The sequence below is a fragment of the Lonsdalea britannica genome (genome assembly GCF_002111595.1).
Lineage (GTDB): Bacteria > Pseudomonadota > Gammaproteobacteria > Enterobacterales > Enterobacteriaceae > Lonsdalea > Lonsdalea britannica.
Genome location: NZ_LUTN01000022.1, coordinates 1 through 50741, shown reverse-complemented (window position 1 = coordinate 50741; position 50741 = coordinate 1). Strand labels below are relative to the sequence as shown.

General features: G+C 55.0%; 45 protein-coding genes and 6 pseudogenes. 37 read left to right on the top strand and 14 right to left on the bottom strand.

The features are described from left to right. The 15 genes and pseudogenes from AU509_RS15910 to hisP all read left to right on the top strand — a co-directional run. Positions 1-372, top strand: a 372-nt coding sequence (locus AU509_RS15910) for an ABC transporter permease (RefSeq protein WP_139824069.1), incomplete at its 5' end; no start/stop codon positions are given. Beyond that, a pseudogene (locus AU509_RS15905) lies at positions 365-1849 on the top strand (TolC family protein). The gene AU509_RS15910 and the pseudogene AU509_RS15905, both read left to right, overlap by 8 nt. After that, positions 1842-3122 carry an efflux RND transporter periplasmic adaptor subunit gene (locus tag AU509_RS15900; protein ID WP_100053538.1) on the top strand — a complete coding sequence of 427 codons (1281 nt, stop codon included), beginning with the start codon at positions 1842-1844 and terminating at the stop codon, positions 3120-3122. The pseudogene AU509_RS15905 and the gene AU509_RS15900 overlap by 8 nt, the downstream one beginning before the upstream one ends. Continuing rightward, positions 3104-3337 (top strand): annotated as a pseudogene (locus tag AU509_RS15895) (MOFRL family protein); the annotation flags it as partial. The gene AU509_RS15900 and the pseudogene AU509_RS15895, both read left to right, overlap by 19 nt. Before the next feature lie 534 nt (positions 3338-3871). Further along, the gene (cybB, locus tag AU509_RS15890) at positions 3872-4426 is read left to right on the top strand and encodes a cytochrome b561 (RefSeq protein WP_094118809.1); all 555 of its coding nucleotides are present in this window, start codon (positions 3872-3874) and stop codon (positions 4424-4426) included. Between the two features lie 104 nt (positions 4427-4530). Further along, on the top strand, positions 4531-5472 hold the full coding sequence (gene cbpA / locus AU509_RS15885) for a curved DNA-binding protein (RefSeq protein ID WP_094118808.1): 942 nt from the start codon (positions 4531-4533) through the stop codon (positions 5470-5472). Positions 5473-5476: 4 nt separating this feature from the next. Next, positions 5477-5782 (top strand): chaperone modulator CbpM, encoded by a 306-nt coding sequence (locus tag AU509_RS15880; RefSeq protein WP_085652395.1) that lies wholly within the window; start codon positions 5477-5479, stop codon positions 5780-5782. 757 nt (positions 5783-6539) lie between these two features. Then, positions 6540-7753 (top strand): annotated as a pseudogene (locus tag AU509_RS15875) (bifunctional succinylornithine transaminase/acetylornithine transaminase). 38 nt (positions 7754-7791) lie between these two features. After that, positions 7792-8825 (top strand): annotated as a pseudogene (gene astA, locus AU509_RS15870) (arginine N-succinyltransferase). Continuing rightward, positions 8825-10307: pseudogene (astD, locus tag AU509_RS15865) on the top strand (succinylglutamate-semialdehyde dehydrogenase). Before astA ends, astD begins: the two co-directional pseudogenes overlap by 1 nt. A gap of 74 nt (positions 10308-10381) precedes the next feature. Beyond that, a complete protein-coding gene (gene astB / locus AU509_RS15860) occupies positions 10382-11722 on the top strand; it encodes an N-succinylarginine dihydrolase (protein WP_094118807.1) in 1341 nt (446 codons plus the stop codon). 12 nt (positions 11723-11734) lie between these two features. Beyond that, entirely contained in the window at positions 11735-12739 is a 1005-nt protein-coding gene (gene astE, locus AU509_RS15855; RefSeq protein ID WP_094118806.1) for a succinylglutamate desuccinylase, read from the top strand. Positions 12740-12874: 135 nt separating this feature from the next. After that, positions 12875-13561, top strand: coding sequence for a histidine ABC transporter permease HisQ (hisQ, locus tag AU509_RS15850; protein WP_094118805.1), 687 nt, complete (start codon positions 12875-12877; stop codon positions 13559-13561). Next, positions 13558-14262, top strand: a complete 705-nt coding sequence (locus tag AU509_RS15845) for an ABC transporter permease (RefSeq protein ID WP_094118804.1) — start codon at positions 13558-13560, stop codon at positions 14260-14262. Before hisQ ends, AU509_RS15845 begins: the two co-directional genes overlap by 4 nt. A gap of 31 nt (positions 14263-14293) precedes the next feature. Next, entirely contained in the window at positions 14294-15070 is a 777-nt protein-coding gene (gene hisP / locus AU509_RS15840) for a histidine ABC transporter ATP-binding protein HisP (protein WP_094118803.1), read from the top strand. A 98-nt stretch (positions 15071-15168) separates the two neighbouring features. Here the strand turns inward: hisP and AU509_RS15835 are convergent, their stop codons facing one another. From AU509_RS15835 to AU509_RS15815, 5 genes are read right to left on the bottom strand one after another with little or no spacing between them, the layout of a single operon-like run. Continuing rightward, positions 15169-17190: a CocE/NonD family hydrolase gene (locus AU509_RS15835; protein WP_094118802.1), complete on the bottom strand. Its 2022-nt coding sequence runs from the start codon at positions 17188-17190 to the stop codon at positions 15169-15171. Continuing rightward, on the bottom strand, positions 17190-18812 hold the full coding sequence (locus AU509_RS15830; RefSeq protein WP_094118801.1) for an ABC transporter ATP-binding protein: 1623 nt from the start codon (positions 18810-18812) through the stop codon (positions 17190-17192). Before AU509_RS15830 ends, AU509_RS15835 begins: the two co-directional genes overlap by 1 nt. Further along, complete coding sequence (locus tag AU509_RS15825) at positions 18809-19639, bottom strand: ABC transporter permease (protein WP_100053537.1); 831 nt, start codon at positions 19637-19639, stop codon at positions 18809-18811. The genes AU509_RS15830 and AU509_RS15825 overlap by 4 nt, the downstream gene beginning before the upstream one ends. A 7-nt stretch (positions 19640-19646) precedes the next feature. Next, on the bottom strand, positions 19647-20594 hold the full coding sequence (locus AU509_RS15820) for an ABC transporter permease (RefSeq protein WP_085652407.1): 948 nt from the start codon (positions 20592-20594) through the stop codon (positions 19647-19649). Then, positions 20594-22183, bottom strand: coding sequence for an ABC transporter substrate-binding protein (locus tag AU509_RS15815; RefSeq protein WP_094118799.1), 1590 nt, complete (start codon positions 22181-22183; stop codon positions 20594-20596). Before AU509_RS15815 ends, AU509_RS15820 begins: the two co-directional genes overlap by 1 nt. A 1223-nt stretch (positions 22184-23406) precedes the next feature. Here AU509_RS15815 and AU509_RS15810 point away from each other — a divergent pair. Genes AU509_RS15810 through AU509_RS15800 form a run of 3 tightly spaced genes read left to right on the top strand, consistent with a single transcriptional unit; the run spans position 23407 to position 26359 of the window. Next, positions 23407-25785 carry a heavy metal translocating P-type ATPase gene (locus tag AU509_RS15810; protein WP_094118798.1) on the top strand — a complete coding sequence of 793 codons (2379 nt, stop codon included), beginning with the start codon at positions 23407-23409 and terminating at the stop codon, positions 25783-25785. A 48-nt stretch (positions 25786-25833) separates the two neighbouring features. Continuing rightward, on the top strand, positions 25834-26046 hold the full coding sequence (locus AU509_RS15805; RefSeq protein ID WP_094118797.1) for a heavy-metal-associated domain-containing protein: 213 nt from the start codon (positions 25834-25836) through the stop codon (positions 26044-26046). Beyond that, positions 26033-26359 carry a metal-sensitive transcriptional regulator gene (locus tag AU509_RS15800; protein ID WP_036153065.1) on the top strand — a complete coding sequence of 109 codons (327 nt, stop codon included), beginning with the start codon at positions 26033-26035 and terminating at the stop codon, positions 26357-26359. The genes AU509_RS15805 and AU509_RS15800 overlap by 14 nt, the downstream gene beginning before the upstream one ends. Before the next feature lie 184 nt (positions 26360-26543). Here the strand turns inward: AU509_RS15800 and AU509_RS15795 are convergent, their stop codons facing one another. Beyond that, positions 26544-27599 carry an EAL and HDOD domain-containing protein gene (locus AU509_RS15795; RefSeq protein ID WP_244200941.1) on the bottom strand — a complete coding sequence of 352 codons (1056 nt, stop codon included), beginning with the start codon at positions 27597-27599 and terminating at the stop codon, positions 26544-26546. 773 nt (positions 27600-28372) lie between these two features. Between AU509_RS15795 and AU509_RS15790 the strand changes: the two genes are divergently transcribed. Further along, a complete protein-coding gene (locus tag AU509_RS15790; protein ID WP_094118795.1) occupies positions 28373-29332 on the top strand; it encodes a chemotaxis protein in 960 nt (319 codons plus the stop codon). A 159-nt stretch (positions 29333-29491) separates the two neighbouring features. Here AU509_RS15790 and AU509_RS15785 read toward each other — a convergent pair whose 3' ends face one another. The 3 genes from AU509_RS15785 to AU509_RS15775 all read right to left on the bottom strand — a co-directional run bounded on the left by AU509_RS15785 (position 29492) and on the right by AU509_RS15775 (position 32603). Beyond that, positions 29492-30889, bottom strand: coding sequence for an MFS transporter (locus AU509_RS15785; RefSeq protein WP_162896352.1), 1398 nt, complete (start codon positions 30887-30889; stop codon positions 29492-29494). Between the two features lie 315 nt (positions 30890-31204). Beyond that, on the bottom strand, positions 31205-31552 hold the full coding sequence (locus AU509_RS15780) for an ExbD/TolR family protein (protein ID WP_254901613.1): 348 nt from the start codon (positions 31550-31552) through the stop codon (positions 31205-31207). 181 nt (positions 31553-31733) lie between these two features. Further along, positions 31734-32603 (bottom strand): LysR family transcriptional regulator, encoded by an 870-nt coding sequence (locus AU509_RS15775; protein WP_085652413.1) that lies wholly within the window; start codon positions 32601-32603, stop codon positions 31734-31736. Positions 32604-32897: 294 nt separating this feature from the next. On the opposite strand from AU509_RS15775, the gene AU509_RS15770 reads away from it, so the two are divergent. The 8 genes and pseudogenes from AU509_RS15770 to AU509_RS15750 all read left to right on the top strand — a co-directional run bounded on the left by AU509_RS15770 (position 32898) and on the right by AU509_RS15750 (position 38795). Continuing rightward, positions 32898-33497, top strand: a complete 600-nt coding sequence (locus tag AU509_RS15770) for a cysteine hydrolase family protein (RefSeq protein ID WP_094118793.1) — start codon at positions 32898-32900, stop codon at positions 33495-33497. Next, a complete protein-coding gene (hypE, locus tag AU509_RS15765; RefSeq protein ID WP_254901612.1) occupies positions 33494-34447 on the top strand; it encodes a hydrogenase expression/formation protein HypE in 954 nt (317 codons plus the stop codon). Before AU509_RS15770 ends, hypE begins: the two co-directional genes overlap by 4 nt. Before the next feature lie 81 nt (positions 34448-34528). Next, positions 34529-35254: an acylphosphatase gene (locus tag AU509_RS18850; RefSeq protein ID WP_254901611.1), complete on the top strand. Its 726-nt coding sequence runs from the start codon at positions 34529-34531 to the stop codon at positions 35252-35254. Positions 35255-35256: 2 nt separating this feature from the next. Then, positions 35257-36012 (top strand): annotated as a pseudogene (locus AU509_RS18845) (Sua5/YciO/YrdC/YwlC family protein); the annotation flags it as partial. Between the two features lie 125 nt (positions 36013-36137). Next, a complete protein-coding gene (locus tag AU509_RS18840) occupies positions 36138-36908 on the top strand; it encodes a Kae1-like domain-containing protein (protein WP_409359772.1) in 771 nt (256 codons plus the stop codon). Continuing rightward, positions 36905-37609, top strand: a complete 705-nt coding sequence (locus AU509_RS15755) for an HAD family hydrolase (protein ID WP_094118792.1) — start codon at positions 36905-36907, stop codon at positions 37607-37609. The genes AU509_RS18840 and AU509_RS15755 overlap by 4 nt, the downstream gene beginning before the upstream one ends. A 35-nt stretch (positions 37610-37644) precedes the next feature. Next, a complete protein-coding gene (locus tag AU509_RS18835; RefSeq protein WP_254901608.1) occupies positions 37645-37935 on the top strand; it encodes an MFS transporter in 291 nt (96 codons plus the stop codon). Between the two features lie 50 nt (positions 37936-37985). Continuing rightward, positions 37986-38795 carry an MFS transporter gene (locus tag AU509_RS15750; protein WP_254901607.1) on the top strand — a complete coding sequence of 270 codons (810 nt, stop codon included), beginning with the start codon at positions 37986-37988 and terminating at the stop codon, positions 38793-38795. 451 nt (positions 38796-39246) lie between these two features. Here AU509_RS15750 and AU509_RS15745 read toward each other — a convergent pair whose 3' ends face one another. Next, positions 39247-39891 (bottom strand): TetR/AcrR family transcriptional regulator, encoded by a 645-nt coding sequence (locus AU509_RS15745; RefSeq protein WP_094118791.1) that lies wholly within the window; start codon positions 39889-39891, stop codon positions 39247-39249. 221 nt (positions 39892-40112) lie between these two features. Here AU509_RS15745 and AU509_RS18345 point away from each other — a divergent pair, with 221 nt between their 5' ends. From AU509_RS18345 to AU509_RS15725, 6 genes are read left to right on the top strand one after another with little or no spacing between them, the layout of a single operon-like run. Further along, entirely contained in the window at positions 40113-40544 is a 432-nt protein-coding gene (locus AU509_RS18345; RefSeq protein ID WP_217809666.1) for an outer membrane factor lipoprotein domain-containing protein, read from the top strand. A gap of 2 nt (positions 40545-40546) precedes the next feature. Beyond that, the gene (locus AU509_RS15740) at positions 40547-41590 is read left to right on the top strand and encodes an efflux transporter outer membrane subunit (RefSeq protein WP_217809667.1); all 1044 of its coding nucleotides are present in this window, start codon (positions 40547-40549) and stop codon (positions 41588-41590) included. After that, complete coding sequence (locus AU509_RS18830) at positions 41587-42264, top strand: MFS transporter (protein ID WP_254901606.1); 678 nt, start codon at positions 41587-41589, stop codon at positions 42262-42264. Before AU509_RS15740 ends, AU509_RS18830 begins: the two co-directional genes overlap by 4 nt. Beyond that, a complete protein-coding gene (locus tag AU509_RS18825; RefSeq protein WP_254901605.1) occupies positions 42264-43169 on the top strand; it encodes an MFS transporter in 906 nt (301 codons plus the stop codon). Before AU509_RS18830 ends, AU509_RS18825 begins: the two co-directional genes overlap by 1 nt. Before the next feature lie 17 nt (positions 43170-43186). After that, positions 43187-44197, top strand: a complete 1011-nt coding sequence (locus AU509_RS15730; RefSeq protein ID WP_094118790.1) for an HlyD family secretion protein — start codon at positions 43187-43189, stop codon at positions 44195-44197. 54 nt (positions 44198-44251) lie between these two features. After that, entirely contained in the window at positions 44252-44587 is a 336-nt protein-coding gene (locus tag AU509_RS15725) for a DUF190 domain-containing protein (protein ID WP_085652422.1), read from the top strand. Here the strand turns inward: AU509_RS15725 and AU509_RS18200 are convergent. Then, a complete protein-coding gene (locus AU509_RS18200) occupies positions 44570-44746 on the bottom strand; it encodes a hypothetical protein (protein ID WP_162896353.1) in 177 nt (58 codons plus the stop codon). The genes AU509_RS15725 and AU509_RS18200 overlap by 18 nt on opposite strands. 381 nt (positions 44747-45127) lie before the next feature. Here AU509_RS18200 and AU509_RS18195 point away from each other — a divergent pair, with 381 nt between their 5' ends. Beyond that, complete coding sequence (locus AU509_RS18195; RefSeq protein ID WP_176223490.1) at positions 45128-45454, top strand: hypothetical protein; 327 nt, start codon at positions 45128-45130, stop codon at positions 45452-45454. A 14-nt stretch (positions 45455-45468) separates the two neighbouring features. Here the strand turns inward: AU509_RS18195 and AU509_RS15710 are convergent, their stop codons facing one another. Continuing rightward, complete coding sequence (locus AU509_RS15710) at positions 45469-46062, bottom strand: TetR/AcrR family transcriptional regulator (RefSeq protein WP_208640002.1); 594 nt, start codon at positions 46060-46062, stop codon at positions 45469-45471. Between the two features lie 95 nt (positions 46063-46157). Between AU509_RS15710 and AU509_RS15705 the strand changes: the two genes are divergently transcribed. Continuing rightward, positions 46158-47021 (top strand): nuclear transport factor 2 family protein, encoded by an 864-nt coding sequence (locus AU509_RS15705; protein ID WP_094118789.1) that lies wholly within the window; start codon positions 46158-46160, stop codon positions 47019-47021. 312 nt (positions 47022-47333) lie between these two features. Here AU509_RS15705 and yajD read toward each other — a convergent pair whose 3' ends face one another. Continuing rightward, positions 47334-47681 (bottom strand): HNH nuclease YajD, encoded by a 348-nt coding sequence (gene yajD / locus AU509_RS15700; protein WP_085653697.1) that lies wholly within the window; start codon positions 47679-47681, stop codon positions 47334-47336. Between the two features lie 796 nt (positions 47682-48477). Here yajD and AU509_RS18980 point away from each other — a divergent pair. Then, positions 48478-48690: a hypothetical protein gene (locus AU509_RS18980; protein WP_139824068.1), complete on the top strand. Its 213-nt coding sequence runs from the start codon at positions 48478-48480 to the stop codon at positions 48688-48690. Here the strand turns inward: AU509_RS18980 and AU509_RS19130 are convergent. Continuing rightward, positions 48626-48949, bottom strand: coding sequence for a phage integrase central domain-containing protein (locus AU509_RS19130; RefSeq protein ID WP_409359771.1), 324 nt, complete (start codon positions 48947-48949; stop codon positions 48626-48628). The genes AU509_RS18980 and AU509_RS19130 overlap by 65 nt on opposite strands. Positions 48950-49806: 857 nt before the next feature. Here AU509_RS19130 and AU509_RS15690 point away from each other — a divergent pair. Next, positions 49807-50741, top strand: a 935-nt coding sequence (locus AU509_RS15690) for a hypothetical protein (protein ID WP_118895005.1), incomplete at its 3' end; no start/stop codon positions are given.

The window sequence follows — 50741 nt, the reverse complement described above, 5'->3', positions numbered from 1 at the left end:
TCAGGACTTGGCGGTATTGCGTTACTGGTTGGAGGTATCGGCGTAATGAATGTGATGGTGATGAACATATCGGAACGGCGCCGGGAAATAGGTGTCCGCATGGCACTTGGGGCTCGACCTAAGGACATTGCCCGACTTTTCCTGATTGAAGCCATTATTCTGGCGACTCTTGGGGCATTCACCGGTGCTGCACTGGGCTTGGCTGCATCCTGGATATTCGTCCATTACTCAGGCTGGCAAAATTTTACAATGTCCCCAGCCTCTCTTCCACTGGGTATAGGAAGCGCTATAGCTACGGGGCTTTTTTTTGGTCTATCACCGGCGATTGCAGCATCGCGGTTGTCCCCAATAAAGGCCCTTCGCGATGAATAAATGCAGTTTACTGTTGTTAGCCGCTTTGTTTACCCCCTTATTTTCATATGCATGGTCTGACGTTGAATTACATCCTTCTCATGCATCACGACCGGGACAGCCGTCATCAGCTAATCCTATAATTTCCCTGAATACTCAGACGATAGATCTTACCCTTAGCGACGCTATCTATTTGGGCCTACGGGACAACCGGTCAATTCGCAGCATCTATTTTGATCGTATCTCTCAGAAATTTAATCTGCGTGTTGCTGAAGATCGCTTTACACCAAAGTTAGTTCTCAGCGCCAGTTATCAGTCCGACAGGAATCAGGATGATCGTTCTCACCAGGGAAATATGTCGCCTGTAGCGACCTTACTCACCCCATACGGTTCTCGATTCAGCCTAGGGTGGACCGGGAGTCAGACTAGAGCAAGAAATTCGGGACTTTCCAGCAATGATGGCGCGAATATTACTGTCATTCAGCCACTTCTTCGCGGTGCGGGCAGGGACGTTGCCACGGCACCCGTTAGACTTGCTCAGCTTAATGAACAGAGCAACCGGCTCTCGTTAAAACTGACGATCATGCAGACCGTGACAAAAATTATCATGTCCTACCGTGAGCTGCTTCAGTCACAGGAGCAGGTTAATATTGCACGGGACTCCCTTGAACGTTCCAGGCAGTTAGCTGACGTCAATCGGGCAATGATCTCCGCGGGTCGTATGGCAGAGTTCGAAATTGTGCAGACTGAAGCCGATGTAGCCTCTCAAGAGTTGGCTCTGGAGGATGCGCGTAATCAGCAGGAGTCTTCAAGGCTGGCGCTTTTGCAACTTTTGGCTCTGGATCTGAATACCTCAATATTCGCCAGCGATGCCTTACAGGCGCGACGTGTGGACATAAACATCCAGCAAGCGCTGTCAGAAGCTGAGAGATCTTAACCAGAGTGGCTTGCCCAGCTTATTGCGGATGAGCAGGCCGGAATTAACCTTGTCGTAGCACGCAATAACAGGCTTTGGGACGTTTCACTGGTGGGAGGAGCAAGCCAGGTCCGCGACCGTAGCGATAAAAATGGCTCGTCACAAACATGGGACAACTATGTTGGCCTGAAGGTAGAAATACCTGTAGGTGATATGAGAGCACATCAGGAAGAGGTTCAGGCACAGGTAGATCTACGAACTCAGGCGCTTCGCGTACAGGAGGCTCATCAGCAGCTGGAGCGCGAAGTGATCAATGCTGTCAGGAACATTGGTACCCGATGGCGTCAATACGAAATTTCTGTTCGTATCAGCGATCTCTCCCGACGGAAGTTGGACATTGAACGTGAGAAGCTCACTGCTGGTCGTTCCAGCAACTTTCAGGTGCTGCGTTTTGAGAGCGATCTCCGGAATGCTGACAGCGCAAAGCTCAATGCGCTTATCAGCTATCTGAATTCTCAGGCCCTGCTGGATCAGACTCTGGGCACAGCCCTGCAAAGCTGGGACATATCAATCAATGATTAAAAAATTTTTGCAGGCAATCCTCAATATTTTCCACAGGCGTATTCCAGTGACCGTCATGGTTCTGTCTGCCATCCTGGTGACTACATGGTTGTTTATGAGTAAATACAATAATAAACCAACACCAAAACAACAGGCTGAATGGATGTTAGTTCAGCCGCAGGCAATCGAGCAGCAGCTTGGGCTGGTTGGCCGAATCCAGGCCGAAAGACAGATAATACTTTCCGCTCCTTTTGAAGGGCTCATTCGTGATGTTCGGGTACGGGAAGGGGAGTTCATCAAAGCTGGCCGGACATTAGTCCAGCTTGACCCCGGATTGCTTGGAATACAACTGCGGCAGGCAGAAGCTGAACTGATCAAATCTAAGCGGGAGGTGCATCAGTTGGATAAATGGAGCAGCAGTCCTGATGTCTCGCGCGCCAGAAGAGCCGAGCTGTCAGCCCGTTCTGCGTTAACCGCAACGCAGGCAAACCTGCGTGATACCCGGGCTTTGTTCAAAAGAGGAATTGTCCCCCGAATGGAGGTTGATGCGCTCGTCCAGCAGGAACTGACACAGCAGCAGGATCTGCTCAGTGCTCAGGATGACTTACGGGATGTTAAGGCCCGTGGGACGGGGGAGGAACGGAAAATTGCTGAAATGGGATTGCTGAATGCTCAGGTCCGTTATCAGACACTCGAAGAGCAAAGCAAAAAACAAACGATTAATGCACCCTTTGACGGTATTGCTGTTCGTCCTGATGTTACTGAAGGAGGTAAGGCAGTTTTTGCTCAACAGGGCATGCAGGTTAGCCAGGGAACCCCCTTAATAACGGTCATCGGCCTGGACCGCCTTCAGGTTTTGACCCAGGTTAACGAGTCCGATCTCTATCTACTTCGTGAGGGAATGCTAGTAAAAATCACCGGGGATGGGTTTACCGGGCAGATACTTGACGGTCATATTTCTGCTATTTCCGTACAAAGCGACTCGCCAGACGGTGGCGGGACCTCCGCCCGTTACAATGTAGTCGCTTCCATTGATAGCCTTAAGTCACATTCAGCTCAACAAATTCGTCTGGGGATGAGTGCCCGGGTTGCCGTTATCCTCTACAGAAATGAGAAGGCGATTATTGTCCCCCCCGATGCGATTCATGAAGAAGGCGATTCCGCCTGGGTTTGGTACAGGACATCTCCGGATGCTGAAGTTTCTAAGCACATAATTGTGCGGGGCAAGACAGTTACACAGGGGATCGAAATTCATGGAGTTGAGGGGGGCTATGTAATGGTATCAGGGCAGTAGCTGGCGACAGTGATGGTATTGACGGCACCGAAGATGCAGCGGGCACGATGGTCTTTCCGGACACGCTGGCACACGGCAAAATGAGTGGCCTTAATGCGGTTAATTATCTCGATGGACATGACAGTTACAGCTATTTTCACGCGCTTGATGATTTGCTGATAACCGGCCCGACTTTAACCAACGTAAATCACATCCGGGCAATATTGATTGCCTGAGCCTGTTGCTCTCCTGCGGCCCGGGAGAGCAATATTTGTGCTTAGCGTTGTTTAGCCTAAGCCAGTTTGTCACAGTTCTACCGACTTCCCCTGATGCTCTATCCTGGAAAGCTACAGCCTGTCGCGTCCAGTCTACGCGGTTTAAATCCATTCTTCCTATTGAAGCCAGTCAAGCTCCTGGATTTAGTCCGCTCTTCGCTCACAGCGGACTCATCCCCCCGATAGCCCATCGCCAAATCATAAGAACACAATCCCCAAACACGCCTTTGATTAATACTTCCAGTCGTTAACGAAGATTCGCTGATATTAATTTCAGCCTACGCCAACTTTGCCGGTAAGAAGATCAGGGCTGAAATCGAGTCATCCCATCCGCCCGCAACGGCGAGGCTCATCAGGGAGACTCGCCGGTTTTCTCGTTTAACCGGACCGACTGGCGCGCAGCCCTCCACGAGTTAAAATAAATGTAAAAGTTTCGATCGATTGAGAAAAACATCGGTTATGGTGTGGGTAAATCACCGTCAAAAGGATGTCGTCATGCAGAACCAAGGGCGTTTTTCGAATGTGCAAATAGCATTGCACTGGGCCGTCTTTCTTCTTCTTATTGTTACCTATGCCACCGTCGAGCTGCGGGGACTGGCGCCGAGAGGGACGCTCACGCGCCAGTTGGTCATGGCAACGCACTTCAGCTGCGGCGTGACCGTGCTGGTGCTGATGGTGGCGCGCATTTACTTTCGTATCAAATACGCTTCTCCGCCAATTGTCCCGCCAGCGCCGAAGTGGCAGCACTTTCTGGCGAACCTGACGCACATTCTGATTTACGCGCTGTTCGTGGCGTTGCCGGTGCTGGCCGTCAGCTCACGCTATTTGCGTGGACAGGACTGGGCGCTGTTCGGCATCGGTATGCCGGTCGCGGCCACGCCGAATCCCGATCTGGCGGTGTCGCTGATTCAACTGCACGAAACGCTGGCGCCTCTCGGCTATTGGCTGATTGGGCTGCATGCGGCGGCCGCGTTGTTCCACTACTACTTCATGCGCGATAACACCATGCTGCGCATGATGCCCTCGAAGAAAGATCGCCCCTCCGCCTAATCTCCTCTCCGGCGGCTGATGAAACGAATGCAGAGAAAACCGTTTATTCAGCCGCCGATAGGACTATCCTCTATTAATGCATGGCAAAATGAGGATGTGGGCCGATGGAATTCAAAGATTATTATGCCTTGCTGGGGGTTGAGCCCTCAGACGATATCAAGGCCATAAAAGCGGCGTACCGGAAGCTGGCGCGGAAGTATCATCCTGACGTCAGCACCGAGCCGGATGCGGCGGAAAAGTTCAAGAGCGTGGCGGAAGCCTACGAAGTCCTTAAAGACAGTGAACGCCGCGCGGAATACGATCAAATCAGACTGCACCGTAACGATCCCCACTTCAACGAATCGCACTTTTCTCAATCTCGCTCCGCAGGCGCAGGCGGCCAGGAATGGCACAACAGCGGCGACTTCTCTGACTTTTTTGAATCCGTTTTCGGTCATCAGGCGCAGCCGCGTTCAGCCGGGCGTTCATCTCATGGCCAACGCGGGCAGGATGTCGAAATGGAGCTGCCGTTATTCCTGGAAGAAACGTTGAAAGAGCAAAGCCGCACCATCTCCTATCAGCTGCCGGTTCACGACCCGTTGGGTCGCGTGGTGGATGAAGTCACGAAAAAACTGAACGTGAAAATTCCGGCGGGCGTGGGCGACGGTGAACGTATTCGCCTCAAACATCAGGGGGTGGCGGGGATTAACGGCGGGGCGAACGGCGATCTCTACCTGATCATCCGTCTGGCGCCGCATCCGCGGTTTGATATCGACGGCCAGAATCTGCAAATCGTCGTCCCGCTGGCGCCCTGGGAAGCGGCGTTGGGCGCCAACATCGAAATGCCGACGCTGTCGGGGCGCATTACCCTCACCGTCCCGGCAGGCAGTCAGACCGGCCAGCGCCTGCGTATTAAAGGCAAAGGGCTGGTCAGCAAAAAAGGCGCGGGCGACCTCTATGCCGTGCTGAAAGTTGTGATGCCGCCAAAACCGGATGAATCCACGGCTGCGATTTGGACCTCGTTGGCTGAGAAGGCGGCCTTTAATCCTCGGACAGTATGGGAGTAATGCTATGGATGATATCGACGTCACCTTTACCGTGATTGAGGTGTGCCAGATCGTCGGGCTCTCCAGAGATGAGCTCAGCGAAGTCGTTGCGCTGGGCGTCATCGCACCTCAGGAAGAGACCCAGCCGCAGTGGTGCTTCGATGCCTGTGCGGTGAGCCAACTACAGCGAGCGCGACGTTTGCGCTACGAGCTGGAGATTGACTGGCCGGGCATCGCCATGACGCTGACGCTGCTGGATAAAATGGAGCGCCTCAACCAGGAAAATCTGCGGCTGCGGCGACAGCTGGAGCGCTTTATGCCGAGCCATTAAGGCTTGTGATTCAGGCTGCGCGTCTTGTGTCAGAACGCGCGGCCGCCTGCCTGACCTGCCCCCATCGTTCTCCCTTTTTCCATCCAGTCCTGCCCATTTCTACCGCTTTCAGCCTGATGCTGGAGAGATCTGGCGAATCCCTCGTCTCGGCCTTCGTTCTCTATCACAGTCTCTTGTTGGGCTTTTATCGCACAAAAGCGGCGAGCGCGATCTCACCGTAAGGGGGCGCGCCTCAAGTTGGTGCAACTAGCGACCTAATATGGTGCGCGCCGCGTCGGGCGATCGGTTTGTTTGCTCACTGTTAGTGCAACGAGACAGGGATGATGTGGCGTCAAATTAAAAAAAATTCTTTTCCTTTTTTTTGAATAAAATTTCTGCCAAAGGGGCGTTTTACAAAGAATTCTTTTTTACTTTAGGTTTGAATTCAAGATGCTTGCATAATTATGCATTTGTAATCGCTTGTTTTTAGGAAAAAAAATACACTTATTCATCGTTTATTCATTTCTGGCACGATGCCTGCTCTACCTCCTGTCATTGATATCTATACCACGGTTTAACCAAAGCGATAATCATCGCGCCGCGGAACTAGTTCTCATGTATTTATTTGAAAAATAATCTTTTTTTCATTTGTTTCCTACCAAGTTTAGGTAATGAGAAAGCGCGTCTTTTTACCCTGACTTTCTCTTTCACGCTCTTTGAGATCGAAACGGTTGATGAGAGCCAATGTCGGCGAGCCGCCGACCGAGATGAGGCCACTATGGAACATTCAGCAAAAATAACTCGTCAGGATTTTAATGAACGTATGGTGCCGGTGTATGCGCCTGCCGAGTTCATTCTGGAGCGGGGGGAAGGCTCGCGCCTGTGGGACAACCAGGGCAAAGAGTATGTTGATTTTGCGGGCGGCATTGCCGTCAATGCGCTGGGCCACTGTCATCCGGTTGCGGTAGACGCGCTGACGAAGCAGGCGTCCAAGCTATGGCACATCGGCAATGGCTATACCCATGAGCCGGTGCTGCAATTGGCGGGTCAGCTTATCGACGCGACGTTCGCCGACAAAGTGTTCTTTTGTAACTCCGGCGCGGAAGCCAACGAGGCGGCATTAAAGCTGGCGCGCAAACATGCGCACGACCAAGGAACGCCGGATAAAAACCGCATCATCGCCTTCAATAATGCCTTCCACGGCCGCACGCTGTTTACCGTCAGCGCGGGCGGACAGCCCAAATATTCGAAAGATTTTGCACCGTTGCCGGGCGCGATAGAACATCTGCCTTTCAACGATCTGGCGGCGGCGGAAGCGGGTATCGATGCGCAGACCTGCGCCGTTATCGTCGAGCCCATCCAGGGGGAAGGTGGCATTATCCCGGCGGATCCGGCCTTCCTGAGCGGTCTGCGCGAGCTGTGCGATCGCCACGGCGCGCTGCTGATTTTTGACGAGGTGCAGACCGGCGTGGGTCGTACCGGCTCGCTGTATGCCTACATGCAATATGAAGTCGTGCCGGACGTGCTGACCACCGCCAAGGCGCTGGGCGGCGGTTTCCCGATCGCCGCCATGCTGACGACCGATGCGCTGGCCGCCACGCTGTCCGTCGGCACGCACGGCACCACCTATGGCGGAAATCCGCTGGCGACGGCCGTGGCCAGCGAGGTATTCCGCACCATTAACACGCCGGACGTGTTGGAAGGCGTCCAGCGTCGCCACTCGCTTTTCGTTGAACGTCTGCGGCAGATCAACGCTCAGCACGGCATCTTCGCGGATATCCGCGGACGAGGCCTGCTGCTGGGATGCCAGCTCACTGCCGATTACGCGGGTAAAGCGAAAGCGCTGACCCAGCTGGCGGCGGAAGAAGGCTGATTGCGCTGATCGCCGGTCCGGACGTGATGCGTTTTGCGCCGTCTCTGGTCATTCCGGAACGTGATATCGAGGAAGGATTACAGCGCTTTGAGCGCGCCATCGCACGTTTTCGGGGATGAATTCGGCGCAAGGAAGAGAACGAGAGGTTGATATGACAATGATGATGATTCGCCCCGTCGCGCACCGCGACCTGCCGGACCTAATGGCGCTGGCGCAAAAGTCCGGCGTCGGGCTGACCACGTTGCCGCATAACGAAGAGATTTTATCCGCCCGTATTTCGCGGGCGCAGAAAACCTGGCAGGGCGAACTACCGAAAAGCGAGCAGGGATACCTGTTTGTTCTGGAAGATGTTTCCTGTGGTCGGGTGGTAGGGGTCAGCGCGCTGGAAGTCGCGGTCGGGCTGACGGAGCTTGGTACAACTTCCGCCTCGGCACGCTGGTTCATGCGTCCAAAGCGCTGAACGTCTACAAGGCGATGCCGACGTTGTCATTGAGCCACGACCATACCGGCTGCAGCGAGCTGTGTACGCTATTTCTGGACCCGGACTATCGCCACAGCCAGAACGGTAAGCTGCTGTCCAAAATGCGCTTCCTGTTTATGGCCGCGTTTCGTGAACACTTCTCAGATCGGGTCATCGCGGAAATGCGCGGCTACTCCGATGAAAACGGTCGCTCGCCGTTCTGGGAAGGGGTCGGCAGCCACTTCTTCTCGATTGATTTTGCCAAGGCCGACTATCTCAGCGGCATTGGTCAAAAAGAGTTCATCGCCGAGCTGATGCCGAAACATCCGCTGTACGTGGACTTTCTGGATAAAGCCGCCCGCGATGCCATCGGCCGTGTGCATCCGCATACCGCGCCTGCGCGCCGACTGCTGGAAGCCGAAGGGCTGTGCTATCGCGGCTATGTCGACATTTTTGACGGGGGATCGACGCTTGAGGCGAACATCGACGAGCTGCGTGCGGTGAAAGATAGCCAGTTGAAGACCGTGGTCGTCGACGACCGCGCGGTGGAAGGCAACGCAACGATCTGTCTGGTGGCTAACGACAATTATCGCCACTACCGCGCCATGCGGGTTCTGGCCGATCTGACTCAGGATACGTTGAAACTGGATGCCGCGACGGCGGATGTCCTGTGTCTTAAAGCGGGCGAACTGGCTCGCGTCATACCGCTTAACGTTGAGGAGACACACTAATGTCGCATCCTGCACTGTTTATCAACGGCGCCTGGCGTCAAGGGCGCGGCGCGTCATTCGAGAAAACCGATCCGCTCGATGGTCAGTCGCTCTGGCAGGCGGCTGCCGCCGACGCGTCGGACGTCGACGATGCCTGCGCTGCGGCACGCGCGGCCTTTCCTGCCTGGGCCAGACTGACGCTGGCTCAGCGGACCGAGATCGTCCAGCGTTTCGCTCAGCTGCTGGAGGAGCATAAGTCGGAACTGGCGGCGGTCATCAGCCGTGAAACCAGCAAGCCGCGTTGGGAAACCCTCACCGAAGTTCAGGCGATGATCGGCAAGGTCGCGATCTCGCAGCGGGCCTATGAACAGCGTACCGGCGAAAGCGTCACCCCGATGGCGGACGGCGCGGCATCGCTGCGCCACCGCCCGCACGGCGTGCTGGCGGTTTTCGGCCTTATAACTTCCCCGGCCACTTGCCGAACGGACATATCGTTCCGGCGCTGCTGGCGGGTAACTGCGTGGTATTCAAGCCCAGCGAGCTGACGCCGCAGACGGCGGAAAAAACGGTGAAACTGTGGCAAGAGGCCGGTCTGCCGGCGGGCGTCCTCAATCTGGTGCAGGGCGGCCGCGCCACCGGTGAAGCACTGGCCGGTCATCCGCAGACGGACGGACTGCTGTTCACGGGCAGCGCTCACACCGGTTATCTACTGCACCGCCAGCTGGCGGGTCAGCCAGAGAAAATCATCGCGCTGGAAATGGGCGGCAACAATGCCTGATTGTCGAAGATTTTGCGGATCGTGACGCGGCGGTGAATCTCGCGATCCAGTCCGCTTTTGTCTCCGCCGGACAGCGCTGTACCTGTGCGCGTCGTCTGCTGGTCAAACGCGGAGCCGAAGGCGACGCGTTCCTGCAACGCTTTATTGCCGTCGCTCGATCATTGCGCATCGGACGCTGGGATGCGGAGCCGCAGCCGTTTATGGGCGGCGTGATTTCCGCCGCGGCGGCAGATGCCCTGATGTCGGCCCAACAGACCCTGCTGGCCGCTGGCGCCGACGCGCTGCTGCCGATGACTCGCCCGGAAACGGATAACGCGCTGCTGACGCCGGGCATTCTGGATATCACCGAGGTTAACGATATTCCGGATGAAGAGCTGTTCGGACCGCTGGTCTGCGTCATTCGCTACGACGAATTCGACGAGGCTCTGCGTATCGCCAATGCCACGCGTTATGGGCTGGCAACGGGGCTGGTGTCGACGCGCCGCGCGTTGTTCGACCGTCTACTTCTGGAAGCGCGAGCGGGCATCGTTAACTGGAACAAACCGTTGACCGGCGCCTCCAGCGCCGCGCCGTTCGGCGGCGTCGGCGCGTCGGGCAACCACCGCGCCAGCGCGTTTTACGCCGCAGACTACTGCGCGTGGCCGATGGCCTCGCTGGAAAGCGAAACGCTGTCTCTGCCCACGGCACTGTCGCCGGGCGTCTCGTTTGATGAGTCTGATGCCTAATCGGCCGATCCGCTCCCGGCTCATCATGAGCAGGGGCGGGACCGCACCGCCACTTTCTGTTTTCCGGAGTCAACATGCGTGGATATGAAATCAATTTCGACGGGTTGGTGGGGCTGACGCACCACTATGCGGGGCTGTCATTCGGCAACGAGGCCTCGACGCAGCATCAAAATAGCCTCTCTAACCCGAAGCTGGCGGCCAAGCAGGGGCTGCTGAAAATGAAAACGCTGGCGGATCTCGGCTATCCGCAGGCGGTCTTGCCGCCGCAGGAACGGCCGCATATCCCGACGTTGCGCCGCCTCGGCTTCAGCGGCAGCGATGAAAGCGTGCTGGCGCAGGCCATGCGTGAGGCGCCGCGCCTGCTGTCTTCGCTCAGCTCCGCCTCCTCCATGTGGACGGCGAACGCCGCCACGGTATCGCCCTCGGCGGACAGCGCGGACGGCCGCGTCCACTTCACCGCCGCCAACCTGAACAACAAATTCCACCGGGCGATTGAAGCGCCGACGACATCCGCCCTCCTGCGCGCCATTTTTCGCGACGAGGCGCACTTCGTGCATCACGACGCGTTGCCACAGGTGGCTTTGCTGGGCGACGAGGGCGCGGCCAACCATAACCGCTTGGGCGGCGACTATGCCAGCCACGGCGTGCAGGTGTTCGTCTATGGGCAGCACCATTACGGGACTGAGCCGGGACCGCAGCGCTATCCGGCGCGCCAGACGCGCGAAGCCAGCGAGGCCGTCGCGCGGTTGCATCAGCTTGACCCGCAGTCCACGGCGTTCGTACAGCAGAACCCGGCGGTGATCGACAAAGGCGTGTTCCATAACGACGTGATCGCCGTCAGCAATCAGCAGGTGTTGTTTCATCATCAGCAAGCGTTTCTGCATCAGGCGCAGGCGCTGGACGAGATCCGCCGCAAGATGGCGCACATTGAGCAGGAGCTGATTTCGATCGAAGTGCCGGAAAAGCGGGTGTCGGTGGAAGACGCGGTGGCGACCTACCTGTTCAACAGCCAAATCCTGACCCGTGAAAATGGCCGTATGACGATAGTGGTGCCGGAAGAGTCGCGTAGCCACCGCGGCGTATGGAGCTATCTGAGCGAAATGGCGGCGTCCGGCGGCCCAATCGACGACATCAAGGTGTTTGATCTGCGCGAAAGCATGCGTAACGGCGGCGGGCCGGCGTGTCTGCGGCTGCGCGTGGCGCTGACCGAGGAAGAGCGCCGTGCGGTTAATCCGCAGGTGATGATGACCGATGCGCTGTTCGACACGCTGAATCAGTGGGTTGACCGTTACTATCGCGATCGGCTGAGCGCGGGCGATCTGGCCGACCCGCAGCTGCTGCGGGAAGGGCGTGAGGCGCTGGACGCGTTGACGTCAATCCTCGGTCTGGGCGCCGTCTATGAATTCCAACGGTAAGGGGTGCTGCGGATGAACGATTTTTTAGCGCTGACGCTGCGCGGCGAATCACCGCCGACAACCGCAGGCGAGACCGCAGCACTGCACTGGCGCTGGCTGGACGAAGGCGTGCTGGAACTGACGCCGCGCGCGGGTTATCGCCGTGCGGTGGTGCTCTCGGCGGGCGTGCATGGCAACGAAACGGCACCGATTGAGCTGCTCGACGCGCTGGTGGGCGATCTGCTGGCGGGGAGACTGACGCTGGGCGTGCGGCTGCTGGCAATCTTGGGGAATCCCGCCGCGATGCGGGTGGGGAAACGTTATCTGCACAGCGACATGAACCGCATGTTCGGCGGGCGTCATGCGCAGTTCGCGCCGGGGGAAGACACGGACCGCGCACGCCGTCTGGAACCGTTGCTCACTGCCTTCTTCGACGCCGATGCGGCGGAGCGGGGGATCGAGCGCCATCACTACGACCTGCATACGGCTATTCGTGAGTCGCTGTTGCCGCGTTTTGGGCTGCTGCCTTATCAGCCACGACCTTACAGTCCGGCGCTGCTGGCGGCCCTGGCGGGCGCGGAGCTGGACGCGCTGGTGGTGCACAGCGAACCGGGGGGCACCTTCAGCCACTTCAGCAGCGAACGGTGTCAGGCGGAGAGCTGCACACTGGAGCTGGGGAAAGCCCGGCCGTTTGGCCATAACGATCTCGGGCAGTTTTCCGCGATTGACCGCGCGCTGCGCGCGCTGGTGAGCGCACAGGCCGTTCCGGCACGCGCCAGTGCGCCGCTGCGAGTGTTTAGCGTGAATCGCTCGCTGATCAAACGCAGCGACGACTTTCAGCTGTTTCTGGCGGACGATACGCCGAACTTTACCCGCGTTGATCACGGCACGCGGCTGTGTAAGCAGGCGGGTGAAAGCGACCGGGTCAAACATCGCCACGAGTGGATTTTGTTTCCCAATCCAAACGTCGCGTTGGGCCTGCGGGCGGGACTTGTCCTGACCGAACGCGAGTGGGACAGCCTGAGCGAGCCGTCCTGACCGCGGTACGTCCTTACGCTGTACTGCGCGAGGCTTGAGCCAACGTTGGGGAGATCTTGATGGTCGATAGATCCCGTTGCTCAAGCGCCTTTTACGCGGCAACAGCTACACATCCAATAACAGAGAGGACGACGAATGTTGCAGGGATACAATAAATTGATCTTCGAAGGCACGCTGGTGACGATAGACCTGGCGCTAAGCTCGGTGCTGCTGGCCGTGATCATCGGCCTCCTCGGCGCGAGCGGTAAACTCTCGCGCATCCGCCCGCTCGTCGCGGCGCTGAATGCCTACACCACGTTAATTCGCGGGGTGCCGGATTTGGTGCTGATGCTGCTAATTTTCTACGGGCTGCAAATCACGCTCAATCATGTGACAGAGTTTCTGGGTATGAGCCAGATTGATATCGACCCGCTTTCGGCGGGCGTGATCACACTGGCGTTCATCTACGGCGCGTATTTCACCGAGACGTTTCGCGGCGCGTTTATGGCCGTTCCGCGCGGACAGATAGAGGCGGCGCAGGCGTATGGCTTCAACGGAATGCAGGTCTTCCGCCGGGTGCTGTTCCCCGCGATGATGCGTTTTGCGCTGCCCAGCATCGGTAACAACTGGATGATCATTCTGAAAGCGACGGCGCTGGTGTCCATTCTGGGGCTGCACGATGTGGTCAAAGCGACCCAGCTGGCGGGTAAAGGCACCTGGCAGCCGTTCTTCTATACCCTGATGGCCGGGGCCATCTATCTGCTGCTGACCACCGTCTCTAATGGCGTCTTGCTGTGGCTGGAGCGACGTTACTCTATGGGCGTGAAGAGGGCCGAACTATGATCGAGATCCTGCAACAATATTGGCAGCCGCTGCTGTGGAGCGACGGCTATCGGATCACCGGTCTGGCGATCACGCTGTGGCTGCTGATTGTCTCCGTGCTGTTGGGCGGCTTGCTGGCATTGCCGCTGGCGATGGCCCGCGTTTCCTCGTCGCGCTGGCTGAGTTTTCCCGCGTGGCTTTACAGCTATATCTTTCGCGGTACGCCGCTTTATGTGCAGCTGCTGGTGATCTACACCGGCATGTACAGCCTGGAAGTCGTGCGCGGCACCGAGGTGCTCAACGCCTTTTTCCGCAGCGGGATGAACTGTACGATTTTGGCGCTGGTTCTCAATACCTGCGCGTACAGTTCGGAAATTTTCGCCGGTGGCATCCGCGCGGTGCCGCATGGCGAGGTGGAAGCGGCGAAGGCCTATGGTTTCTCGCGCGCCAAGATGTATCGCTGCATCATTTTGCCGTCCGCGTTGCGTATCGCCTTGCCTGCCTACGGCAACGAAGTGATTATGATGCTGCACTCCACCGCGCTGGCGTTTACCGCCACGGTGCCGGATCTGCTGAAAGTAGCGCGTGATATCAACGCCGCCACCTATCAGCCTTTCTATGCGTTCGGCCTTGCCGCCGTGCTTTACCTTGTCGTTTCCTACGGTCTGATTCGCCTGTTCCGCAAAGCGGAAAAACGCTGGCTGATCCATCTGAAACCTTAATCATCCGCGCTGGATAGCAGGAGAATGTGCTATGTCTGAGAAGAAAAAATTAGTCGTGACCGAGCTGCACAAACACTACGGCGAACACGAGGTGCTGAAAGGCGTTTCGCTGTCCGCCAGCGCCGGCGACGTGATTTCCATCATCGGCTCCTCCGGTTCCGGTAAAAGTACGCTGCTGCGCTGTATCAACTTTCTCGAGAAGCCGACGGAGGGCACGCTGTGGGTCAATGAGAAAGAGATCCGACTGGTGCGGGACAAAGACGGCCAGCTGAAAGTGTTCGATAAGAAACAGCTACAGCTGCTGCGTACGCGGCTGACGATGGTGTTTCAGCACTTCAACCTGTGGAGCCACATGACGGTACTGGAAAACGTGATGGAGGCGCCGATTCAGGTGCTGGGCATCCGTCGCGCCGAGGCACGCGAGCGCGCGATTCGCTATCTGGACAAAGTCGGCATCGACGAACGGGCGCGCGGAAAATATCCCTCAAGTCTGTCCGGCGGACAGCAGCAGCGCGTCTCCATTGCGCGCGCGCTGGCGATGGAGCCGGAGGTGCTGTTGTTTGATGAGCCGACGTCGGCGCTGGACCCGGAGCTGGTGGGGGAAGTGCTGAAAATCATGCAGCAGCTAGCGGAAGAGGGCAAAACCATGATTGTGGTGACGCATGAAATGGAGTTCGCCCGTCATGTCTCCACGCAGGTGGTGTTCCTGCATCAGGGCGTGATTGAAGAGCAGGGCGCGCCGGAGGCGGTGTTCAACAACCCCCAAAGTCGGCGATTGCAGCAGTTCTTGTCCGGCGCGTTGAAGTAAGCGCAATAAAAAAACCGCCCGACAGTCGGGCGGTTTAAGCATGGGTCATCGCGCGCGGCGTTGACCGGAGTGAGACTCCGCGCCGCGGCAGGCATTCATTAACGCGGGATGCGGCGATCCCACTGGCGGTTAAAGACCTCTTGACCGTTGTGCTGGATACGCATATCCGCCGTCACGATAAAGTGGGTGAGATCGCCGCGCAGCTCCAGCGTGATCTCCGCCTCGGTCCACCAGCCTTCACGTCCCATTTTCATCGACTGCGTCAACAGATAGCGGGCCGACAGCGGGTCCTGACTGTTGATGGTCAACTGACGGCGCAGGCTGTGGTCGACGGTAGTGTCGATGTCGTCGAAGCGGTAAACCCCCTCGCCGAACACGCCGCCGACGCCTTCGGTGACGTAGGTCCATGTATCGGTGACGATGTCATAGGACGCGTGACGGTCGACTCGTCCCGGCGACAGCACGGTCAGCGGCGTATCCGGCGCGGTTTTGGGATGCGGGTTGGGACCAGCGATAGGCTGTACCGACTCGCAGACCGGCAGGCGCAGCTGCGCGCTTGCCAGATCGACGCTGAGCGTCGCCGCTTCGGCCATCGGCCAGACCATCGGCCAGTAGGTCGTCGCCAGCGAGACGCGCAGACGATGCCCGGCGGGGAAGCGCCAGGCGATGCCGTCCAGCTGAACGTTGACCTGCACGGTTTCTCCCGGCGTCAGCGGGGTATGACGATCCTGCCCCTGCAAATGGCTCAGATTCACCCAGCCGTGCGAAACGCGAGTCACCGCGCCGTCTTCCGCGACGTCGGACAGGCGCACATACAGCATCGCGGCGGGCTTATCACTTTTCAGCGCGACGCTAAACTGCGGCAGGCCGTAGATCGTCAGCATGTCCTGCAACGGCTCGCTTTCATAACACGTCGCCAGACCGTCGTCGATGCGCTGATCGCTCGGGCTTTCGCCCAATACGCCCGCGCCCATCCATTCTCCGCCCATGACACCGTGGCTCTGCGGCGAACAGACGTTCTGCCAGCCAGCGTGCTCATCCGGCTGGTCGTTCAACTGGCCGCGCTGTAGCCAGAAGGTGCGCGGGGTGGTAGCCGCCGCGGTGTCGCCCTCGATGCCGATCCATTCGCCCGGCGCTGTCGGCCGCTGCGAGCTGGGGCGCTGGCTCTCGTTCATCCACGCCTGCACGCGCGGTCCGTCTAGTACGTCGTTGTCTTCGCCTTTCAGCCAGTGATCCCACCAGCGCACGGCTTCTTGCAGGAAGCCGATGGCCGGTTCTGGCGTTCCGTCCTGCGGGTAAATGTGCGCCCACGGGCCGATGATGGCCTTGCGCGGGACTTCAAGATTGTCCATCAGGCGGAAGACGGCGTTGGTGTAGGAGTCGGCCCAGCCGCCGATCGCCATCACCGGGCACTGAATGTCAGACCATTCTTCACCGACGGAACCATGACGCCAGTACGCGTCGCGCAGCGGATGTTCCATCCACTGGGCGGGGAAGAACGGCATGTTGTCCAGCCGGTGCATCCAGTCCTGATACCAGCTTTCGCCGATCAGCGCCGGGTCCTGCGGACGGCTCTGGTACGCCATCATGATGCCGCCCCACCACAGGTTGTCGTTCAGCAGACAGCCGCCTTTGTAGTGGATGTCGTCGTTATAGCGATCATCGGTCGAGCAGACGGTGATGATCGCCTTCAGCGCTGGCGGACGGCGCGCGGCGAGTTGCAGGCAGTTGAAGCCGCCCCAGGATTTGCCCATCATGCCGACCGCGCCGCTGCACCACGCCTGACGGCTGATCCAGTCGATCACTTCCAGCGCATCTTCCTGTTCCTGCAACAGGTATTCATCGGCCATCAGCCCGTCGGATTCGCCGCTGCCGCGCATGTCCACGCGCAGGACGGCGTAGCCGTGGCCCGCAAACCAGCCGTGCATCGGTTCATCGCGCGTACGGGTTCCGTCGCGTTTGCGGTAGGGAATGTATTCCAGAATGGCCGGAACCGGCGTTTGATGCGCCTGCTCAGGCAGCCACATCCGTGCGGCCAGACGGGTGCCGTCGGCCAGCGTGATCCAGAAATGTTCGGTAACGACGACGTTGTGCGGGAAGTGGGTTACGGTTTCTTTCATCATATTCCTGTCGAAATTTCATTGCCGCGCGTCTCCAGAACTTCGTCGAGCCAGGAGCTGCGCATTTCAGGGACGGAGGTCAGCAGTTTTTCGGTGTAAGGGTGCATCGGGGCGCTGAAGACTTTGCTCGTCGGGCCTTGCGCGACGATATTGCCCTGATACATGACCGCGACCTGCTGAGCGACGCGTTTGACCGTGCCGAGATCGTGCGTGATGAACAGATAGGAGAGCCCCAGCTGCTCTTGCAGCCGTTTGAGCAGATTCAGCACGCCCTCGGCGACCAGCGGATCAAGCGCGGACGTCGCTTCGTCGCAGATAATCAGATCCGGATTGGCGGCCAGCGCTCGCGCGATGCAGACACGCTGCTTCTGCCCGCCGGAGAGTTCGCCGGGATAGCGGTCGGCCAGCGAGGTCGGCAATTCGGTCAGCTGGAGCAGCTCTTCGACGCGGGCGCGCACCTGCTGGCGGTTGTGGCCGAAATAGAAGGCGATAGGGCGGCCGATGGCTTCCAGAATGGTCTGTCGCGGATTCAGTGCGACGTCCGGCAACTGGTAGATCATCTGGATGCGGCGCAGCGTCTCTTTGTCGCGCTGCTGATAGCGGTGCGCCAGTTTGACGCCGTCAAAGATCGCATCGCCCTCGGTATCGTTCAGCAAACCGCACAGCGCCCGCGCCAGCGTGCTCTTACCGCTGCCGGATTCGCCGATGATCGCCAGCGTTTGCCCTTTGGGCAGCGACAGCGAAACATCGTGCACCACCCGTTTGCCGCTGTATCCGGTGCTAAGGCGATCCAGCGTCAACAGCGCGGAAGCGTCGGACTGTGTTTCTTCGCCCGGCGTCAGCGCGTGCGTGCGTTCGGAAACCAGCTGCTGCGTATAGGTTTCCTTCGGCGTCTGCAAAATGACGTCGGTGTCGCCGCATTCCACGGCGCGTCCCTGACGCAGCACCAGAATGCGGTCGGCGATCTGGGACACCACGGCCAGATCGTGCGTGATGTACAGCGCGGCGGTGTTAAACTCCCGCACCAGTTTGCGCAGCATCACCAGCACTTCGATCTGCGTGGTGACATCCAGCGCGGTGGTGGGTTCGTCCATGATCAGCAGGTCGGGTTTGCAGGACATCGCCATCGCCGCCATCGCGCGTTGCAGCTGTCCGCCGGAGAGCTGATGCGGATAGCGTTTACCGATGTTTTCCGGATCGGGCAGATCCAGCGCGGTGAACAGCGTCGTGGCCCAGGCGTTCGCCTCGCTGCGGTTCATCAGACCGTGTCGCAACGGGCCTTCACATACCTGTTTGCCGATGGTCAGCGCCGGATTGAACGCGGCGGCGGCGCTCTGCGCCACGTAGGCGACGCGGCGGCCGCGGATCGCCTGCTTCTGCGCGTTGGAGAGCGGCACGATATCTTGATCGTCGATGCGGACTTCGCCCGCGCTGATGCGGCAACCCGGACGGGTATAGCCCATCGCGGCCAGCCCGATGGTGGACTTGCCCGCGCCGGATTCGCCGATCAGGCCAAGGACTTCGCCCCGTTGTAGGGTGAGCGAGATGTCCTGCACCAGCGCGCGTCCCTTGTCTTCGGTTTCGATACGCAGGTGACGGATGTTGAGTACAGGTTGATTCATGCTTCATCCCCCAGTGACAGGTTGTTGCGCAGCAGCAGCCAGTCCACGACCAAATTGACGCCGATGGTCAGCAGCGCGATGGCGGCCGCCGGATAGAGCGGCGCCAGCAGCCCGAAGTTGATGGCCTGCGCGTTGTCGCGCACCATGCTTCCCCAGTCGGCGTACGGCGGTTGGATACCAAGGCCAAGGAAGCTGAGGCCGGCGATGAACAGGAACGTGAAGCAGAAACGCATGCCGAATTCGGCCAGCAGCGGCGGAATGGCGTTCGGCAGGATTTCCCGCGTCAGGATCCAGCGCAGGCCTTCGCCGCGCAGCCGGGCCAGTTCCACATATTCCTGACACACGATGTCCTGCGCGACCAGACGCGCCAGCCGGAAGACGCGGGTGGCGTCGAGCAGCGCGATAGTGCCGACCAGCACGGGAATCGACGTGCCCAATACCGAGAGGACAATCAGCGCCAGAATCAGGACCGGAATCGACATCAGGGTATCGACGATACGCGTCAGTACGACGTCGACCCAGCGGCCGTAAATCGCCGCGGTGAAGCCGGTAATGATCCCGATGACGAAGGAGCTGAAGGTGATCACCAGCGCAATGGCGATGGTGGTGCGGGCGCCGAACAGAATGCGGGACAGCATATCGCGCCCCAAACTGTCGGTGCCGAGCAGCGCGTCAGCCGACGGCGCTATCCAGATGTCGCCGACCTGCGCGGTTTCGCTATGCGGAGCCAGCCAGGGCGCGAACAGCGCGCCAATCAGATTGACGGCGATAATCAGCAGCCCGATCCACGCCGAGAGCGGCACTCCGCTCATTTTTGTTATTTTCATGCCTGACTTACCTCGTATGTCGCAGTCGGGGGTTACACCAGATAGCCAGCAGATCGGCGACGGTGTTCAGCAGGATATAAGTGCCGCCGAACAGCAGTCCGCACGCCTGTACGACAGGCAGGTCGCGTTTACTGACCGCATCGACCATCAGCTGTCCAATGCCCGGATAGACAAAGACGACTTCGACCAGGATCACGCCGACGACCAGATACGCGAGGTTGAAGGCCACCACGTTGATGATGGGCGCCAGCGCGTTGGGCAAGGCATGACCCAGCACGATGCGCCAGCGCGGCACGCCTTTCAGCAGCGCGGTTTCGATATAACCGGCTGACATGACCGCGCCCACGGAGGCGCGCGTCATGCGCAGCATGTGCGCCAGCACCACCAGCACTAGCGTGAGCATCGGCAGCGTCGCGTTATACAGCCGCTGCGTCAGCGAGTCGTCCGGGCTGACCATCGCCAGACTGGGGAACCAGGCGAAGTGGATAGCGAAGAAAATCACCAGCAGGTAGCCGACGAAAAATTCCGGGACGGAAATGCTTAGGAGCGTCAGCGAGTTGGCGAGCCGGTCGAACAGCGAACCGCGCCAGATGGCGCAGGCAATGCCGAGCGCCACCGCCAGCGGAATGGCGATCAGCGCGGCATAGGCGGCCAGAAACAGCGTGTTCTCCAGGCGCGGTAGCAGCTCTTCACTGATAGGACGCCCGTTGGCCAGCGAGGTGCCGAGATCGCCGTGCAGCACACCGGTCAGCCAGTGCAGATAGCGGCCGACGGCAGGCTGATCCAGCCCCAGCTGGGTGCGCAGCGCAGCAATGGTTTCCGGGGTACCGTTTTGGCCGAGCAGCGCGCTGGCGATATCGCCGGGCAGCAGCTCGGTGCCGAGAAAGATCAGCATGGAAACCAGCCAGAGCGTCAACAGCCCCAGCAAGAGACGGTGAAGGATATGCTTTTTCATTACGACTCCAGCCAGACGCGCTCCGCCAGACGTCCCCCCATAAAGTTGAACAACGGATGGGGAGTGACGCCGCCCAGTTTTTTGCTGGTCGCATCGAGGTAGTCGCCGAAGAGCGGAATCATCGCGCCGCCGTCGTCGCGTGCGATGCTCTGCAGTTCGCCGTAGATGTCGGCGCGCGCCTTCTCGTCGAGCAGGGAACGGGCCTGCAACAGCAGCGCATCGAAGCGGTCATTTTTCCAATGGGCATCGTTCCACTTGGCGGTGGACTGCCAGGCGGTGGAGAACATCTGGTCGGCGGTCGGTCGACCTCCCCAGTAGCCCATGCTGAACGGGGCTTTCATCCACACGTTCTCCCAGTAGCTGTCGGCGGGCTGGCGTTTGATGGTCACCTGAAGGCCCGACTGGTTGGCCTGTCCCTGGAACAGCGCCGCCGCGTCCAGCGCACCGGCGAAAGCGGCGTCTGAGGAGGATAGCTCCAGCGGGAGCGTAGTCAGCCCGGCCTTTTTCAGGTGGAATTTGGCCTTGTCCGGATCCCACGCGCGCTGCGGCAGGTCGTGGTTGAAGAAGCGATCGGTTTTCGGAATCGGATGGTCATTGCCGAGGCTGCCGTAGCCGCGCAGCACAGTGGCCAGAATTTTTTCACGGTCGATGCCGTACTTGATCGCGAGGCGCACGTCGTTGTTGTTAAACGGCGCGGCGCGGCAGTCCATCAGGAACGTGAAGTGCTGACCGCCGGAAGATCGAATGATATTTAGCAGCGGGCTGCGCTTCAGGAAATCGACGGTTTTGAAATCGACGCGGTTGATGGCATGCACCTGCCCGGAAATCAGCGCATTGGTGCGGGCGGTCGGATCGTTGATGACCAGCACTTCCACGGCGTCGACGAACGCGCGGTTCGGCTTCCAGTAGTTCGGGTTGCGTTTGAAACGAGAGCGAACGCCTGGCTGATAGTAGTCGAACGTGAATCCGCCGGTGCCGATAGGGTGTGACCAGTCGGTAAAGCCGTTCGGCACCACCAGCAGGTGATAGTCCGCCAGCAGATACGGCAGATCCGCGTTGCCGCTGTCGAGCGTAATGGCAATCTCGTCAGGGGCGGTGCGGGAGAGTTTCGTGATGCTGGAGAGCTGGGAGCGAATCGCGCTGCGAGACTTTTCGCCGCGGTGCAGATTGATGGAGTAGATGATGTCATCCGCATCCAGCGTTTTGCCGTTGTGGAAGGTAACGCCCTGACGCACCTTGAAGCGCCACTCTTTGGCACCCGGTTCGACCTGCCAGCTTTCTAGCAGCTCCGGCGTGGCCTGATTATTTTCATCGATCTCGACCAGACCGTTCATCAGCATGTAGGCCTGATTGAGCGGCACCCAGTCGCTGAACAGTGTGGGATCGAGCGTATCGCTGGTGTTCCCGCCAGACATACCCAGTTTGAGCGTGCCGCCCCGCCTCGGTACGGCTTGCGCAGCAGAACTACTCAAAGGAAATGAAGAAAGTACACTACTCGCTCCAAGGAGTGCGGCAGTATTGAGAAACGACCGGCGGCTGAACTGAGCCTGCCCGAGCAATTTCTGTAAGTCCGAATGCTCTTTTTTCATTTATTTCTCCCCATGGTGTTGGTTTCATTTGCGTATTGAACACTCGTCGAGGAGTGAAATAGGTCAGTGACCCGTCATCTTACCGATATTTTATATGTTCTGTTTTCCCAATCCATTTATGCCAAAACGCGGCTCAGGATACTGCAAAAGGGGCCGTTTTTCTAATCTTCGACGCCCGGAAAGAAATGTGGGCGAGGAAAAACAGGATGTCACCTCGTGAATTATCGCTGTCACCGGCGCTATTTTCCTATAGCGGAAGGGACGGGGTTAATAGGTGTTTGGCATGATGAATTCTCAGGTTTGTGACCGCATTTCGATGAGGAATGGGCGGGCTAAAAATATCGATGTGGGTCAGTGATACGGTGCTGATGTTTATTCTGTTAAGTCGGGGTGATGCCTCGGGAATAACGACGTAAAGCCCCCGATATGGCGGCGGTAAATAGGTAGGTGTTGAGATGAAAAAATAACGGAAAACCCGGCGGCTTCATTTGGCGTATTTTTAAAAAAGTCCAATGGCATTCATTTATCTGTAATTGAACGGTTTTTTTTTTATGACTTTTAGGGCGGAAAGGGTAAATAAATAGACGATCATTCCTCTTTATTCTTTATTTCATGAGGGAGGAATCAGGTTATTGAAAGATGAAAAAATGAAATTGTGTTGTCCCGTCCTCCATCGTTGAAATAGGTCTGTTTCGAGAAGGGATTGGGGTAGGTATTGTTTCCATTTTGTCCGAAAAAATTGGAGGTATTGACGTTACTCATCCGCCGTTAAATATTTTGATGAAGGTGATGTTTTAATCGGTCGCCGCTAGCTCGGTATCGCCGGTGATTTGAAAGCGCACGCACGGCGTCACCTTCATGAATTAAGCAGGGTATCCCTCTACAGAAAAACACTCCTCACGTTTTCTTATATTTAAAGCCGATTGTAGCGTAGCGATTTTTCAGCGCGGTATTTATCGCTTAATTGGAAGAATAAATAGGTGTTTCTGAGTGAGAAAACACGATATGGCTTCCGTCTTTCACTACCGTGACAAAGCGAGGCGGACAGGACGGTTTAATAAAATACCCTTGGGGGGTATCATAAAGCGATGGCTGCGCGTATGTTGTTAGGCAGGTTTTCAACGGTTGCGCGTCAACAGTGCCCCGGTTCCCACGATGTTTTGGGCATGCCGGCTACCCGCGCGATAACCCCCTTGTCTGCAACCAGATTAGGACAGCCCTTTATGAGCCAATCCCAGCCTTTTCATCTTGCCGTCACCGGCATGTCCTGCGCCGCGTGCGCCAGCCGTATTGAACGTGTCCTCAACCGCCTGGATGGCGTCTCCGCCAGCGTGAACTTCGCCAGCGAGAAAGCGGTGGTGCGTCTCGATGATGCGCGCAGTTCGTCCAGCGACGTGATCGCCGCGATCCGCAAAGCCGGGTTCGACGTGGCGGATCAGCGGGTAGCGTTGGCCGTCGACGGCATGAGCTGCGTCGCCTGCGCGGCACGTATCGAAAAGGTGCTGAATAAGGTGGACGGGGTGACGGCGACGGTCAATTTCGCCGCCGGTCGGGCGCAGGTCAGCGTGACCCCCGGTAGTGCTACGCCGGAATCACTGATAGCGCGTATCGAACGCGCCGGGTTTACGGCGCGTCAGGTGACGGCGGGCGATCGGGAGGCCGAGCGTCAGCGGCGCGAGCGGGCTTGGACAAAAGATCGCAATGCGTTGGTGGTGGCTGCCGTACTGTCGTTTCCGCTGCTGTTTGAAATGGTCGCGATGTTTTTCGGGCAGGCACACTGGCTGCCGGGGTGGTTCCAATGGTTGCTGGCGACGCCGGTGCAGTTCTGGTGCGGCCGTCACTTTTATCACCGGGCCTGGAGCGCGTTGCGCAGCGGAACGGCCAATATGGATGTGCTGGTGACGTTGGGAACCAGTGTCGCTTACACGTTAAGTCTGGTGACGCTCCTGACCTCGGAACACGGCGATCTTTACTTTGAGGCCAGCGCCGCCATCATCACGCTGGTCCTGCTCGGCAAGCTGTTGGAGAGCAGAGCCAAGTCCAAAACCGGTGACGCCATTGAGGGGCTGTTACGCCTTCAGCCACAGATAGCGCACGTCGACGTTGACGGCGAATGGCAGGACCGTGATGTGGCATCGCTGCGCAGTGGCGATGTGTTTCTGGTCAGACCGGGCGAGAGTGTGCCCGTTGACGGCGTGGTCATCGACGGATTGTCCGAGGTCAACGAGGCGATGTTGACGGGCGAAAGTCAGCTCGTGGTGAAGCAAGCCGATGCGCAGGTTTACGCGGCGACGCAGAATCATAGCGGCGCCCTGCGAGTGCGTGCGACCAGCGTCGGCAGTGATACCGCGCTGTCGCGTATCGTCCGGCTGGTCGAAGAGGCTCAGGGCTCTAAAGCCAGCGTGCAGCGGCTGGCTGACCGGATTTCCGCGATTTTTGTCCCCGTCGTGATCACGATTGCCGTGCTGACCTTTGTGATCAGCGGGTGGGTGACCGGACAGTGGGAGGCAAGCTTGGTCAACGCCATCGCCGTGCTGGTGATCGCCTGTCCGTGCGCGTTGGGACTGGCGACGCCGACCGCGATGATGGTCGGAACCGGGCAGGGCGCGCGGGCGGGAATCCTGTTTCGCAACGCGAGCGCGCTGGAAAACGCTCAGCAGTTGCAGGTTTTGGTGATCGATAAAACCGGGACGCTGACTGAAGGACACCCTTCCGTGGTCAACGTGCTGCCGGCTGATGGTATGTCGAAGGAGGCGCTGCTGAGTCTGGCGATGGGCCTGGAGCAGAACTCCGAACATCCGCTGGGACAGGCGCTGGTGAAGTATGCGCAGCAGGCCGGGGCGACTGCGGCGGAAGTACACGGATTTAACGCTATCGTGGGGCGCGGCATCAGTGCGCAAGAGGGCGACAGCACAGTGATTCTTGGCTCGCCTACCTTCCTGACGTCGCGCGGCGTGGCTTTTGATACCGCGCTCCCCGCGATGCAAGAGCAAAAGGGGTTGACGGTGGTGGGGCTGGCGCGAGATGACCAACTGCTCGGCTATGTTTGTTTCGAGGATCGGCTGCGTGACGATGCCGTGGCGACGGTGGAAACGCTGCATCGACAGGGGATCCGCGTTGTCATGCTGACCGGCGATAACGCACGGGCGGCGGAGCGGGTAGCCGAGCGAGCCGGGATCCGTCAGTTTATCGCCGAAGTGTTGCCTGAGCAGAAAGCGGAGCAGATCGCTCGCCTACAGGCGGAGGGATACTGTGTCGGCATGGTGGGCGACGGCATCAACGATGCGCCCGCGCTGGCGGTGGCCGACATAGGATTCGCGGTCGGCGCCGGTTCGAATATCGCGCTGGATACGGCGGACGTGGTGCTGATGCAAAACCGTCTCGGCGGATTGCCCGACGCCATTAGCCTGTCGCGCGCGACGCTGAATAAGGTCAGGCAGAACTTGTTCTTCGCCTTTTTCTATAATGTGCTGGGGATCCCGCTGGCCGCATACGGCCTGCTCAATCCGGTGATTGCCGGCAGCGCGATGGCGCTGAGTTCTGTCTCCGTCTTGAGTAATTCACTGTGGTTACGCCGCTGGAAGCCGCGCCGCAAGGGATAAGTGTTTCTCGTGGGTTTAAACAAACGTTCAGAACAGAGGAGTGTGATGATGTCTCATACAGCATTAACGGTTTCGGGGATGGTGTGCGGCGGGTGCGTCAGTAAAGTGACTCAGGCTTTGCAGTCATTGGAAGGGGTGAGTCAGGTTAACGTGACGCTGGAGAGTGGCCTGGTTGACGTGGCGTATGCGGAAACCGACACCGCCAACCCAGACGCGTTCCGCAACGCCATTGAAGAGATGGGTTTCGATGTTGCCGGCTAAGTGCGACGCGTGCCTTGACGCCAGCGCGGGCGAGGCTGACGCGAAGCAGGTGGTACAGCCGCGCAAAAAAGCGTTGTTGAACCGTCTGAAACGGATCAATGGGCAGGTCAACGGTATCACGCAGATGGTGGAGCAAGACCGATATTGCGTGGATATTCTCAATCAGATTACCGCCGTGCGCTCTGCGTTGAGTGCCGTCGCCAACCAGATGCTGGCCGATCATGCCAACGGCTGCGTCCGCAAAGCGGTGCTGACTGACGGCGGCGAGGATGCCATTGCGGAACTGTTGCAGGTGATTCAGCGTATGCGTTAACGGTAAAAGCGTGTCGGCTGTGCCGATAACGCTTTTACCGAAGGCATTTCCGTCTGCCTGTTTTAACCGTCACCCGTATAGACGCGGCGTGCGGTATTTCGCTCGCTGAAAACTCGAGGGATAAGGGAATCTGCGTGTATTGAAAGAGGGGCTATCGGCAGGATAGGCAATATGAGAAGAACAATTATAAATCCAGCAATTCATCAGCCCAGAGGGTGGCTTCGGCGATCAGGTTCAGCATCTGCTCTTCATTAATGTCCAACATCTCCATGTAGGTGTTCACCTGCTCCCAGTTCTGCTTCTCGTAATAAGCAATGATGCTTAAATAGCGCGCTAACTCCCCGGCGTTGTCCATCAGTGCGCGTTTGATATGCGATGACACGGGGATTTGCTCCAGCAAAAGGTCCATCGGAGAATCCAGAATGGCGTCCAGCATGGAAAAAAGGCCGCACAAAAAGGCCTCGAACGGATCTTCGCGGCCGTGCAGACGGATCGACAACAGCTCACAGAATTTCCCCCGGATCAGACTCATACGATAAAGCTCGCAGGATTTATCCTTGCTCCCCATCGTAATGCTGATCAACGAAATAAAACGCCGTAATTCCCGTTGTCCAAGAAATATCGCGATACTGCGAAACGACATGGAGGTCGTGATGGCTGACAGGTTGGCCTTGTAGCGGAAATTGTTGAAGTACCGCATCAGTTTGTAGGCCAGCGATAAGTCGCTGTTGATCAGGCGCTCAATTCGGTCGTAGTTAAGCTCCCGCTCGTTGGCTTCCTTGAGCAGTTGAATGGCATTTTTATGATCGTTGGAAAGCCGTTTGGCTTTGAACATCTGCGGGTGGCTGAAGAAGTAGCCCTGAAACAGCGTAAATCCCATCGCCTTGACGCGCAGGAACTGCTCGTTGGTCTCGACTTTTTCAGCCAGATAGCTGAGGTGCTTGTGCCGCAGCGTGCTGATATAGCGTCCGATCTCTTCAAAGGTTGACTGCTGCAAGTCGAACTTGAGGATATCCACGTAGGGCAGAAAGCGATCCCAGCTGGGGTCCATACTGAAATCATCCAGCGCCAGCGTGAAGCCTTTTCTCTTTAGCCTTTTAACGGCCGAAAACAGCTCTTCATCCGGCGTGGAGTTTTCGAGTATTTCAATCACGACTTTGTCCGCCGGTAATATTTCCGCCTGACCATCGATAAGCAGCTGATAGGGAAAATTAATATAGCTGGGGTGATCACTGGTCAATTTATTCAATGGGGTGGTGAGAAATTGTTCTGATATTAGCTGGGCGGTGGCATATTCCGGGCTGACGTCAGGAAATTTGTTGGTAATACCTTGGCGAAATAAAAGCTCATAAGCTACGGGTTGTAAGCGCTGATCTAAAATGGGTTGCCGTGCAACGAACGAATACATAAGAAACCTCCAGACTGAAAAAGGTAAAAAGAGGTAACTGGATCCTTATTAACAAATTATTCCCTGTAATATTATTTTGTCCCTATATAGCCGGAGGGGCAGTACCATCTTCCTTCAACAATTCTAACAGTGTTTTGATTTTTTTCTGGCGGATGCCCCTGTTTTCAATCGACTATCCTTGACGGTTTCTCACCAGGAGCGGCCGCCAGCATGGCCTCAGCCCTTGGCGGATGGGGACATGCCGCGCTACCCGATTGATTCCAGAAGGATTTAACAGACTAATAAATTTTTTTTAAGAAACGGCCGCAAAGGTGTCTTAAGGTGATGTCTATGGGTGTGATTGATAATGACGTCATTCCACGCTGATGGAATCCCCGTCGCAGGGGCATTTATCCCTGAAGAATAATTTATTGTCTAAAGGATAAAAAAGACGGCTATTGTTAGCATATAGTTTTCATTTCTACAGCCGATAACAGGCAAGAGTAAGTTGAATAACATGACTGAGTGCACACGGCTTTGGGCGGATGTCGTTGATTAACGCGCTTATTGACTCGTTACGACGGCCGGCCAGACATTAATGAAGTATTCGTATTATTGAGGACTGCATGGATAATTTTCAGAAAGATATCGATGAGAGGACCAACCTCACATCCGCCAACAAATTTGAACTTCTCTTGTTCAGATTGGGAGGCTCCGAGCTGCAGGGGGGCGATTCCGAGCTGTTCGGCATCAATGTCTTCAAGCTGCGTGAAATTGTTCCCATGCCGTCGTTGACTAAAGCTGTGGGTATGAAGCCGCCGATGATGGGGATGGTCAATATCCGTGGACAGGTTATCCCCGTGATCGATCTCCCTGCGGTGGCGGGATGTAAGCCGGAAACCGGGCTGAATATTTTGCTGGTGACGGAGTACGCGCGCAGCACCCAGGCGTTTGCGGTGGAGTCCGTTGACGATATCGTCCGTCTGGACTGGAGCCAGGTGCTGACCGCTGAGGCGGGCGTCGGCAGCAGCTACATCACCAGTATTGCACGGTTGGATAGCGATAAAGAGAGTAACAATCTGGCGCTGGTGCTGGACGTCGAGCAGATCCTGCACGACATGATCCCGGTTGACCGCGATATTCATATCAACGATATGGAAAACAAAGCGTTCCCGATCAAACCCGGTTCGGTGGCGATTGTCGCCGAAGACTCCAAGGTGGCGCGTTCGCTGCTGGAGCAGGGGCTGGAACTGATGCAGATCCCGGGTCAAATGCACGTCACGGGTCAGGAAGCGTGGAATAAAATCCAGCAGATGGCGAAACAGGCGCAGGCAGAAAACGTGCCTATCTCCGATAAGATCGCGTTCGTGCTGACCGACCTGGAAATGCCGGAGATGGACGGTTTCACGCTAACGCGTCATATCAAGGGTGACCCGTACCTGAAGCATATTCCGGTGATCATCCACTCCTCGCTCTCGGGGAGCGCCAACGAAGATCACGTACGCAAAGTGGGCGCCGACGCTTATGTCGCGAAGTTCGAAATCAACGAACTGGCGGCTGCGGTTCAGAGCGTGCTGGTGAAGTAAACGCCGAGCGCGACCTGCAAAACTCCACCGACATCACGCTTGCGATGTCGGCGGAGACATCATCTACCCCGACGTCCTATGCCCCACATTCCGCCCTTCGCGTTGACAACGTTTAATCCCATCACTTACGCCCGTTGAACGCGGTGCCTCTCACGACGTTTATTCATTCACGACCGAGTGGGCGTGGACTAACCGACGCCGTCTTAGATTCAGTATCAATGCCACCAGGCTGAAGCCCATCGATGCCGAGAGGGCAAGATAAGCGCCTTCGCCGGCGGACAGAGAGAAGCACAGCCCGGCCAACGCGGCGCCCCATGCTTGTCCATTCACGCGGGCGGCTGCCTGCATCCCGCCCGCGGCTCCGCTGCGGCTGCGCGGTGGAGCTGAAAGCATGTCGCGGCTGTTCGGCGACTGGAAAAAACCAAACCCGACACCGGCTAAAAATAACCCGCAAAGCAGCCAGATATCCGTGGTGCCGTGCGGCAACGCCATAATCATTACCAGCCCGATAATCTGCAGGCCGGCGCCGATGGCGCACAGACTCCCCGCCTGAACCCGGTCAACGAACGAAGACAAACCGAGATTCGCCAGCGATGATCCGACAGGCCAGGCTGTCATCAGGAGACCGGTCTGCACGATAGTTCGACCGAGCGAATGCTGCATATAAAAGGGCAGGGCGACAAACGCGCACATTTGCGCCGCAAACATGCAAAACGACGCGGCGATCGCCCAGCGAAAGCGCGGGATTTTGAACAGATCGAGCGGAAGCAAGGGCGACTCGTCGCCGAGGCAGCGTTTTACCAACCGCCAGAGACATATCGCGGCGGATAGAATCAGCGTTAAGGCCAGCGCGGGGGACTCATTAAGCTCATTGAGACCGATCACGCCGAGGCTCATACCCAACGCATTGAGCACGATGGCCTGCAGATCGAACTTGCGCGGTTGACGCGGCGTCATGGGCAGCGCGCGGGCGCAGATCAGCGCTAACACCCCGATGGGGAAGTTAATTACAAACAGCCATTCCCAGGGGGCGACGGAGAGCACCGCAGCGCATATGGAAGGCCCGGCGGCAGAGGACGCGGTCACGACAAACGCATTGCGCGCTAGCCCCCGGCCGAACGTTTTCGCCGGGTAGGTATGACGCAACAGCGCTGACGTACAGCACATGATGGCTGCCGCTCCTACGCCCTGAATGATGCGCGCGGCGATCAGGCCGGACATGGAGTCGGCCAGCGCGCAGCCTAATGATGACAAGGTAAATACTACCACGCCCGCGCTGAACACTTTTCGGTAGCTTATGAATTCGCCCAGCGCGGCCATCGGCAGCAGCGTGGCGATGATGGCGAGCTGATAGCCATTGACGACCCACACTGAGGTCTGCGCGCTGGCATTCAATGAGTGTGCGATGGTAGGGAGCGCGACATTCGCTAACGTGCCATCAAGCACGCTCAGTACCACCGCCAGAGAGACGGACAGGATCGCCCACATCCGCCGTGAACCGGGAATGCCCTCTTCCTGAGAGGGGATGGACGTCTGTGCAGGGGACGAAGGTTTCATTGTTACAAACATCTCCAGGCCGCAGTCCTGAAGACGAGAACGGCACTTTTCTGATAAGTCTGCTTAATCGATATGAGCGTTAACTGTCTAAAAATAAAAGGAAAGCGCTGAGCTTCCCTATGGACTCATTATGGTATCTATCCTGAAAAGAGATCAACTGACCTGATTTTTTTTAGCGTAAAAATTCATGTTATCGGCGCTAATGCATTGATCGGGGAGGTAATGCGTTTTCCGCGTTCTAAGGTCTGTCGCGCCGCCCCTTATCCTGACGGCGCTTTTTGGGAGCGTGAAAATCTCGTTTATTGCGCGGTTTTATCAACAACAAAGTCTGACGTTGTCAGGCCAACGCTTTGCGCACTGATCATCACAAAAGCGACGCGGCCATATTCGGCGGCTTTGTCGGCGTATATACGCAAGTGGGGCAGCGAGGGACGTTTTTGCCGTCTCTTCCAGCCGGGATTTTAAGGTAGTGTCATCTACGGGCTGTTTATCCCGAGCGACACAGCCGTCGGCGAGCACCGAAATATCGATGGCCTGTGGGTCTTTATCCATTACGCTGGCATTCGCTTTAGGTAGATTGACTTTTACCGCATGGTTTATCACCGGCAGGCTCATCATAAAGACAATCAACAGCACCAGCATGACGTCAATAAAAGGCATCATATTGATATCGTTGGCCCGTGCGAAATGGCTGAACGCGATCGGCGGATGCTGAATCCGCGGTGCGTAGTTCGGTGACATCGGTGCTGGTAATACGTGAACGGGTAAGATAACAGGCGTACAGGTCATGGGTAAAACGAGCGATGGCAGGGTGCGGTTGCGGCATGAGTCCGGCCGAAGAGAGTTATGACTTTTTTGATATAACCATTTTTAAAAAATTATCTCGCAGAATATCTTGAATATGAGGGTTCCACGCAATTCCAATATTCCACATAATATTTTTACCCATGGGTTTAATAAGAGAAACCCCGGTAGGCAGAAAATGGCTCACGCCTGCGGGTAATAATGCAATGCCGTTTCCCTCAGCGACTAATGCTAATAAGGTGTGGATATCATCTGCTGCGGACGCGGGTTTACCAGTGAGAGCGTTTTCTTTGAGGAATTGCTCTACCTGTTCTGCCAGACCACGTCCACGTTGGGGCGTGATTTGTAAGAGTGGGTATTTATTGAGTATTGGCTGGATGTTTGCAGGATCGGCATGAACCCCCTGAGGGAGGGCCAAGACGAGAGTTTCTTCCATAATTGCCTGAAACTTAAGTTGATCTGTGCAGGGTAACCGTGTAAATCCAGCCGAAAGGGTGCCCTCTAATAGCCTATGGCATTGTACGTTTGATGGGATATCGTTGAGCGATATTTCTACATCGGGGTATTGTTCCCGAAAAAGATTGACCCATCTTGGCGCTATTTGAAACGAGGATATTCCAAATCCCAGCGTTAATTCACCCACCGCCCCTCTCTGTATGCGCCGTGTATATTCCGTGAAAACATCATAATGCTTCAACAATTCTTGACTCTTGGAATAGAGCATCGCGCCACACAGGGTAAGTTTTGTACCATGACGACCTCGATTAAAAAGCGTCATCCCCGTCAGATTTTCGAGTGACTGAATCTGTTTAGTTAATGCAGGTTGGGTCATGCACAGGGCTTCTGCGGCCTCATGGTAACTTCCTAGTTCAGCCAGAGTAGCAAATGCTCGTAGCAGCTTCAGATTCATACCCATTCCAGTTGTTTATCTAATATGGAAAAAACGGAATTATACAAACTATACCCGCATAGCTCAGATTGTCATTAGTTTTCAAATTGGGCGGTTATGTGAATGTCGAATTAAGAATATCGTTATGAAACAGATGAATAATTATATTTTTTACATGCATTAAATGCGCTTGCAGGGGTTATTACAGATTCAATACATTCACTGCTGACAATACTGATGTGCTAGCGAGGCTTAATTATCACTACTTGAATTCATAATGATTTTTCATGTTTTTTCAATGTGTAAGGATTCACTATGCCAAACGTCGCTGTTCTCACTAATGATCTTCAATACGAGTTCACATACAAAATAACGACAGATCAACAGGAGTTGAGGGAAAAACTGACCAAATTTAATGAGTTTCTTGATGGTGTCAGAAGCGCGGGGCACGCCATCATTCATTTACAGCTGATCCATGACCCCGATGATCCGGCAGTCCAACGCCGATATCGCAATCGCGCGGCAGGCATTCCGGCTATTGCCGGCACACCTGGTAATACCATCATTGATGCCATCCATCATCCATCGGACGTCATCGTTATCAAAGGGCGAGATAGTGGGTTTTTCGAGACAGAATTAGATAAAACGCTGCAAGCGCTGGATGTCAAAACAGTCGTCGTGACTGGATTACAGACGCATGTGTGTGTTCAGACGACGGCCGCAGATGCTTTCTTCCGGGGTTACAATGTTTGGGTTCCCGACGATTGCGTTTTTGCGCCTTCCGCAGAGGATACCGATCGAGCGCTGCAATGGCTTGCGGGCTATTGCGCCACCGTCGCACCGTCAGTTGAAATCTTATCGCTGCTTAACAGCATTGGCGACCTGCCTGAACGCGGTGAAAGGAAACCAGCATGAGCATACCTGATTCTCACTATGATAATGAGCTTGGTCCGGACTTGTTCGCGCCTGCGGGAGAAACCGTGATTTTGGACCATGGGACGGGGGCAAAATTAAGCCGGGAACTGGTCGAACGTATTTCCGCCACGTTGGAGGAGACTTACCTCGGGAAAATGGAAGATAGTGCGTTACTGGAACTCCCTTCCCATTGTATCGCGTTGACTACCGACTCTTTCGTGGTGACTCCGCTTATATTTGGCAATGGCGATATTGGTAAAATTGCCGTGTGCGGCACCGTTAACGACCTCGCGGTAAGCGGTGCCCGTCCACTGTATCTCACGCTTAGCCTCATCATTGAAGAGGGGATGCCGATGGCAGATTTACTGCATATCATCGCCTCCGTGCGTGACACCGCGCGGGCGGCGGGCGTGAAGATCGTTGCCGGAGACACGAAGGTTGTTGGTAAAGGTGAGGCCGATCAGCTCTTCATCAATACGGCAGGAGTAGGGGTGTTGGAACGACCTCCAGTCTCTGTACAAAACGTCAGGCCAGGTCAGAAAATTATCCTCAGCGGTTATATAGGGAATCATTCCATTCACCTTTTATCCATTAGAGAAGGTCTAGGGTTTGAACGTCATGTCTTGAGTGATTGCGCGCCGCTCAATCACATGATCGAAAGCGTTTTACGCGATATCCCGGCGGGGAAAATCGCCTCTATGCGAGACGTCACTCGCGGGGGGCTTTCGGCGGTCTTGCATGAACATGCCCGGACTGCGTCATGCTCAATCTTTTTTGATCAACAAGCACTACCGATCTTACCGGAAACAGCGATGGCAGCTGATATGTTAGGCGTGGATGTCATCAACCTGGCTAATGAAGCTGTCTCTGCCTGTTTGTTGAACCGGATGTCGTTGAAGAGGTGCTTGCGCGACTTCATGATCATCCTTTGGGTAGAAATGCAGCGCTGATTGGGGAAGTTAGGGCGGGTTCTCAGCCTGAGGTGTTTAAGGTCGAACCAGATGGCTCTCAGACGATGATTGAGGAACTTTATGGTGCGGAACTCCCCAGACTTTGCTGAGTCATCAGAAGAGGGCGATACCTGCAGATATCGCGTCTGCGGAATTGTTCAGGGGGTCGGTTTCAGACCCTTCGTCCATCGCTTAGCGCGACGTTATGGGGCCACCGGCTGGGTGCTCAATGATTCTGAAGGCGTTTTGCTGGAACTGCAGGCCCCTTCCGACATCATTGCTAAAATCATTAACGAACTCATGTCACAGCTACCACCTTTGGCACGTATTACGACTTTACGGCAAGTGGCATTGGATGCGCCGGCCCCCCGTTACTCAGGCTTTGATATTAGGAAAAGCCAAGATTTAGCCTATATGGACACGATTATTCCTCCAGATGCGAACGTCTGTGACGACTGCTTACGGGAGATGAGAGATCCAGGCAATCATCGTTACCGTTACGCTTTCATCAACTGCACCAATTGTGGTCCTCGTTACTCTATTATTTTAGGCATGCCGTACGATCGGATACAAAGTACGATGCGCTCGTTTGTCATGTGCTCTCAATGTGACCATGAATACCATGACATTGAAGATCGTCGATACCATGCACAGCCCAATGCCTGTCCTGTCTGCGGTCCACAATTACAGCTCACAGACTGTCACGGTAAGACAATAAAAGAAGCGGATGACATAATACGTTTCACTATCTCTAAACTGGTAGAGGGCGCTATTGTCGCGATCAAAAGCTTGGCGGCTTTCATTTAGTCGTGGATGCCAACAATACCGATGCGGTTAAAGAACTACGCCGACGCAAACATCGGGGGGCAAAACCATTCGCGGTGATGGTCGCCGATAGCAGCCGTGCAGCGCGGTGGACATGGGTGAGTCCCGAAGATGAGGCACTGCTTGAGAGTGAAGCACGTCCTATTGTATTGCTACCTAAGCGATCCGAGACGTTGCCAGAAGCTGTCGCGCCGAAAAATCCCAATCTGGGCGTGATGCTTCCCTCGACGCCTCTACAGCATATGCTGCTTGAAGATCCCAGACTTTCTGTCGTTGTCATGACCAGCGGCAATCTCTCCGGCCATCCGATTGTCATTGATAACCATACGGCAATCGAACAATTAGGCGCTATTGCCGATTATTTTGTGTTAAATAATCGGGATATTCGTACTCGTGTCGATGACTCTGTCGTACGTGTGATCAAACGAGCACACTCACCTGAGACAGAGATCTCTTTTTTGCGCCGATCGCGTGGCTATGCGCCTTATCCTATCCATTTGCCCTATTCAGTCGGAAATGTCGTGGCCTTAGGCGCAGAGTTGAAAACGACGGTAAGCATTGGAAAAGGCAAACAGGTTTTCATCAGCCAGCACATTGGTGACTTGAAAAACGAGACGACTTTCACATCACATGGCGATTGCGCCAGACACTTGCAAGGGTTGCTGGCGGTACAAGCCGACGTTTTAGCGTGTGACATGCATCCGGCCTTTCGCTCCACGCGAAATGCGCTCGGGCAATCAGATATTCAAGTAGTCCAAGTCCAACATCACCACGCTCACATGGCATCGTGCATGGCTGAGAATGGACTTTCTGGGAAGACGATGGGTGTGATTTTTGATGGCACAGGGTATGGCCTGATGGGACGATCTGGGGCGGCGAGTTTTTATTTGGAGATTTTGACGAGTTCGAACGCGTCGCCCATTTACGCCCAATGCTATTACTTGGCGGTGATAAAGCGGTTAAGGAACCTCTCCGGGTGGCAATAGCATTACTGGTTGATACATTCGGTGAAAAAGTAGAAAACGTTATGGATTTGCCCGTTATTCGAGACTTGCCCGAACAACGGCGGGACGTGTTTACCAAAATGGCGGCAAGAAATATTAATACGACTAAAACGACCAGCATGGGGCGCCTTTTTGATGGAATATCTGCTCTTATCGGTATTTGTACTGAGGTTGAATATGAGGCTCAGGCCGCCATTGAAATGGAAGCCCTTTTATTACGTGATTTCCACATGGTTAAACCGCTCGACTATGGCATAGAGGAAAATAAAGAGGGGAGGCTGGAGGTCGATTTCCGCCCTATGATTACAGAGCTGGTTCAGCTAATCAGAGCGGGTATCGTCGATGCTGCCGAGCTGAGTAGACGTTTTCATTCAACCGTCGTAGATATTATTAGTGAAGTTTGTTTACGCATGACCAAACGGCATGGAGTGAATAATATTGTGTTAAGTGGTGGTGTTTTTTGTAATGAGTTTATTTTAATCAATACGCTTCACTCTCTTGAGTCTCAAGACCTTAAACCTTATTTCCATAAATTAGTCCCGACTAACGACGGTGGTATATCACTGGGTCAGGTTGTGGTTGCCGCAAATAAAATTAAAAAAGAAAAATTAACTGAGAGAGATAAAACATGAATGCATCACTGGAAAGTTTTTCTGCGGTCTTGTTTGATATGGACGGTGTGCTCATCGATTCCAGGACGGTTATTGAAAGGGCATGGTGTGAGGCTGCGCAGATGTATGGCCGTCGAATTAGTGACGAAGATATGCAAAAACATATACATGGACATCCCGGGCCATACACCATCAAAACGCTATTTAACGATCTTCCGATATCCGACCAAAAGCGGGTTCAAGAACATATCATTCATGTCGAAAATACGGCGGATTGCGATCCTATTCCTGGCGTGGAAAAACTTATCGCCTCTTTGGGTGAAGCAGGTATTTCTGTAGGTATCGTCACAAGTGGCTGGCGACAAAAGATTGATCGTGTCATCGCGTTACTTCATGCTGAGCAATACATCTCGGTCATTATTGAAAGAGACGACGTGACCCGGGGGAAACCCTATCCTGACCCTTATCTTCTGGCTGCGCAGCGGGTGGGAATCCCTTCAAGTAAAACGGTGGTCTTCGAGGATGCAAAGAGCGGCGTGACTTCGGCTGTCGCAGCCGGTGCCTTTTGCGTTGGGGTGGGTGATGAAGATTTACTGCCATTAGGCGCCAAAGTGATGATCCCCGATTTCCGAGACGTAACAGTATCAAGCAACACGACAGACAGCGCGATACTTTCATTTTGTTTCAATCACCAGGTTTTGATGGAACGCTTACCCTCCTAGCGTCATGGGCTACCAGCAGAACAGGAATATAACTGATGGAGCTGGCACAAAAGTCTCGATGGGCTATTGCTGTACTCTTTTTTGTTAATGGTTTTGTACAAGGGGGATGGGCCGTACAAATAACACAGCTTGTTCCCCGTTTTGGCGTGGATGACAAGACAATCGGTCATCTCATTTTGATATTCGGTCTTGGCGCGTTATTGCTGATGCCACTGTCGGGTATTTTGATGGCGAAAATAGGTTCGCAACGCGTTGTCCAACTATTTTCTATTGCGACTTCTGTCGCATTGATCCCTTTGGGACTGGTCAAAAATATACCTCATTAGTCGTTGCGTTGTTTACTCTCGGGGCCATGATCGGCTCAATGAATGTTGCCATGAATGCCAATGCCGTGGCAGTCGAAAAAAAACTCTCTAAGGCAATATTATCCTTCTCGCATTGTTCATGGAGTATAGGTCTGTTTGTCTCGGGTTCTATTGGCGGCTATTCCGTCAAGCATTTTGGATATTTAGGCCATATTTTACTGATGAGTGTGGCAGCAATTTTACTCGTCAGTATGACATTGCCTTTTGTCATGAAAGATAAGCCTGAACCAAAAGAAAATATCAAACAACCCATGCGGTTGCCTCGTTCAGCCAAAATTTATTTTATTGGCGTGATGGCCCTTTTTGGAATGATCCCAGAATGTGCAGTTGTGGATTGGTCTTCACGCTATCTTATAAAAGATCTTCGTGCCGATATTGAGATAGCCAGTCTTGCCTTTGCCTTATTTGCATGTGGCATGTCAGTGCTTCGCTTAATAGGGGATCATATTCGTGACCGCTATGGCGCAGTCTGGATCATACGCGCATCGAGTATTTTGGCGGCCGTGGGCGTTCTAATCGCTGCATTGGCGATCACACCTTGGATGGCAATTTTCGGCTTCGCACTCGCGGGAATAGGTATCGCCAATATTGTACCGATCGCATTTTCTGCAGCAGGGAATCAACCGGGAGTTCTCGCCAGTACGGGAATGAGCATCGCGACGACGATTGGCTATTTAGGGACGTTGATGGCTCCGGCGCCGATCGGGTACCTTGCGGAATATATCGGCTTCTCTGCCGTGTATGTGTTAATGGCATTGATGTTGGGTAGCATTTTTTTGATGGCGCCAATAGTAGGGAGAGTCGGGGCTAATAAAATATAAATTTTTATCAGACAGAGTTAACGATATCGTCATTATCCCCTTGCTCTCGATTTAATAACGCTGAGTCACCTAAAGACCTATTGATTAAGAGTTAATAGCTCTACCGACTGAGTTGACGATCCGCTCGGGTACTCGCTAAAAGTTTTTACTCGTCATCGGAGCACAATTGCTGAGTGGCAGAGGCCGATTCGGCATTGACGTGGCCCTCTACACCGTTGCTGACAAAACGTTATATGGATCAATCGGCTGGGATCGCCTTTGCCAGTCACTAGCGAATAGACTAGCTAAATAAAAATCCCCATTCCTATTAATACGACCGGCGTAACCACCGATTAATGCGAGTGACATCAAACTGATTGGAGAGATGCTTGTGATCGCGCAACGGCGTCATGTCGCCCCAGGTGGCCGCAGGCGTTGCGTAGGGCTTACCTGTATGTCACACGCTTCTATTCTACGATGGCTTGTGATCTTCTGGGGGCACAACAGCAAATCGCCCGATGAAGGTGTCGACGGCCAGCTTTACCCATCTGTCAAGTTGGCCAGGAGAGGCCCGCGTTCCTGGATGTAACAAACAATCCAGTTGTCCTTCGCTGCGCACCATGCCAATGAAAAGGGCGGCGGCGGTCTCTGCACCGATATCATGGACATTGATATCGCCGGCCTGTGACGCCGCACTTAGCTGTTCCGCCACCATCGCGGTAACGACTTTGGGGCCTGACAGGTAGAAATGCCTGCCGGCCATCGGAAAGCGGGGAGATTCGGCGACGACCACTCTGAATAGCGCGACACCTGTCTCGGATAACACGATATCCAGATAAGCCCGGCCGATGTCCGTCAACGTTTTGGCAAGGTTTCCGGGAGCGGGCTGGATCGCGCTGACCGTCGAGGCCATTAATGCGCACTGCCGCTCAATCACCGCCATAAACATGGCCTCTTTACTGGGAAAGCAGGCATACAGCGTCTTTTTGGAGACGCCGGCTTCACGCTGAATCATATCCGTCGTCGCGGCGCTAAATCCATGCGTCAGGAATACCGAAGCCGCTGCATTTAAGACGATGGATGCCTTGTCATGATAGGGATGAATACTTTTAGGCACAGAGCGCTCCTGTGTTGAAGGCCATTATAGTCAGCAAGTATACCTACCGGTATTCTGAGGTAAAACTCATTTCTTACAACGATATTAAGAAATTGACGATATTTGATTTATTCCGTAAGATACCGATCAGTTTCCAGTCCTGAATACAATCGCAATATCCCCTTTATTTTTGTTGCTTTAATGAAGAGAACGCGAGTGCCGTTCTCAGTTTGAGGAATTGAATGAACCGTCTTGTTCGATACACATCGCTGTATCAAGGCGCACCTGCTCTGATTGCTCTGTTACTGGCAGGATGCGTTACTCCCCCGTCGGCAGAGGTGCCCGACACCGGCTCGAAAGTCGCAGCGCTGAAGGCGCGTGAGGCTATGGTCGCCGGGCATCCCGCACTGATCGGTTCCCGGGCGCCTGATCGCTGGTGGACGTTGTTTAACGACGCCACATTGATACAACTAGAGTCTGAAGTGGGTGCCAACCTGGATTTGCGGACAGCGGCTCTGCGTATTGACGAAAGCCGCGTGCAGTCAGGGCTGGTTGATGCTTCCCGCCGCCCCAGTCTTTCCGCCCGTAGCGGATACGCCAGTTCCGCCATCAGCGAGAACTCGCCCACCCATCGGCTCGGCGCGCGACCAGCAGCTATGATACCTGGTCGTTAGGGATGGAAGCCGCGTGGGAACTGGATTTATGGGGGCATCTGCGCCGTCGCGGCGAATCTGCGCAGGCCAACCTGCAGGCAGCCTACTACGGCAGAGACGCGGCTGAGGTTTCCGTTACTGCAGAGGTGGCACGGACCTATATTCTGCTAAGGGGTATACAGGCGCAGGTGTCGCTGGTGGACGCGAACCAGCGCATTGCCCGCGATTTGGTGCGCATGGCCGAAAGCCGGGAACGTAATGGGGTGGCTAACCGTTTCGATGCCGCATCGGCACGGGCGGATGCCGCAGCCCTGGAGGCGAGACTAACGGACCTGGACCATCAGCGAGCTACGTTGATGAACGCGCTTGCGCTGTTGCTGGGCAGGGCGCCGCGAGAGCTTGATGCGCGTTTGACGAGCGCCGCGCTGCCGTCTATGCCTGCGCAGTTGCCGATTGGCGTACCCTCCGACCTGGCCCGGAACCGACCCGATATATTGCAGGCGGAAGCAAAGCTGCATGCCGCAGTGGCGGACATCGGCGCGGCAGAGGCCGATTTCTATCCACGCATCAGCCTGACCGGATCGCTGGGCGTGCAGGGTTTCAATTTAACGGATCTCGGCAGTTGGGATTCCCGCCAGTTTTCGGTTGGCCCTACGCTCTATTTGCCCATTTTCGAAGGCGGGCGCTTACGCCGACAGCTGGAGTTAAGTGAAACGCGTATGTCTCTGGCGGCTGTTTACTATCAGCAAACCGTGCTGCGCGCATGGCACGAAGTGGACAACGCGCTGGGCGCTTATGCCAGTGAAGGCAAACGGCATGAACTGCTTCAGACTGCCGTCGAAAACAACCAGGTGGCACTCTCCGTAGCCCAACGCTCTTATCAGGAGGGTTCGGCTGATTTTACTACCGTATTGATTGCCCGCCGCACGTTGCTGGCAAGTCAGGCAGACCTGAGCGACTGCGCAACCGCCTCAGCACTGGCCGTTGTCTCGCTGTATCGTGCGTTGGGCGGTGGATGGTCGGCAAATCTCCAGGCTGAAACCGCGAAGGACAGGATACGATCATGAGTACGGCAATGCCCGCTTCCGCTCCGTCCATCCCTCAGCCCCAACCGGTTTTTAATTCCCGTCTGGCCGTGGGTCTGTTAGGCATACTTCTCGCCGCGATGGTCGCCGGTCTGAGCAGCCGGGTTCCCTCTCTGGTGCTGGTTGATATACAAGGAGGGCTGGGTTTTGCAAAGGATGATATCTCCTGGCTTACCACCGCCTATTCGGCTGGTGAACTGGCCGCCATGCCATTTGCGGCGTGGTTCGCCATCACCTTCTCAATGCGCCGTTTCCATTTGACGATGCTGGCGGCGGCAATGGTGCTTGCCGCCCTGTTGCCTTATATCCGCGATTTGCACTTACTGCTGGCGCTGCGTGTCCTGCATGGTCTGTGCTCGGGGTCGCTGGTGCCCATCCTGATGATGGCTGCGCTGCGTTTCCTGCCTGCGCCGATCAGGCTGCACGGCCTGGCATTGTTCGCGATGACGGCCACACTGTCACCCAATGTCGCACTCTGGCTTGCCAGCGTCTCCGTCGATCAACTGGATAACTGGCGATGGGCATACTGGAATGTCATTCCTCTGGGGCTGTTAGCCATGGCGATGGTCGCATGGGGGATTCCTGAAATGCCGATGGCGCTGGCGAGGCTAAAACAGGCTGACTGGTTTGGTATGCTGTTTGCCGTACCCGGCTGATGTTGTTGGTTCTCGGCATCGATCAGGGCGTGCGTCTGGACTGGTTTCACTCACCGATGATTGTGGCCGCACTGAGTGTTGGTGCCGGCTTTACCGCGTTGTTCTTTATCTGCGAGTGGTTACATCCTACGCCATTCATCCGGCTGGACTTATTGAAACGGCGCAATATCTGGCTGGGCTTCATCACGTTGTTGGGCTTTTTTGTCGTCACCTTTTCCGGGGTCGGTTTACCTGCCAATACCCTGGCTGGACTGCACGGTTTTCGCCTTGAGCAGACGGCTTCTTTGGGATTGATGGTTGGTCTTCCGCAACTGATTCTGGGGTCCTGTGTAGCGGTTATGCTGTACCAGCGCTGGGTAGACGCGCGCTACGTCTTTGCCGCCGGCCTGGCATGCATGGCCGCCGCATGCTGGCTGGCGTCGGGGGTGACGGATGAGTGGATGGTGCCGCAGTTCCTGGTCATCACACTGTTGCATGCCATCGGGCAACCGCTGGCGATGGTTGCCATGCTGTTTCTTATCGTCAGCGTCGTTCAGCCAATGGAAGGCCCCTATCTGGCGGGGCTGGTTAATATTGTGCGCGTCATCAGTACGGTTGTGGCGGGGGCGCTTATCAATCAACTGAATCTGATACGTACCCGCACTCACTATGAGTCGTTACGGGATCAGGCCGGCAACCTTTCGGCGCAATGGGCAGGTTTTCATCCCTCGCCTGACTCGCTTATCGCGTTGGTCGTCAGGCAGAGCAGTGTGCTGGCGGTGGCGGATGTCTACCGCGTTATCGGTTTGGTTGCGCTGCTGATGATCCCGCTGGTCCTTAAGTTCCAGTATATTCCGGCGCCTGTCGTTCCTCGTCTCTCTCCGTCCGTTCCGTCGGCCACGCAGCCTGGCGTGGCATCAAAATAAGCTAAAGAAAAGTGAACATGACTACTAAATCTAAACTGAAAATCACCCTCGCACTGATGGCCGCCGTCATGGTGATCTCGGCTATCTGGGTACTGAACAAATCGGAGGCCGGCGCCGCCTCGCAAAGCACAGATGATGCTTATGTACGTGCGGATTTCACCGTGATTGCCCCTCAGGTTTCAGGTGTAATTAACACGGTTTCCGTGGATGACAACCAACAGGTAGAGCAAGGGGCGCCTTTATTTCAAATTGATGATCGAGAATTGGTGGTTGCGCGCGAAAATGCGCAGGCCAATATCGACAGACTCAATGCACAATTGGAACGTCAGCAAAGCCTGATTGCGCAGGCAAATGCGGCGGTTGCCGCCTCAAATGCTAACCTCAAACTGGCGGAACGAAACCACCAGCGCTTTATCAATCTTGCCCGTGACGGTTCAGGTACAGTAAAGGACCAGCAGCAGGCCGAAGCGGAGTGGGGCGTACAGCGTGCCGCTTATGAACGAGATCGGGCGGGATTGCGCTCAGCCGAACAGCAGGTAAAGGTTCTACATGCCGAGCTGGATAAGGCCCGGGCGGAAAAAGCGGATGCTGACCTGCGGCTATCCTATACACAGGTAGCCGCCCCGATAGCCGGCACGGTGGCGCAACGCCATGCGCGTGTCGGAGGGTATGCGCATGTGGGCGAGCCGCAGCTTACCCTGGTGCCGCTGGATAAGATCTACATTGAAGCCAATTTTCGTGAAACCCAGTTAGCGCGTATACAGGTTGGACAGGCCGTAGACATCACGGTGGATGCGTTGCCCGACGTACATCTTACCGGGCATGTATTAAGTGTCGGGCCTGCTAGCGGCGCAAGCTTTTCACTGGTGCCACCACATAATGCGACGGGGAATTTCACCAAAATCGTTCAGCGACTACCTGTTCGTATCCGACTGGATAAAGAGCAAAAAGACGTGATGAGGCTACGTGTTGGTATGTCAGTCACACCGACTATTGATGTGGGCGATACCCCATCAACACCAATGTGATGAACTGTTTTCTTATCACGTATCCAGAATAACTTACTGTTTCTGAGGTGACGTATGCACGGCTATCAAATAACGTTTTTTACCCAGCAGGACCGTTTACATGGACAACGTCCTCTTGCGCAATGGCTGATCGAAGAAGCCCGACGTCAGGGCATTCGCGGCGCGACGCTGAACGGCGCGCTTGGCGGGCTGGGGCACGATGGAACCGTGCATGCGGTCAACCTTTTTGATCTCTCCGACCAGCCGGTTCAAGTCACGCTGGTGGTCACTGAAGAGGAGGCCGCGCGGTTCTTTCAGATTTTGGAAAAAGAGCAGGTAAACGCTTTTTACGTTCAGGTCGCCGCTGAGTTTGGCACATTGGGAAGCGGACCATCAGAGACGAGCCAATAGTCCCGGCAGCCGTCCAGTGGAAGAAGAGGCAGTGGCGTTTAACGGAGGGGCGATGATACCGCCCAGCCGGTCGGAAACTTCAGCAACGGAATAGCCACGCTTAGTGATCTGCCGGACGGCCTCTTTTTCATATTCAGGTGTACGTCGTGGTGTGCCCATACGCTCCTCCTATGCTCAAAATATAGGGCAGGATTGTCTACCGTGGCAGGGACCGTCCAATTATTCATATTTAGGGTATACCGTTGGGTTACCATCATCTTAATTAAATATTATGGCCCTATATTTAATCTATTTATATTACGGTGCATCAGAGGTAATTAATTAAAGTATCTTATTGTTTTATAATGATTGCGTTAATTATAAAAAACATCCGTGAATAAATTCTTGTTTATTTTATTAGGCTTGCAATATAAGGAAACCCAATACCAAAAAACGAATAGACTGTTTACTAATATGAAACAGTGCGTTTAGCTATCCGGTGTTTTCACCGACTGTGCGCTTTATTATATTCGGTAACTCCTGAAATGAGTTGGAACCGAAATGAATAACACTATTTCAAAGCCACTTGTAGTGCTCATTGCCTGCCTATCTGTGGGTGGATTAATTTCTACGGATATATTTTTACCTGCATTGGGCGATATGAGCGTTTTTTATAAAGTCACAGAAGCACAAATACAGGATGCCATCGCGATATTTTTATTGGGTGTCGCTTTTTCTCAAATCGTGGGGAGAGTTGAGGAGATACCCTTCGCGTTGGCGGCATCTTATCCCTTCCGCGTTTACAGCTCGATCGCTGAAGCTAAGGGACCGGCACGCTTCGAGGTGATAAACGCTGCTGGACACCTCGTCGCCGTTTCGACGAAATGACAACCAACGGCCGCTTATCCCTCCTTTAATGCGCTCATCGACGTTTCAACAATCCCGAGCAGCGTTTCGCGGCCTGCGCCATCCTGCGCCTGAAGCGAAATACCCTGAATTATCGCGGCGAAGTACGTGGCGAGTCGTTCTGTGTCGGTATCGGGCGGCAGCTCGCCATCGGCGATTGCACGCTCCAGTCGCAGGCGGATCAGGCGTATGGTGCTGTGCCGAAGTTCACGCATGCGATCGCGCAGGGAGGCATTTTGTGGCAGGCAGTTGATTAGGCCGAGAGTGACTAAACAGCCTCCCGAAGAGGGGCTGGACAGCGCGGTGTCCAGACTCGCCAGTAGCATGGTCTTGATGACATCGCGTATGTTTCCGCTGTCGGCCAGCGCGTTCATGCTGACGGAACCAGCCGTTGCAAGATAAAGGTCGAGCGCTTCTCGGTATAACGCTTCTTTCGATCCGAAGGCGGCGTAGAAACTGGGCGGGTTAATGCCCATCGCGGCCATCAGTTCGGAAAGCTGGGCGGCTTCATAGCCTTTGGCCCAAAAAATTTCCATCGCGCGTTGGAGTGCCGTATCACGATCGAAGCTCCGGGGACGTCCACGGGCCATAGGATCTCCTTTTTGTAAAACCTATTACATAAATATTGACGAGGTAAATCCGCGTGCCAATAATGTAATCTCTATTACATAAATGGAGCAAGCGCATGTCTGATCTTTCCGAAAGCCGTATCGAAATCGTTCGTCGCTACTTTCGCGAGGTGGATGCAAGATCCGCCACTTTGCTGGACTTGTTCACAGAAGATGTCGAGTTCTTCTTCCCCAAGTTCGGCGCGATGCGAGGTAAGGCTGCGCTTGCCCTGTTTGCAACGCGCATCGCCAGAGACGCAGCGACGCTCTCTCATGACATTGATGGATTGGTCTTCACCGTTGACGGCGATCGCATCGTCGTGGAAGGGCGAGAGTGGGGAGTGACCGCAGAGGGGCGGGCGTGGCCGGATGGCGATATTTCGCAAGGCCGTTTTGCCACCGTCTTCGAGTTCGACGGGCTGTTGGTCAAGCGAGCGTTCATCTATGTCGATCCCGACTTCACCAGCGAAGACCGCAGGCGTGTTGCGCTGTACCGTGACGGTGTTTCTTCTCCGACACCTCACCAGATTGCTTCACTTTATTTTGAACGATGGGCGGTCCTGTGGGCGACGCCGGACGATCCTCTGGCTCTGGAGGGGGTGCTCGAACTGTTTGCAGAAGACGTGGACTGGGACATCCCGGGCGATCGGGACACGGTGCCCTGGATCGGCCCGCGCCGGGATCGCCAGGAGGTGAGTGCTTTCCTTATGGAACTGGTGGCACAGATTGCCCCTGAGCGATTCGAGGTGCGGCGAATTCTGGCTGATGCCGAGGAGGCGGTGGCGGTGGGTGAGTTAGCCTCCCGGGTTAAGGCCACCGGACGGTTGATTACCAGCCCCTTTGCTTTCGTACTGACCGTCCGAGACGGTAAAATCGTCCGTTTCCGTATGCTGGAAGACAGCCATGCGGTCGCGGCTGCGGTATCAGGACCGCGCGTTTAGACGGTCTCATTTAGTCAATCCTAACGTCACCAGGAGTCAGACCGAGACATGCCGAAGAGGTGCTTGTCGGGTCAGCGCGCACGTTATGCTTTATCACCGTATGGGCTTTCAATGGAACAGATTGGAAGCGGAACGCGCCGTTTTTTTACTCATGAATGGAAAAAACGCCACGGCATTCTGTTGAATACCTTGGCGTTGATTTTAGGGAATCTAGCGGGATCGCCTTCGCTCATCAGTGGCTAAGCTTCGATTCGAATGATGCTGCAATGTCTGTCGAAACCACCCCAAGGCATCAAGTGATGCCACGCGGAGTTATTTCTTCTTGTTAATCATGGATTTTAAATCGGCAAAAGGATTATAGGTTGCCGCGTCGATATCGTTTTGTGCGTCTTCGCCCGCCACCACGGTTGAGCCGTACTGATCCGCTTCCGTGTACTTCGAGTGTTCGTGGTCATGGCAATAAAGGCACAAGAGCTCCCAGTTACTGCCGTCTTCCGGATTATTGGTGTGGTCGTGATCGATATGGTGAACGGTCAATTCCCGCAAGTTTGAATAAACAAACTCCCGCGAGCAGCGTCCACATATCCACGGATAGATTTTTAGTGCTTTTTCACGATATCCGCTTTCTAAACGCGTGTAGTTTTTGGGGATTAGTGCCATTGCCGATGTTACCTGTCATAAAGAGATTGCCCCTAATATATCCCATAATGGAACCTCCGCCCAATGTGGCCGCCAGCGATTCATCGCCAGAAAACGACCGGGTGATTAACACGCTGCACTCATCAACAGCGGTCGTCCTGGTATTACGCGATTAGGCCTTACCTTGATTAACGAAGGGGCGAACGGTCGTGTTTTTTAGCGACCCACTATCATGAGATTATCTGGAAATAGAGTTCACCGTTTGGGGGTAAAAGCTGAACGACAATAGGGTCTCCTGCGCTTATCGGAGCCCGTATGTAGGGATCCCACCGCTGACACTGCGTTGAGATCGGCGAGCGAGCTGGAGACCGAGCGACTCATACCCATCCCCAGCAAAACAATTTTATTCGTTAATTGTCTGAAAAGCGCGGAGCACAACCGGTTGTTGCCGTGGTTTTGTTCATGCGGCGATCCTTAGTTTTATTTGTCAGAACATGAATCTAGGGATCTAAAACAGGCAAGTGGCTTCCCGCCTCGCGAAATTGCGTAATCAGATTTTCGAATCTGACCGGTAACGGCGTTTCAACCGTTTAACCCAACAACGTTTTTGCTCGGGTAGGGTTTCCTCTAAATCGCCCAACATCAAAATTACGAGGGGAGCCTCGCGAACCTCTACCTCTGCATGTTGAGACGTATGTGACGCCGCCAATGTTGCCAGTTTGACCGTTTTCTTGGAGTGGTACGTCAGTGTGATCCGCTGGTGCGGCCGACAGGAATATAAAGCGCGATGTTAATAAAGGGGAAAGGAGATATTTTGATGTGGGGGCAGTCCATTTTTAAAATCTCTCTTGTGCGAGCGAGCCAAGCACAATTCGCTGGAACTGATGAACAAGTGCAGGGTGAGCAATACCGCCAGCTGGGTCAGTTCCCGGCCTTGCTAATAGTTTTCAATGCGTTCCAGCAACTCAGGCAGACGCTGCCAGCGGCAGATTCAGGTAATAACATTTCACTGACGAAGCGGTTACGCTAACTAAATCTAGCTCCGGATTATTTCCCACCCATCCTTGCTGAACCGCGTAACGCATAATGTTGCACAGATGCTGCTGTGCTCGGGATGCGATCTCCAGCAAACCGTTTTTCTCAATACCCTTCAGCAGGGCAGTGAAGTGCCGGGTTTTGAGTTCCGTTATCGGGTGATTACCGATCGCCGGAAAAACATAATTGCTCAGGCAGGCAAGCGGCCTAGTTTTTCGATTAAGTTCTGTTGCTTTTAAGCCACCGTAGCGCAACGGTCTTGAAACTTTTTACTATCGAAATGGTGAAGTACCAGAGACGTGAACAAGCAGGTTTAACGCGGAGATATGGACTGTGTGAGTCAGATAGTTTTATGGGGGGAGCGGGAAATGTTAACTTGCGGATTTTCGTGACATATAAGAGACATTTGGGGGGCACTCCGTCATCGAACCAACCTGCCCCCAAATCTGACCATCAAATTCCCCGATGCGGAGAAAAAGCCTGAAACGCAGTTGAAAGCGTTCTCGTTACCTTACCGCATCAAAACGCTAAAGAACTTGCTTAGGTACATGCAAACAAAAAGCCCGCTTAAGTTTCCTTAAGCGGGCTTTTCTAAAATTGGCTCCTCTGACTGGGATCGCCTTTGCCAGTAACTGGCTAATAATTAAGCTAATCCTGAATTCCCCTCTTGTCAAGACCACCAGAATGACCACCAATCGAAGCTGGTTACATAAAACTGATTTGAGCGGTCTACGTTCATTTGGTAATCGTTACTATGGTTATGTCTACGAGGGTAGTGTTGTTTCTGTCCTCATAGTGGAATTGTACCCGAGAAAATACCAGGGAGCCTGTTCTGTGCATATGTTGTGTGAAAAGGTTTTTGGTCAAAGAGAGACTGCCGAAAATAGAGCTAAAAACCGTGCTCGTGTGTAAAATTTGGCCCTAACTAACCAATTGAGCAATTTCATATTTTGCGTAGACGCGCGCCCTAAGTTTTTGGCAAGTGTTTTCACACAGTCTGCGCCAATAGCGGACGTTCAAAGTATTCAAGTAGTTACAATATTATGTTCTGGCTTGGGTCTCTAAACGTGGATATGGTGAAATCAAATAATTTTTAAGGGTCAAGATTTCTATGAATATAGCAGTAAGGAACGTAGACAAAGTCAGAGTATCACGTGCGGGACACACTTTTCATGAAAGGTGGACAGCGCGGCGAGCTCTTCAGCTTGTGTTCCCGAAGGATAATCTTTTCGCGATAGTGATCGAAGGCCTATCCCCTAACGAAGATCTAAAGCTTGGAAAAGAGGCAGAGGATATAGCCGACCTTGTTCTTTATTATGGCAATGGAGATACTTTCGAAACCTGCACAGCCCAGCAGATTTTGCAGTTCAAATACAAGGAAGCTTCCGAGCCCGTCACATCATCCTATCTGAAAAAAACGATCAAGAAATTCGCCGCAACACTGCGAAACTTTAAGGTCAGCATTTCGGATGAAGACATAGCGAAGAAACTGTCATTCGGGTTCGTGACGAATGCGGAATTTTCTGGTGAGCTTTGGGATGCTATCGCGTGCTTGAAATCGGGTCGCGCACCGGGGTCCAATAGCGCCAAGAAGCAACTTGAGTACCTCAAAACCTGGTGCAAGGAAGAGAAGGTCGAAGCGGAGGACATTTTCCTGCTCATCGAGTTTCGCGCTGCAACAAATGATTTGCCTGCGCAGAACCGATTCTTGCGACGAACAATCAGTGATTGGTCGGCTGACTCAAGCGGACTGGCTGCAAGGAGGCTGTTTGCACTCGTAGAGATTGTCCGAGAGAAGTCGCAAATCGAGGGGCAGGGCAAGAATTCTATCAGGCGTGAAGATATCCTCGATGCTCTTGAATGTGATGAGGATCAGTTATTTCCAGCGGATACGCGGTTTGTTGATGTTGGTGATGTCGTTGAGCGCAGCGCCTCGCAAGATGTCAAAGACGAGATCGAAGCCAGCAATCTTCCCGTATTCCTCCATGCTGACGGCGGTGTTGGAAAAACTGTCTTCATCCAGAGCCTTACCACATATCTGACAGT

Coding starts and splice junctions, on each gene's coding strand:
- astE (WP_094118806.1), top strand. CDS start 11,735: ATGAACGATTTTTTAGCGCTGACGCTGCGCGGCGAATCACCGCCGACA.
- AU509_RS15770 (WP_094118793.1), top strand. CDS start 32,898: ATGCCAAACGTCGCTGTTCTCACTAATGATCTTCAATACGAGTTCACA.
- AU509_RS18835 (WP_254901608.1), top strand. CDS start 37,645: ATGGAGCTGGCACAAAAGTCTCGATGGGCTATTGCTGTACTCTTTTTT.
- AU509_RS18825 (WP_254901605.1), top strand. CDS start 42,264: ATGTTGTTGGTTCTCGGCATCGATCAGGGCGTGCGTCTGGACTGGTTT.
- AU509_RS18830 (WP_254901606.1), top strand. CDS start 41,587: ATGAGTACGGCAATGCCCGCTTCCGCTCCGTCCATCCCTCAGCCCCAA.
- AU509_RS15800 (WP_036153065.1), top strand. CDS start 26,033: ATGTTGCCGGCTAAGTGCGACGCGTGCCTTGACGCCAGCGCGGGCGAG.
- yajD (WP_085653697.1), bottom strand. CDS start 47,681: ATGGCACTAATCCCCAAAAACTACACGCGTTTAGAAAGCGGATATCGT.
- AU509_RS18200 (WP_162896353.1), bottom strand. CDS start 44,746: ATGGGCACACCACGACGTACACCTGAATATGAAAAAGAGGCCGTCCGG.
- hisQ (WP_094118805.1), top strand. CDS start 12,875: ATGTTGCAGGGATACAATAAATTGATCTTCGAAGGCACGCTGGTGACG.
- AU509_RS15835 (WP_094118802.1), bottom strand. CDS start 17,190: ATGAAAGAAACCGTAACCCACTTCCCGCACAACGTCGTCGTTACCGAA.
- AU509_RS15790 (WP_094118795.1), top strand. CDS start 28,373: ATGGATAATTTTCAGAAAGATATCGATGAGAGGACCAACCTCACATCC.
- AU509_RS15785 (WP_162896352.1), bottom strand. CDS start 30,889: ATGAAACCTTCGTCCCCTGCACAGACGTCCATCCCCTCTCAGGAAGAG.
- AU509_RS18980 (WP_139824068.1), top strand. CDS start 48,478: ATGTGGGGGCAGTCCATTTTTAAAATCTCTCTTGTGCGAGCGAGCCAA.
- AU509_RS15830 (WP_094118801.1), bottom strand. CDS start 18,812: ATGAATCAACCTGTACTCAACATCCGTCACCTGCGTATCGAAACCGAA.
- AU509_RS15845 (WP_094118804.1), top strand. CDS start 13,558: ATGATCGAGATCCTGCAACAATATTGGCAGCCGCTGCTGTGGAGCGAC.
- AU509_RS15755 (WP_094118792.1), top strand. CDS start 36,905: ATGAATGCATCACTGGAAAGTTTTTCTGCGGTCTTGTTTGATATGGAC.
- AU509_RS18850 (WP_254901611.1), top strand. CDS start 34,529: ATGGTGCGGAACTCCCCAGACTTTGCTGAGTCATCAGAAGAGGGCGAT.
- AU509_RS18195 (WP_176223490.1), top strand. CDS start 45,128: ATGAATAACACTATTTCAAAGCCACTTGTAGTGCTCATTGCCTGCCTA.
- AU509_RS15775 (WP_085652413.1), bottom strand. CDS start 32,603: ATGAATCTGAAGCTGCTACGAGCATTTGCTACTCTGGCTGAACTAGGA.
- hisP (WP_094118803.1), top strand. CDS start 14,294: ATGTCTGAGAAGAAAAAATTAGTCGTGACCGAGCTGCACAAACACTAC.
- AU509_RS15880 (WP_085652395.1), top strand. CDS start 5,477: ATGGATGATATCGACGTCACCTTTACCGTGATTGAGGTGTGCCAGATC.
- AU509_RS15740 (WP_217809667.1), top strand. CDS start 40,547: ATGGAAGCCGCGTGGGAACTGGATTTATGGGGGCATCTGCGCCGTCGC.
- AU509_RS15705 (WP_094118789.1), top strand. CDS start 46,158: ATGTCTGATCTTTCCGAAAGCCGTATCGAAATCGTTCGTCGCTACTTT.
- hypE (WP_254901612.1), top strand. CDS start 33,494: ATGAGCATACCTGATTCTCACTATGATAATGAGCTTGGTCCGGACTTG.
- cbpA (WP_094118808.1), top strand. CDS start 4,531: ATGGAATTCAAAGATTATTATGCCTTGCTGGGGGTTGAGCCCTCAGAC.
- AU509_RS18345 (WP_217809666.1), top strand. CDS start 40,113: ATGAACCGTCTTGTTCGATACACATCGCTGTATCAAGGCGCACCTGCT.
- AU509_RS15825 (WP_100053537.1), bottom strand. CDS start 19,639: ATGAAAATAACAAAAATGAGCGGAGTGCCGCTCTCGGCGTGGATCGGG.
- AU509_RS15750 (WP_254901607.1), top strand. CDS start 37,986: ATGAATGCCAATGCCGTGGCAGTCGAAAAAAAACTCTCTAAGGCAATA.
- AU509_RS15820 (WP_085652407.1), bottom strand. CDS start 20,594: ATGAAAAAGCATATCCTTCACCGTCTCTTGCTGGGGCTGTTGACGCTC.
- astB (WP_094118807.1), top strand. CDS start 10,382: ATGCGTGGATATGAAATCAATTTCGACGGGTTGGTGGGGCTGACGCAC.
- AU509_RS15730 (WP_094118790.1), top strand. CDS start 43,187: ATGACTACTAAATCTAAACTGAAAATCACCCTCGCACTGATGGCCGCC.
- AU509_RS15815 (WP_094118799.1), bottom strand. CDS start 22,183: ATGAAAAAAGAGCATTCGGACTTACAGAAATTGCTCGGGCAGGCTCAG.
- AU509_RS15725 (WP_085652422.1), top strand. CDS start 44,252: ATGCACGGCTATCAAATAACGTTTTTTACCCAGCAGGACCGTTTACAT.
- AU509_RS15780 (WP_254901613.1), bottom strand. CDS start 31,552: ATGATGCCTTTTATTGACGTCATGCTGGTGCTGTTGATTGTCTTTATG.
- AU509_RS15810 (WP_094118798.1), top strand. CDS start 23,407: ATGAGCCAATCCCAGCCTTTTCATCTTGCCGTCACCGGCATGTCCTGC.
- AU509_RS15710 (WP_208640002.1), bottom strand. CDS start 46,062: ATGGCCCGTGGACGTCCCCGGAGCTTCGATCGTGATACGGCACTCCAA.
- AU509_RS15900 (WP_100053538.1), top strand. CDS start 1,842: ATGATTAAAAAATTTTTGCAGGCAATCCTCAATATTTTCCACAGGCGT.
- cybB (WP_094118809.1), top strand. CDS start 3,872: ATGCAGAACCAAGGGCGTTTTTCGAATGTGCAAATAGCATTGCACTGG.
- AU509_RS15805 (WP_094118797.1), top strand. CDS start 25,834: ATGTCTCATACAGCATTAACGGTTTCGGGGATGGTGTGCGGCGGGTGC.